The sequence below is a fragment of the Pseudoalteromonas nigrifaciens genome (assembly GCF_002221505.1).
Taxonomy (GTDB): domain Bacteria; phylum Pseudomonadota; class Gammaproteobacteria; order Enterobacterales; family Alteromonadaceae; genus Pseudoalteromonas; species Pseudoalteromonas nigrifaciens.
This window is the reverse complement of sequence record NZ_CP011036.1, coordinates 1,095,760-1,153,430: the sequence shown is the minus strand read 5'-3', so window position 1 is coordinate 1,153,430 and position 57,671 is coordinate 1,095,760. Positions and strand designations below refer to the sequence as shown.

Sequence of the window (57,671 nt, the reverse complement as noted above, 5' to 3'; positions counted from 1 at the left end):
CCTAAATGCGTGGTGTTTATATCGGCGCAATCAAATAATAAATTATCGCCACCGCGCTCAAATGCTTCTAATTGTTGATACGGTGCTAACCTGCTTTGTTTTAAAAGTGGCATTGCGCCCAATTCGTCTAGCAGCTTTTCTGAAAAACGATTTATTGCCGATACGCGAATATCAACCTGATCACTGCTTAAAACTTGCTGTGGATTTATTAGTTTTTTTTCTATTATGCGCACTGCTTTACCTTGCTGAGCAAGTTTAATTGCCATAGCAGCACCCACCATGCCAGCACCCACAACAATTACTTTATTTTTTGTCATGTTCTCATCTTTTTAATTTCTTAAAACTATTTTAATTGTATCGTAATTAGCTTGTTATGTGCCAAAGGATACGCTCAACTGTGGATAAAACTAAAGCTGCATTGATTTGAAATCACAAACATGAAAACTATACTTGGATTTACGTGTGTATCCAGCTAAAATACGCGTCCTTTAAGTGGGTATAGCGCAGTAATGCATTTCACTTAATCCTGTTTCTAGCACATTTTTGTGCCACTATCGAATTGAACACGAGGCAATATTTCAATGAGCAAAAAGCTGCATATTAAAACCTGGGGTTGTCAGATGAACGAATACGACTCTCAGAAAATGGCTGAACTTTTAGATGCCACCAATGGCTACCAGCTAACTGATGATGCAACAGATGCCGACGTAATTTTACTTAACACCTGTTCAATTCGTGAAAAAGCACAAGAAAAAGTGTTCCACCAGTTAGGTCGTTGGAAGTTGTTAAAAGACGACAAGCCAGACTTAATTATTGGCGTAGGTGGTTGTGTTGCCTCACAAGAAGGTGACTCTATTCGCCAGCGTGCGCCATTTGTAGACGTTATTTTTGGCCCACAAACGCTGCACCGTTTACCAGAAATGATTAAACAAGTGCAAGGCGATAAAGGCTCATCGGTTGTTGATATTTCATTCCCAGAGATTGAAAAATTTGACCGTTTACCAGAGCCAAAAGCCGATGGCCCATCTGCGTTTGTATCTATTATGGAAGGCTGCTCTAAGTACTGTACTTTTTGTGTTGTACCATACACTCGCGGCGAAGAAGTTAGCCGCCCAGTAGATGACGTACTATTAGAAATTGCCCAGCTTGCTGAGCAAAACGTACGTGAAGTAAACCTACTTGGCCAAAACGTAAACGCGTACCGCGGCGACACACACGATGGCGAAATTTGTTATTTTTCGGATTTAATTCGTCTTATTGCTGCCATTGATGGTATTGACCGTATTCGTTACACCACATCGCATCCAGTAGAGTTTACCCAAGATATAGTTGACGTATACGCCGATGTACCAGAGCTTGTAGATCATTTACATCTACCAGTACAAAGTGGTTCAGACCGTATTTTAAACCTAATGAAACGCGGCCATACGGCAATTGAATATAAGTCGACAATTCGTAAGTTACGCAAAATTCGTCCTAACTTAAGCATGTCGTCAGATTTTATTATTGGTTTTCCGGGTGAAACCCAAGATGACTTTGAAGCAACCATGAAGCTAATTAGCGACGTTGGTTTTGATATGAGCTTTAGCTTTATTTACAGTGCACGCCCAGGTACACCAGCGGCCGACTTGCCAGATGACGTAACCGAGCAAGAGAAAAAAGAGCGTTTATACTTACTGCAAAATCGTATTACACAAATGGCGCAACAAATTAGCCGTCAAATGTTCGATACAGAGCAGCGTATACTCGTTGAAGGCCCTTCTAAAAAGAACCCAATGGAATTACGTGGCCGTACCGAAAACAACCGTGTAGTTAACTTTGTTGGCCCACATACAGTGATCGGTCAGTTTGTTGACGTACGTATTACCGAGGCACTACCAAATTCTTTACGTGGTGACTTAATTCGTACAGAATCAGAAATGAACTTACGTCGTGAAATCGCTCCTTCAGCTATTTTAACCAAAGCTGCAAGCCTTGAGCCTAAACCTGACACTATAAACGAAATTGGCGTTGCTACTTTCGTCCCTTAGTGGAAATTTTAGCGCCAGTTAACACTGGCGCCATGCTATAGGAAGTAATTTTGAGTAATCAGTTAAAAACATTAGAGATTTATTTAGAACCTGCCGATAACAAACGCCTTTCTTCTTTATGTGGCCCGTTTGACGAAAACATCAAACAAATTGAACGCCGACTCGGTGTTGAAATTATCCACCGCGATAACTTTTTTAAAGTCACAGGCAAAACTTACAGTAGCGCCAGCGCTGTAGAAATTTTAAAAAACCTTTATATTGATACTCAACCTGTGCGCGGCGAAATTGGCGAAATAGAACCCGACAACGTGCACTTAGCCATTACCGAATCAAACGCCCTTGAACAAGACGCCACAACCAGCACTTACACCAAAGAAATGGTGATTAAAACGCGCCGTGGTGTTATAAAGCCGCGTAACGAAAACCAAGGTATATACGTTTCTAATATTTTGCATCACGATATTACCTTTGGCATTGGCCCTGCTGGTACAGGCAAAACATACTTAGCTGTGGCAACTGCAGTTGATGCCCTAGAGCGCCAAGAAATTCGCCGTATATTGCTTACCCGCCCAGCGGTAGAAGCAGGTGAAAAGCTCGGTTTTTTACCGGGCGATTTAAGCCAAAAGGTCGACCCATACTTGCGCCCGCTTTACGATGCGCTATTTGAAATGCTTGGCTTTGAAAAAGTAGAAAAACTAATCGAAAAAAACGTTATTGAAATTGCCCCACTTGCTTATATGCGTGGGCGTACGCTTAATGATGCCTTTATTATTTTAGATGAAAGCCAAAATACCACCGCAGAGCAAATGAAAATGTTTTTAACCCGTATTGGGTTTAACTCAAAAGCGGTTATTACTGGCGACATAACGCAAGTAGATTTACCACGTGGTGTGCGCTCAGGCTTACGCCATGCAATGGAAGTACTCGATGGCGTAGACGAAATAAGCTTTAACCACTTTAAAGCCCAAGACATAGTTCGCCATCCTGTGGTTGCGCGTATTGTTGAAGCCTACGAGCGCAACGATGAAAGCGAGCGACTTATGCGCCTAGAAAAGCAAAAAGCCCGAGAGCAACTTGCCGCTCAACAACCGCCTGCTACTAAAGAGTAATACCGTGAACACTGAACTTGATTTACAAATAGCCTGTGAGTTTGACAACTTACCAAGCGAGGCACAATTTGCGCTTTGGGCCGACAAAGCCCTTAGCCAATACCGCGACGAATCTGAACTCACTATTGTAATTAGTGACGAAGCGCAGTCGCAACAACTCAACAACGACTACCGTGGTAAAAACAAGCCTACCAATGTACTGTCGTTTGAGTTTGAAGCACCACCGGGAATAGATATTCCTTTAGTAGGTGATTTAGTTATTTGCCCAGCTATTGTATTGGCTGAAGCAATTGAGCAAGAAAAGTCATTTCATGACCACTTTGCTCATATGGTTATTCATGGATGCTTGCATTTGCTTGGATTTGACCATATAAAGAGTGAAGATGCTTTTGAGATGGAAAGTATAGAAAAGCAATTACTTGCTGAGCTAAACATAGCAGACCCATATCGGGACGAAATTTAAATAAACGGAGTAATCAGATATAATGAGCGACGGTAACTCGCATTCTAGCCAGGGTTCTTCTGGAAAAAGCTGGCTGGGCCGAATAGCCCAAAAGTTTCAAGGGGAACCCCAGAACAGAGAAGAGCTGGTTGAAGTAATTGCCGATGCGCAAGAGCGGGATGTAATCGATCCAGAAACCAAAGAGATGATTGAAGGTGTGCTTGGCGTGTCTAAGCTTAAAGTGCGAGACATTATGGTGCCGCGCTCACAAATGATCACCCTTGAGATCGACAGCCCGCTTGAAGAGCTCATACCTATGATGGTTCACTCTACGCACTCACGCTTTCCGGTGGTGTGTGAGGACAAAGACCATGTAGAAGGGATTTTACTCGCTAAAGATTTATTACCCCTAATCTTAAACAAAGACGACTTACTGCCCTCACTGCGCGATTATTTACGCCCAGCAATGGTAGTACCCGAAAGTAAACGTGTCGATACCCTGCTTAACGAATTTCGTCAGCAACGCTACCATATGGCTATTGTTATTGATGAATACGGCGGTGTATCGGGCTTAGTCACTATTGAAGATATTCTTGAAATAATCGTGGGCGAAATAGAAGACGAGCACGACGAAGAAGAAGAGCAACAAGATATTCGCCAACTTGCTAAGCATGTTTACGTAGTACAAGCGCTAACCCCTGTTGATGACTTTAACGAGCATTTTAAAACAGGTTACAGCACAGATGACGCCGATACTATTGGTGGCACTGTATTACATGCCTTTGGCCACATGCCAAGCCGTGGCGAAACCATTGATATAGAAGGTTACCAATTTAAAGTAACCAACTCTGACAATCGCCGCATCTTGCAACTGCAAGTCACCGTTCCTAAGGTTGATGATAACTACAGTGAAGATTCTGCTAACTAAGTTCACCTTATTAGCAAAAGATAAAAAAGCATGGCTCGCATTAATTGCGGGCCTTATTTTAACTTTTGCCTATGCCCCCTTTGAAATTTGGCCCATTGCATTTTTTAGCCTTGCTGCCATCATTTTTTGTATTAATCCAAAAAACACCGGTAAAACACACGCAAAAACAGCCGCTAAATATGGCTTTATATTTGGTTTAGGTTGGTTTGGTGCTGGTATTAGCTGGGTACATGTATCTATAGCCACTTTTGGCGGCATGCCATTAATCGCTTCTTTAGCGCTTATGGCCTTATTGTGTTCATACTTAGCGTTATTTCCTGCACTTGCCTTTTGGGCAACAACTCGCTTTGCCAGCGGCCCTAAAAGTTATGGCGCATTATTAATTGTAAGTTTTGCCATAAGCGAATACTTACGCGCACACTTACTAACAGGCTTTCCATGGTTAAGTTTTGGTTATACGCAAACCGACAGCCCACTTAGACTGCTTGCCCCTTATATTGGCGAATTTGGTTTAACCTTAGTATGTATTGCCATTGGTTTTGCATTGTATCGCCTAAGCCAAAAAGATTTTAAAACATTGGCCATAACCAGCAGTGCTTTAGCACTACTTTTTGCCGGTGCATACACCACAGGTACAGCACAGTACTCTGGAAAAAGCATGTCGACATTACTTGTACAAGGTAATATAAAACAAAATCTGCGCTTTGATCCCAGCCAGTTTTGGACCACCATGAGTAAATACCAAGACCTAACCCGCACACACTGGGACGCCGACTTAATAGTATGGCCCGAAGCCGCAGTACCCGAAATAGAAGCGCTTGCCGACTCATACCTAGCAGGCTTAGACAGCGCCGCTTCATTTAATAAAACCGCGCTAATTACCGGTGTTGTTGACTACCAACTCGACACTAAAACTATTTTTAATACCCTTATAGTAGTGGGTAATAAAAATAAAGATGATGAACACGGCCACTACCGCTACCTAGATAAAAACCGCTATCAAAAACACCAATTACTCCCTATTGGCGAATTTGTACCATTTGAAGATTTACTGCGCCCTATCGCACCGTTGTTTGATTTACCTATGTCGTCGTTTACCCGTGGCGACAAAGTACAAAACAACCTACGTGCTAACGGCTTTAATATACTACCCGCTATATGCTACGAAATAGTATTTGCCGACCTAGTGCGTGGTAATTATCAGCACAGCTCAGATTTACTCTTTACCGTAAGTAACGATGCTTGGTTTGGCGACTCCATTGGCCCCCACCAGCATATGCAAATCGCTCGCATGCGCGCTCTAGAGCTACAGCGGCCACTAATACGTGTTACTAACAACGGCGTAAGCGGCGTATACGACCCAATAAGCCACACGCAACAAAGCATGCCACAGTTTGAAGCAACCACCATGAAAGCCGACGTTAAGTTAATACAAGGCGACAGCGTGTACAGCCAATACGGCAACATGTTTGTATGGGGATTTGTGTTGTTGCTGGGTGTTGGCGGGTTTGGGATTAGGTTTAAGAGATAAATGAAAAATTCTAAACTTAGAGAATTAGCAATAGATTAAGCCCAGCGCAGTCTTTGGGCTTAACAATTAACTTTTCTGGTTAATTATTACTCTACATCGCTCAAGCTAAGCAATTGACGCCTATTGCGTAATGTGAGTATTTTAATTTCATGTTCAACTTTATAAATAATTCGATAGCTACCAAATATTAATTCACGATATCTTGAGCCTAATAATTCTGGCACTTCCCGACCTAGTTCAGGTTGAGTACCAAGTAAATCTGTTCGATCAAAAATATCATTAACCCATTTGTCAGCCGCCGATGGTTTATCAAAAGCAATAAATTTAGCCATAGTGACTAATTTTTCTAATGCTAAAGGCGACCAAACTACTTTCAATCTTTAATACTCTTTAAAACTTGCGCACGAGCATCTGAGTTTGAAATACCCAGCCCCATAGAGAGTTGATCTTCAGCTTTTTGTATTTCCTCTAATAACTCTATTTTTTCCTGCATAGATTCATATTCAGCAACATCTAAAACCACAGCAACGCCTTTACCCCTTTGAGTTATTACAATTGGCCTTCTGGTTTCATTAACTTGGCGTATAAATGATGCAGCTCCAGCTCTAAAATCTGAAAGCGGCTGAATATCTTGATCTAAATGAAGCCTACTCATGATCGTACCTTTAGTTGTACTTTATATGGTACAAACTATAGTTAAAATAAATGTTAAATACAATACTTTATACTTAAGCTCAATAACAATATCGAGCGAAGTATATAAATCCAATTATACTAACTCTAAGGTAAACAAGCTTATTAAGTATCAAAATGATGCTAAATAAGCTTATATGACACCTTCTTTAGCGACTTATGTTTTGTGAATGTTGTTAAAAACTAAAGCATGGATGTTCTGTGTAGCAAAGCATATCTAAACACTCTGAGATGAATAGAGTATTATTAATTCTCTTGTTCGGTTTCGCTCCGCTCTTGCGTAACTCCTCTATATAAAATACGTTATTTAATTTGTGGGCTTTGAAAAAAGGCTGCACTAGGCAGCCTTTAATTTAAATGATTTTTTAACCCGTCTTATTATTTGGCTGCTTAACTATTTAACTAACTATTTAACTAATCTATTTAACGGTAAGCGGTGCGTTATTAATCGCTGATAATGGCAGGTTTACATCGAATAATTGGCCACGAACTTGGGCAACCCCCATAGCCTTTAAGCGTGCTGTGTGCATAGTTAAATACGCATTAGCTGATGCTTCATCTTCAAATAGGTAAATACCACCAGCAAGTTGACCTTGTTGGTTTTCGGTCCAAATTTTCCAAATAATACCGGGTTCATGGTTAATTGATTCGGCTAAATCTTTTAATGCTGCTGACATTTGCTCCCCAAACGGGCCTGCAAAATCAAAGTCTACCTGTAATAATTTTTTCACTATAAGCTCTCTTTTAACTAAAGCGCGGTATCACGCTTTTAATAATACTCTAATAAATTAGTTAGCTACCAAGCACACGCAAAGTAGCTAACAGGCTGCGTAACTTAGCAGCTTAATTTATTGCAATTAGCGACCAAATTCACTCGGTGGTGCTGGCACTACCAATGGTTTTTTCGGATTTGCTTTAAGCTCTTTTAATAACTCTTTTACAGCGCGTTCAATCGACGGATCTTGTCCGGCTTGAATAAGCTCTGGGCGATCAATCACTTCTATGTCTGGGCTTACGCCTTCATTTTCAATGATCCAGTTACCTTCGTTATCTAAAATTCTAAAAGTAGCGGCAATAACTGAGCCACCATCTACAAGCCCAGGGTTGCCCGAAATACCAATTAAACCGCCCCAGGTACGCGTACCAATTAATTTGCCTAAACCTGCTTGGCGAAAGTAATACGGTAGTGCGTCGCCGCCTGAACTAGAGTAGCCATTGATCAGCATAGCTTTAGGGCCATCGTGTGCAAACTGCGGGGTTTTAGTTGGCTCTACACCACGGCGTTTCCAGTAGTTAAGCGGTTTACGCGCTAACCAAGTGATCATATGTTCAGGTATAAAACCGCCGCCATTGTAACGATCGTCTATGATCATCGCTTCTTTATTAGTTTGCGGTAAAAAGTTTTTAAATAACGAACGGTTACCTTCGTAATGGGTGTTAGGTAAATGCACGTAGCCAATACGCCCATCTGAAAGCTTATTAACATACTCAGCGCGCGATTGTGCCCACTGTAAGTAACGCAATCCAGTTTCGCTGGCAATAGGCGTTACCATTACTTTCCAGCTGTTTTTTAGGCTTGGTGATTTACTGAGTAGTAATTCAACCGATTTACCTTGGGTGTTTTCTAGTAGTTCGTAAAAGTTGACTACGCTTTTTACTGAGCGGCCATTTACTGCAATTATGTAATCGCCTACATTGGCGTTAATGCCGGTTTCGTTTAGCGGTGAGCGAAAGTTTTCGTGCCAGTTTTCGCCTTTAAAAATAGTCTCTATTTTTACAAAGCCTGATTTATGCGCGCTAATTTCTGCGCCCAATAAGCCATGCTGTAAACGAGGAGATGTTGGCATATCGCCCGAGTTAACATAAATATGCCCTGAGTTTATTTCGCCTGCTATTTCACTTAATACATAATCTAGGTCGGCTCGATGTGCAATAGCGTCTGCCATAGGTTGGTAACGCGCTAAAATAGCATCCCAGTCTTGGCCATGATGGTTTTCGTCATAAAACCAGTCGCGCAGAGTGCGCCAGCCTTCACGATACATTTGTGCCCACTCGGTTTGCGGGTCAATTTTTAATACCATGTCTTGCAAGTTAAGTTGCGTAGCTTTTAAGTCTTGTTTAGCTTCTGGCTTTATTACGCTAATGTTTTTTCCTGCACGAGCAATAATATGCTCAGCATTAGCCGACACTTTATAATTACTCACTCCTGCTGCTATTGTGGCAACTTCACCATCAACGGCATTAGGCACTAACTTAAGCTCTCCTGCCGATAGTGTTAATACGCCGTCTTTTACGCCGCTTAGTGCGCCGTAGTTTCCTGCAGGTACATTTAGCGCCACAACACGGCTCATAAAGCCGTTACTTTCTATATAATTGCTGGGTGCTTTAGCTGACTTTTTATCGTCTTTATCTGCTTTTGAGTCAACAATGCTTATTTCGTCACTCAGCGGTGTATTAAGTGGCTTGATTTTACTATTTACTGCAACCGAATACAGTCGGGTTGCATTGTTAAACATGTAGTCAAACTCGTAGCTACTAAAAGTTAAATTAAAGTCGCGCTCTGATGTGAAATACAATTGCTGCCCGTCGGGAGAAAACGCTGGGTTTGTCTCACTGCTCATGTCATCAGTTAAGCGAGTAACGCGCTTGTCTTTTAAATTGTAATGCCATAATGAGGCGTAGCGATTTTCGTTATTTTTAACAAACACTATATCCTCGCTATTAGGCGACCAAATATAGCTAGTTAAACCATCTTCATTATATTTTGCGGTATCAATTTTACGCTGCTTACCGGTTTTAATATCGAGCCACCACAGGGTGTGATTCTGATCGCTAAACAATAACTTTTTATTATCTGGTGACCAAACTGGCTCAAAACGCCAAATACTGCCATTACTGGTCAGTTGCTTAACTTGGTTATTGTTAGCTCTGTCTTTTAGGTAAATTTCGTACTCGCCTGTTTCATCACTCATGTAAGCAATATAGCGTCCATTGGGCGACCATGTAGCCGATATTTCACGCCCTTTTGGCGTATGGCTTAAGTTTCGGGTTGGGCCATTTTTAACCGGCACAGAAAACAGTTCGCCGCGTGCTGTAAATAGTACTCTTTTTCCATCGTGCGATACGTCCATTGAATCAATAAAGTCACTAACATTTTTACTGTAGGCCATTGTATGTTCACGGTTACCTTGAACATTTATGCTCAGCTTTTCAGATTGCTGCGTGGCGTCATCAAAGCGATACAAATAACCACCATTTTCATACACTATGGCGTTGGGCCCAGCCGAGGGCCAAAGCACATCAAAGTCGCTGTGGTTAGTTACTTTTATCGGATTTTTGCCATCTTGATGTTTGTATAAATTTAGCGTGTATTCTCTGTCCGACACGTAGTAAATGTTATTGTTAACCCAAGTAGGCTGTTGGTCGGTTGCTCTGTTGGTTGTTAATTGCTTTGATTTGTTATTTTCTAAATCGTAAACCCATACATCTTGTGCGCGCCCGCCACGGGTGCGTTTCCAAGTACGAAATTCGCGATCAATGGGTGTATACACATACTGTTTGCCATCGGGCGATAACATGCCACCGCCAGTTTCTGGTATGGCTAATGGTTGCTCTAGGCCACCCGCAGCAGGCACTATATAAGGTCGGCCAACACGCTGACCATAAGGGGTACGGTTAGCTCTAAACACAATATGCTTACCGTCTGGGGTCCAATCAAGTACACGATAATCAAAACCACCGCGCGGCGGCATTACACCTACGTCGTTATAATAAGTCAGTTGTTTTAAGTCGGAGCCATCGCGGTTCATTACATACACTTGGCGGCTGCCATTATATTGGGCAGAAAAAGCGATTTGGCTGCCATCTGGCGAAAATTTAGGAAAGGTTTCAAAACCAATATGATCAGTTAAGCGCGTGCTTTTACCTGTTTTAGTGTTTGCTATATAAATATCGCCCGCATAAACAAAGGTTACTGATTCTTTATGAATATCGGGAAAGCGTAATAAGCGGGTATCTTGTGTTTGATAAGCCGCAACCATCGGCGATATTGCCGGTGCAACCGCTACTGCTATTGCTGTTAATAAAGTGCGTAGTTTCAAGGTTATCGTCCTTACAATGTTATTTCATTTCATAATAACAATAAAAAGACAGTTTGCAGCTTTGTGCGACAAATTACTGTAACAAGGTGTAAATACAGTCATTGTAAAAGCTTAATAATTGGTAATATATTTCACTCACATTTTAATATTTTAAACACCTACTCTAGCTAAAAGCAGTACTTTAAGCCCATTAAAAAAATAAAAGTTAATACTGCCTTGATTTATTCAGCTTTTGTTAATACTATCTTGCCCAATAAAATCCATTACTTTCATGGTATTACCTAACGATCTGTAATTTGGTTTTATTTAATCATAAATACACATAAAAGGAATATAATGTGAACAAAATAGCTTCAATCTTTATCGCTGTTACCCTACTTTTAACTACCGGCTGTACGGCCATTATGACTGCAGAACAAGCAGCTCCTACGTTAAATAAGCCCCAAGTTGATGAAATACAAATTGCAGTGGTAGATCATCGCCCATATGTTGTAAATGGTGACAAACTCTCTGGTTTTGAAGGATTAAGTCGCTCTGGCTTTGGTATACCTTATACACAAAACATCATTACTGGCGAAACTATGCCACAACACTTAGGTAAACGCCTTGCTGCTGGTTTTATTCGCTCTGGTATTAACGCTAAGCTAATAGCTACCACACCACAGGTCGATATTAATGACATTAAAGCAGATAGCGATACTGCGACTATTATAATCGTACTTAACGAATGGAAGTATGATCACCACGCTTTTACTGATAACTCATGGTATAACTTTGATCTAATAATTAAGGATCGCACTGGTGCTACGCTTATAAATAAAAACTTTACTGGCGAGCAAGACATTCCAAGTATGCATACCAACGACTTACAAATGCTTTATAAAGAGCGCTTTGAATTAGCGTTTGCAGATCCTGAGGTTAAAGCGTTACTGTAATTTTAAACTACGCGAACATTTTTATTGGCGAACTAAATAAGTATTTAGTTCGCCAAAGCAGCAAACAATATAACTGTTATTTACGCGCTTAAATTAAAACCCCTTCTTTATTACTATTTAATATTTTCTGAAACCTCAATCATTACCGTTTGATCTACTTGTATAAGCCCGCGCTTTGGCCGGTCTAAATCTATAATAATAAATACGATTAAAGTAATTAACAAAGAAACCAATACTATGGGCACAATCATTCGCTTACCACTTAGTCCTGCGGAATAACCCATAATGCCGCCAGACGAAATAAAAACAATAAAGAGCAGTATTAATACCACCTCAGGTACATGCATTTGCAATAAAGCATTTCGCTTTCCTTGGCTGTCTATTACATCATTAAGCGATTTTACAAACGCTCCTGTAGTTACAGGCCTTGGGTCAACATTTGTGGCTGCGATAGCCAATGACCATAACTGACGCTGTAGGTTGGCTATTTTATTATTGTAGTCGTTACGCTGCGCGTGTTTGGTTAAATCTAATTGGCCTATAGCAACTCGTAAGTCTACATACTCTTTAAATAATTCATTGGCTTGTTTTTTGTATTCTTGTGGCAGTAATTCAACCCGTAATATGGCTGTGCCGATTGTGTTTGCTTCATCTATTAACGCCATGCTGCGGTTATCATACCGTTGCATCGACATGCTAAATGTAAAACCCAGTAGTAATGCTAACAAACCTAATATACTGCCCTGAATAGAACCCGTTAGCGTCTTAACCTCACTGTCGGTTCTGCCTTGAATAAACCGCCCTGCTCTAAAGCCTATTTCGTTAAAAATAACGATCGCAATAAACAATGTAACTGCAATTAATACACTGCTGTATCCATAAAGTAATTCATCTTCGAACATAATTTAGTAAATTCCACTGGCCATTATTTGGGTGTACTTTTTAAAGCGTACTCAACAAAGTTATACTTTAAAGATACGGTAAATTTAAACTGGAAGTAAGTAAAATTAAGTTAAGGGCTGATTCACCAACCTGCCTTAACGCTAAACATTATAGTCGTGATCGCCTCGTCTTTTCATTTCACTCATAACCAGCTCAACCATTTGTTGTTTTATTGCTGCTTGCTCTGATTTTAACTCCCCTAATTGCCGCTCTAGTATATCTATTTGCTCTTGTTGTTGTGAGTTTTTATATTTTTTAGACCCTAAATGCTCAACATCAATAGCTAAACTAGCATCACTTTTATTTGGCTCATTTGCGGTGCTATTTATGGTTAAACTGCTTTGAATTGGACTTTGTTTGAGTTTGTTAATTTGCTCTTGCAATGCAATAACCCGCCCTAAAAAGTGCTTATACACTTTTTCTAGGTTTTTATATTGATCGCCAAACGTTGCGTTATCTTCCCTGTACTTTTGTGCTTTAGTGTCTAAGAACTTTGATAAAACATATTTTGGCTCAGCCTCTGTCTCACCTTCAGCAAGTTGCTTATCTGGTTGTGTTAAAGGCTGAGTATTAAGGCTGTATGCATGGTGTAAAGGGGGCGCTGGTGAAATCTTCATTACTTTATCCCTAAAATAGCTTTGTCACTATTATAGGTATCGACCTAACATTAAAATTCTTGAGTAACGTTTACAGGCTGGCTAAAAGCAAAAAGCCCCACTTTATGAAAGCAGGGCTTAAGTAATTATTACTTAAAATAATATTACGACTCAATAGCCAATAACTCAACTTCAAATATAAGCAGTGATGCCGGTGGAATGCTGCCCACACGTTTTTCACCGTAAGCCAGTTGATGCGGTACATAAAGTAGGTATTTATCGCCGGGGCTCATAAGTTGCAGACCTTCGGTCCACCCTTTAATAACTTGATGTAAACCAAAGCTAATAGGGGCTTTACGCTCAACTGAGCTGTCAAATACTGTGCCGTCTATTAACGTACCGTGGTAATGCACATTAACCATGCTTTTGGGGTTAGGCTTGTCATCGCTTTGCCCTTGGTGCAATACTTTGTACTGCAAGCCTGAAGCGGTCTCTTGTACGCCATCTACTTTTGCATTAGCTGCCAAAAAATCAGCTTCTATTTGCGCGTTAATACCCACTTGTTGTTTGGCTTTTTTGCTGTTTTTAAATATTAAAAAGCAAAATATGGCGATAATTACCGCTAATATTATATTAAGCATAGTTAATTTTTTTCCTCTTCTGGTTCTGCGTCTTTTTCATCTTCGCTATCGCCGTTTACAATGTCTGCAATATCTTTAAGTCGTGCTAAGGCTAGGCCGTTTACTGAGTTTTCAGGATAGTGCCCGTCAACTAAATCGCCAGCTTCTAAATCCATCAGTAAGTTAAGTGCCTGATCTACCGTCTCTACTGCGTAAATATTAAATTTACCAAGTTCAACTGCATTAAGTATTTCCTCATCTAACACTAAGTTAACTTGGTTAGATTTAGGAATGATCACGCCCTCTTCGCCAGTTAAACCGCGCATTTTACACAGTTTAAAAAAGCCTTCTATTTTTTCGTTTACGCCACCAATAGCTTGTACATCGCCATGTTGGTTAATTGAGCCTGTAAGCGCAATTGATTGACTCAGTGGTAAACTAGTAATAGCCGAAATTAACGCGCATAACTCGGCAAGTGACGCGCTATCGCCATCTATGTAGCCATAGCTTTGTTCAATTGCAATATTTGCACTGAGCGTTAAGCTAAAGTGCTGCGCGTATTTATTGCCTAAATAGCCGGTAAGTAGCATTACCCCTTTAGAGTGAATTGCTTTACCTAGCTCGGCTTCGCGCTCTACATCTAAAACGCCATCGGCACCGGCATAAACTGTTGCCGTAATACGCGCAGGTGTACCAAATGAGGTATCGCCAATATGCAGTACAGTTAAACCATTTACTTTGCCTATGGCTTGGCCTTGCGTGGCAATAAGGGTGTGCCCTTCTTTAATATCACTGAGCATGTTTTCGCTAATTTGCCCAGTACGATACTGTTTACCTTCAATGGCTTCGTCAATATGATGAGCGTCTATAACCGTTAGCTTGTCTTGTTTGGCATAATAACTTGCTTCGGCTACCAGCTCTAACACATCGGCAAAGCGGGCAGAGAGTTTATTATGATGCTCGGCTTGGCGATAACTAAATTTGAGCAAGCGCACCATTGCTGCTTCTGTAGTGGTGCATTTTAAAACGTGCTCACAATAGTCAGTTACTTTGGTAATAAATTGGTACTGTAATTTATCGCTACTCGGTAAGTAGTAGTCAAAGTCGGCTAGTATTCTAAACAGCTCAGCAAATTCTTCGTCGTACTCACCTATGGTGTAGTACAGCTCGCGCGAGCCTAATAATATTATTTTTACATCTAGCGGAATTAACTGCGGGCGCAACGTAAAACTGCTGCCTACAACGCTATCTTGATACGGTAAGTCATTTTTAATTTGATGGGTTTTAAGCGATAGTTTTAAACCATCCCACACTTGTGGGTTAGCCATTACTTTTTCGGCGTCCATCATTAAATAGCCACCGTTAGCGCGATGCAATGCGCCGGCCTGAATTGAGCGATAGCTAGTTATAAGCGAGCCTTGTGAGGTAGCGTACTCAACCTTGCCAAATATGTTGCCAAACGTTGGGTTAGGTTCGTAAACCACAGGAGCGGCGTCGCCTTCTTTAAACTCAACTAAAATATTGGGCGCAAAAAAGTCAGTAAGCATGCCTTTGCGATCAAAGTCTTCTTTGTTTTCTTCGCTTTCGCCTTCATCGTCTAACCACTCAAGCACAGCGTCAATAATTTCTACGCGAATGTCTTTTAAATAACGCAGCACGCCAATATGGCTGGCATATTTATGCTCTAAGTCTTTTAATAAGGGCTTAGTTGCTTGCTCGGCAGTCGACTTTTTAAGGTTACGTAGCTTTTCGGTAGATTCACGTTTCCAGCGCGGCAGCTCAATAAGTGCTTCTATTAATGTGTCTTCGAGTTTTTCAATTCTTTCAAAAAAGGTTTCACGTAGCTCATCTTCAAGGTGCGAAAATTCATTATCGCTTAGCTGCTTGCCACCTATTAATGGAGCAAAACCTACTACGCCTTTTTCTTCAATAAGCGCCACACTTTGTTCAAGCGCCGCAATTTCTACCGCGGTAATAGCACCGTCATAGGCGTCGTTAAATTCACGGTCTATGGATTTCTTTTTGCGCTGGTACGCAGGGTTGTCAAATGCGGCAGGAAAGGTGTCGAGCACTTCGTCAATAAAAGCATCAATGTCATCGGCAAGCTTTTTACTTTGCCCAGCTTGCATAAACAGTGCGATAGGCTCGCGGTGGTCGTCGTAATTATTTACATACAACCACTCATTAGGCGTTACTCTGCCTTTGGCATGCTCTTTTAGTTTGTCTTTTACTAGGGTAAAACGTCCATGTGCAGCTTCGCCCATTACGTATACGTTATAGCCAGGTAAATCCATACCGAGTGAAAAGTCTAATGCACTTTGCGCCCGTTGTTGGCCTATAAAAGTAAAATGCTCTGGGTATGGGTTGCTCATGCAAGTATGCACGTGGCTAGTAGAAATGCTCGGCGCAAGCTTTGATACAGGTAGTGGCAGTAATTTTTTCGTCATTCTAACTTCTTTGTTTACCAGCGTATTCACTGGCTTTTGGCGTATTAAGTGGCCTGCAGCCACTTAATACTTATATTTAGGGTTGCAAAGCCTTACGGCTAAAATAGATTCCATCACACTCTAAACAAGGTGTTATTTGCGTAGCATGATAAACATCGTAACTATGGTTACAATTCTTACATACTAATGTGCCCATGGCTATCCATTCGCCTACGTGATATATGCCATTGTGCTTAAAATCTTGGCTAAGTGAGTGCCACTCTAGCTGTGTTTTGTCTTCTATGTGCGAAAGCTCATACCATAATGATTCTTTAAGCTCTTGCCATGCAAGCGAATTATAGTGGGTTTCGTGCTCTTGCAAGTGTTCTAAATCGCGCATTAAGTAGTTACGATAAAGTTGATACTTTTCTTCTCCTAAATTTTTAAGTGCCTGCTCAGATTCAACAAATCGTTTTACCGCCTCTTTTAATTCATGATCTTTTACATCTTTTAACCAAAGCGTTAAATCGTTTAGCCATGTTTTGTAGTCAGCCATTTTCTTACTCCTGCAAATTTAGGGCATATTTAGATTTGTAGGTTGAACCTATTAGGGCTGTTAAATCAACCTTTAACCTATGCTTTTCAGCAACTAGCTTACAAAAGTATAGGTTAACCTGCACTGAAAGTTATAATTTAATAAAAGCGTGTTTATGGCGCTATAAATAGCGGTTTATTTGGGTTATCCTAGAGCTAATTTTTTATTAGTCGTAAGAAGTCTGGAACCGTAGATGCAAGAGCAATATAACCCTCAAAAAATAGAGTCAAAAATCCAACGTTACTGGGAAGAAAACAAAGTATTTAAAGTTACGGAAGATGAGAGCAAAGAAAAGTATTACTGCCTTTCTATGTTCCCCTACCCGAGCGGTCGACTCCATATGGGTCACGTGCGTAACTACACTATTGGTGACGTTGTATCTCGCTTTCAGCGCTTAAAAGGCAAAAACGTAATGCAACCTATGGGTTGGGATGCGTTTGGTTTACCTGCAGAAAACGCGGCTATTAAAAACAAAACAGCCCCTGCAAAATGGACCTACGAGAATATTGACTACATGCGTACCCAACTTAAGCAGTTAGGTTTTGGTTATGACTGGGATCGCGAAATTGCCACCTGTCATCCAGAATACTATAAATGGGAACAATGGTTTTTCACTAAGTTGTACGAAAAAGGCTTAGTGTACAAAAAAATGTCGACGGTTAACTGGGATCCGGTAGATCAAACTGTATTAGCTAACGAGCAAGTTATTGACGGTCGCGGTTGGCGTTCGGGCGCTGTGGTTGAGCAAAAAGAAATTCCACAGTGGTTTATTAAAATTACCGACTACGCACAAGAACTACTTGACGATTTAGACAAGTTAGAAGATTGGCCTGAACAAGTTAAAACCATGCAGCGCAACTGGATTGGTCGCTCTGAAGGGTGTGACATTGAATTTAAACGCACTGATAACAACGAAACATTTAGCGTTTATACCACGCGTCCAGATACCTTTATGGGTGTGACTTATGTAGCGGTTGCTGCAGGCCACCCAATTGCTAAAGAAGCGGCTAAAAATAGCGATTCTGTGGCACTGTTTGTTGAAGAATGTAAAAACAACAAAGTAAGTGAAGCCGACATGGCAACCATGGAGAAAAAAGGCATAGCAACTGGCTTTTTTGCTACTCACCCACTTACTGGTGAGCAAGTACCAATTTGGATCGCTAACTTTGTATTAATGCATTACGGCTCAGGCGCGGTAATGGCAGTGCCTGCACACGACCAACGTGACTTTGAATTTGCAACAGCCTACGGCCTTGATATTAAACAAGTGATTGCGCCAGTTACGGGCTCTGACCTTGAAGTAAACCTAAACAAAGAAGCGTTTACCGATAAAGGTGTATTGGTTAACTCGGGTGAATTTGACGGCCTTGATTTTGACGCGGCATTTAATGCCATTGCCGATAAGTTAGAAGCCTTGGGTGTGGGCGAGCGTAAAGTAAACTTCCGCCTGCGTGATTGGGGCGTAAGCCGCCAACGTTACTGGGGTTCACCAATTCCAATGCTTAGCGACGAAGACGGTAACGAACTTGCTGCAACCGACGATATGCTGCCAGTACGCTTACCAGAGGACGTAGTAATGAATGGCGTTACATCGCCAATCAAAGCTGATCCTAACTGGGCAAAAACCACCATGAATGGCGCACCAGCGTTTCATGAAACCGATACCTTTGACACCTTTATGGAATCGTCTTGGTATTACGCTCGTTACTGTAGCCCACGTCATGACGAAGGCATGCTAGACCCAGCAGCGGCTAACTATTGGTTACCAGTAAACCAATACATAGGTGGTATTGAACACGCTATTTTACATTTATTGTACTCGCGCTTTTTCCATAAACTATTACGCGACTTTGGTTTAGTTGATTCAGACGAGCCATTTGACCGCCTACTTTGTCAAGGTATGGTATTAGCCGAAACGTTTTATCGTAAAGATGAAAAAGGGGCTGATATTTGGATTTCGCCAAGCGACGTAAATACCGAAACAGACGACAAAGGCCGCGTAACTAAAGCATGGCATAAAGTTGATGGTAACCCGGTGTTTTCATCTGGCATGAGCAAAATGTCAAAATCGAAAAATAACGGTATTGATCCACAGCATGTTATTGCACAATACGGCGCCGACACTGTACGTTTATTTATGATGTTTACAGCACCACCAGAGCAAACGCTAGAATGGTCTGACGCGGGTGTTGAAGGTGCACATCGCTTCTTAAAACGTGTGTGGAAATACGCGGTTGATGTTAAAACAGTTGGTTTTCAACCACTCAATAAAACAGCATTAAATAACGAGCAAAAAGTACTGCGTCGCGATTTACACAAAGCAATTGCTAAAGTGAGTGATGATGTTGAACGTCGTCAAACCTTTAATACTGCTATTGCGGCAATTATGGAGCTGTCTAATAAACTATTAAAAGCACCGTTAAATAGTAAGCAAGATGTAGCGATAGCTAACGAAGCGCTTGAAGCAATGCTTATTATGCTTGCACCTATTACGCCGCATTTGTCGCACCAATTATGGCAAGAGCTAGGTAAAGAAGGCGATATAGTTAACGCTTCATGGCCAGAGGTTGATCAGTCGGCTTTGGTTGAAGATGAAAAGTTAATTATTATTCAAGTTAACGGAAAACTACGCGCTAAACTAACCGTTGCAGCCGATGCCACAAAAGAGCAAGTAGAAGCACTCGCTTTTGAACAAGCAAGCGTAACTAAATACACTGACGGTGTTACCGTTCGTAAAGTTATTTACGTACCGGGTAAACTGCTTAATGTGGTAGCTAATTAATATGGCCGCTTTTAACGCCATTAAAAACGGACTAGCCTTAGTGCTAGTCTGTTTTTTATTAACTAGCTGTGGCTTTCATTTAAAAAAAGCCTCTAGCTTGCCAGACGATCTAAAACAAATAACCCTCATTGGCGACGATGAAAAGTCAGCGTTATTTAGCGCCTTAAAAAGTGAGCTTATTGCCAGTGACGTTAAACTAGTTGCGGCTAGTAAAAAGTCGGCACAGCTTTATTTATTTAAAGATCAGCTTGAACGTCAAACCTTGTCGTTGTTTCAAAATGGCCAAGTAGCAGAATACGAACTTACTTACAGTGTTGCGTTTGTGATCAATCGTCCTAATGCTGAGCCAATAGAAAAGCGCTTTGAGTTATATCGTAATTATCAAGACGATCCTGACAATGCATTAGCCAAAGCAAAAGAGCTTGCACTCCTTATTAGCGAAATACGCCAACAAGCTAGTCGTCGTATTCTTAGAGAGTTGTCGCAACTATAATGCGCTGTTACGCTAATCAATTACCGAGTGAACTAAAAAAAGGCTTAAAACCCTTTTACTTAGTGTTTGGTGAAGAGCCTTTTCAAGAAGCGCAATGTGTACAACAAATTCGCGCAATTGCTAAAGAGCAAGGCTTTGATGAAGTAATTAAATTTACTTTAATGCAAGGTTTTGATTGGCAAGAAATTATAGCTCAATATCAAAGTATGTCGCTGTTTAGCGCCCGCACTATTATTGAGCTTGATTTAAACCAGCAAAAGCCAGGAATTATTGGCAGCAACACGTTTAAAAAAATTATTGAGCTAATAAACCCCGATACCATTTTAATTATTAAAGGCGCTAAAGCCAGCCAAGACGTACAACGCAGTGCTTGGTTTAAAGCGCTTGATAAACACGGTTTATTTGTACCTTACTATCCGCTTACCGGTACGCATGTAAAGCGTTGGTTAGATGAGCAATGCCAGCGTTTATCTCTTAATATGCAAAATGAGGCAAAGCTGAGTTTAATTAGCGCCACTGAAGGTAATTTACTGGCGTGTTTTCAAGAACTCGAAAAACTCTCATTACTACACGCCAATGCGCTCATTACACAACAATTAGTAATGCAAGGGCTATTAAATCAAGCCAAGTTTGATATTTTTGATTTAAGCGACGCACTATTAAACGGCCAAGCTAAACAAGCAATAAAAGTGCTGAATAAACTGGCCAGCGATAACACCGAAGTGGTGAGTATTTTATGGGCAATAACCAAGGAGCTTAACACCTTAATTGATGTGCAAATTGGTTTACTTAATGGCGAGCCCATTGCTAATTTATTTAAGCAAAAAGCAATATGGAAAAACCAACAAGCGCCAGTACAAAGTGCTATAAACAGGTTAAGTATTCATACCCTTGAGCAAATTAGCTCTGAGCTTGCAATATTTGACGCCAGCTACAAACAAGGTAACTTAATTGCGCCCTATCAAGCACTCGCGCATATTTGTATTAAGTTTTGCCAACCGCTGAATATTTCGCTGCCATGTCATCCTGTTAATTAAAATGCAGAATTTAACATGATCGCAATTTTTGGTGGCACTTTCGACCCCGTTCATTTGGGGCACATTAATATGGCAAAGCAATGCGTAAATGCACTTAACTTAAATACGTTGTACTTTATGCCTTGCGCACTGCCCGCCCACAAAATGGCTCCTGGCATTAGCACCGAGCACCGAGTAGCTATGCTCAATGCAGCAATTGCGCCTTACCCTTTTTTTCAACTCGATTTAAGAGAGTTGCACCGCACTGGGCCTTCTTATTCTTTATTGAGTTTACAAGAATTAAGAGCACAGCATCCAAACACGCCAATTGTGTTTTTAATTGGCATGGACTCGTTTAATAACCTCGATAAATGGTATCAGTGGCAAGCAATCACGCAACTTTGCCATATTGTGGTGTATCAACGCCCTGGGCAGCAATGTGCTGTTAGTGGCCATTTACAGCATTATATGCAACAAGCGCAAGTTAATAATGCAAAAACCCTTTCACATACGGTTGCCGATAAACTTTATTTTTTACCCGGTGAAATGCTCGATGCAGCATCGAGTAATATTCGCCAACAACTTAAAAATACTAATAAAAAGAATGAACTATTACCCGATGCAGTGAGTCTGTATATAGAGCGCCATGCGCTTTACCAAAATGATGATAATACTAATTAACCTTGACAAGTGAATACTCTGCAAGAGTCATTGGTATAAAACCCCTAGCATGTTAAAATGCACGCTATTAAATTTAAAATTGAGACAAAACCTTGGATTCGAAACAACTACTCGCTTTTGCAATAGATAAAATTGAAGATATGAAAGCACGCGATGTGATTCATATTGACGTAACAGCAACATCAGACATTACAGACTACATGGTTGTATGCTCTGGCACATCTAAACGTCATGTTCTGTCAATTGCTGATAATTTAGCAAAAGAGGCTCGCCACGCAGGTGAAGAACCTTTAGGTTATGAAGGCCAAAGCGACGGTGAATGGGCATTGGTTGATTTAGGTGATGTGGTTGTACACGTGATGCAAAACGAAGCACGTAGCTATTACGATCTAGAAAAACTGTGGGGCTAGTAATAAACACCCACTTATTTTAGACAGGCTTGGAAGTAACACGTGAAAATACAAATGATTGCCGTTGGTACAAAAATGCCAGCTTGGGTAGAAACCGGATTTACAGAGTATCAACGTCGTTTTGCTAAAGATATGACACTTGAACTGATTGAAATCCCAGCCGGAAAACGTGGTAAAAATGCAGATATAAAACGCATTTTACATATTGAAGGTGAAAAAACCTTAGCAGCTATTCCTAAAGGCAACCGTATTGTTACTCTAGAAGTAACAGGTAAACCACTTGATACCCACGAACTTGCTAAAAACATGGAAAAATGGCAACTCGATGGCCGCGATGTAAGTTTACTTATTGGCGGTCCTGAAGGACTTGCACCAGAGTGTATTGCTGCCTCTGAGCAAAAATGGTCGTTATCTAACTTAACTTTACCGCACCCTTTGGTGCGTATTATTGTTGCTGAAAGCCTATACAGAGGCTGGAGCTTAAATAACAACCATCCTTATCATCGCGAGTAATCCTTGCCATGTTAAAACAAAGACCCACTATTCGCGACCATTCAGCAGAGGCAAACTTATTTGCACGGCGTGCGTTTGTGGGTTTTATTTTTATATTAGCTCTAATTGCTATTTTACTCTCGAATTTATATAAAATTCAGGTAGATGATCATCAAAACTACCAAACTCGCTCCAACGACAACCGTATTAAAGTTATTCCAATTGCGCCTAACCGAGGTTTAATTTACGACCGCAATGGCGTATTACTTGCCGAAAACAAACCCGTTTATAATCTTGAGGTTATTCCTGAAGATGTTGCAGACCTGCCGCTATCGCTTGAACAAGTAAGTAAAATAATAACTATAAGCGAGCAAGAAAAAACCGACTTTTTAGACGATATAAAACATACGCGGCGTTTTAAAAGCCAAGTACTAAAAGCACGTTTAGATGAAACAGAAGTTGCTAAATTTTCAGTAAACCAACATAAATTTCCGGGCTTTAGTATTGAAGCTCGCCTCGCCCGCTATTATCCGTTTGGCGATACCCTTACCCATGCACTGGGCTATGTGGCTAAATTAAACAGAAAAGAGCTAAATAAATTAACTCAAGAAGATCAAGCTACAAATTATCGCGCCACTCACGACATTGGCAAACTCGGCATCGAAAAGTATTACGAAGAACTCTTGCATGGCCAAGTGGGCTCGCAGCATGTTGAAGTTAATAATCGCGGTAGAATAATTCGCACTTTAAGCATGCTCCCCCCGCAACCAGGGAGCGACTTAGTACTCACACTCGATATTGGTTTACAGCAAATTGCCCAACATGCGCTTAAAGATATGCGTGGTGCTATTGTCGTTATGGACGCTAAAGATGGCGGTGTACTTGCGCTTTATTCTAACCCTAGTTACGACCCTAATTTATTTGTGCACGGCATAAGCAGCAAAAACTATAAAGCCTTACTAAACCCAGACCGCCCGTTAATTAATCGTGCAACTCAAGGTCGTTATGCACCTGCCTCTACTGTAAAACCACATATGGCTATTTTAGCCCTAGAAGAGAATATAGTCAGCGAAAGTACTTCTATGTGGGATCCTGGTTTTTTTCAAATTCCAAATGTAGAGCATAAATGGCGCGACTGGAAACGTTGGGGTCATGGTCATGTTGATGTATACAAAGCAATTGAAGAGTCGTGCGATACCTATTTTTACGATGCAGCTTATCGCTTAGGTATTACTAAAATAAGTAACTTTATGTCGCGTTTTGGCTTTGGTGAACTCTCTGGTATTGATATTCATGAAGAAACTACGGCAATACTGCCCTCAAAAGAGTGGAAAGAAAATCGCTTTAAAGAGTCGTGGTGGCGTGGTGACACTATTTCTGTAGGCATAGGCCAAGGCTATTGGACCGCCACTCCAATTCAGATTGCAAATGCGACAAACATTTTAGTAAACCGTGGTATTAACCATCCGCCACATTTAGTGCAAGTCGTTAAAAAAGATAACGACATTATACAAATCAATAATGAAGAAAAGCCCCCTGTAATATTAAAAAACCCTCATCATTGGCAAATTGCTTTAGATGCAATGCACAACACAGTAAAAAAAGTATCGGGTACTGCGCATAAAGCATTTAAAGGGACTAATTATGACTCTGCTGGTAAAACGGGCACAGCACAAATAGTAAGTATTGCTCAAGGCGAACGCTACGATGCTGATGCGTTAAAAGAGCGACAACGCGACAACACTATTTATATTGGTTTTGCACCGTATAACGATCCCAAAATTGTAGTTTCTGTAATATTAGAAAATAACCATGGTGGTGTGCAAATTGCTCGGCAACTTATGGATTACTACTTTGCAGCCAACCCCGTTAATCTTGCAAGGAATAACATCCCATGACCGCTTTGCACGATAAACGCTCAATTTGGATGCGCCTACATATAGACTTACCCTTATTTATTGCGCTGCTAATAATGATGGTCGGTAGTATCACTATTGTGTACAGCGCCAGTGGCCAAGATAACGCCATGATGATCCGCCATATTACGCGCATGGCCGGTGCAATTGTAGCTATGTTCGTATTAGCGCAGCTATCTCCTGCTACTTTAAAGCGCTTAGTTATACCGCTTTATTGCTTAGGGCTATTAATGCTAGTTGGAGTGTTATTATTTGGAGTGAGTTCTAAAGGTGCTCAGCGCTGGCTAGACTTAGGTATCACTCGCTTTCAACCATCTGAATTAATGAAGCTTGCAGTCCCCATGATGGTTGCTTGGTATATAGGACGTAATCACTTACCCCCTCGCCCACTGCATTTAATTATTGGTTTTGTAATTATGATGCTACCGACGCTACTAATTAAAGAGCAGCCCGACTTAGGCACTTCTATATTAATTGCCAGCTCAGGTGTTTTTGTATTGTTTTTATCGGGTTTGAGCTGGCGTTTAATTGGTTTTTTAAGCTCTATAGTAGCACTCGCTGCATGGCCTTTTTGGCACTATGGTATGCACGATTATCAAAAGCAACGAGTACTTACTTTTTTAGATCCTGAAAGCGACCCGCTTGGCTCTGGCTATCATATTATTCAGTCTAAAATTGCGATTGGCTCTGGTGGCATTGAAGGTAAAGGTTGGTTACAGGGTACGCAATCGCAACTTGAATTTTTACCAGAGCGCCATACAGACTTTATATTTTCGGTGTTAAGTGAGGAATTTGGCTTATTTGGGGTGTGTATTTTACTCAGTTTATATTTATTTATTATTGGCCGCGGTTTATACATTGCCGTTAATGCACAAGATGCCTTTGGCAAGTTATTAGCTGGCTCACTTACACTGACATTTTTTGTTTATGTGTTTGTAAATATAGGCATGGTATCGGGTTTATTACCCGTTGTAGGTGTACCGCTTCCACTAATAAGTTATGGTGGTACGTCTATGGTGACGCTGATGGCCAGTTTTGGCATTATTATGTCTATTGCAACTGATAAAAGGATGCTTTTAAAATAATGCAATTTTATACTCGATTTTTTACTATCAGCTTTGTCCTAATACTTTTAAGTGCTTGTAGTAGCTCAAATAACACCCCAAGCAGTCGCTACAGCATGCGCCATGATGCTGCACCATTACGTGTGCCTACCACATTAGAAATGCAAGACGCTGTAGTGGTTAAAGTTACTAAAAGTGCCAGCGCAAGCCGGCCTTATACCGTATTAGGTAAAAGTTATACGCCTATGCTTGACGAGACTGGTTATGCAGAGGAAGGCATTGCATCGTGGTACGGCCGTAAATTTCATGGTTATCATACTTCAAATGGCGAAATATACGATATGTTTGCCATGACCGCCGCTCATAAAACACTGCCCTTACCTAGCTTTGTAAAAGTAACAAATACCAGTAATAATAAATCTGTCATTGTGCGCGTAAATGACCGTGGCCCATTTCATGAAGATAGAGTGATTGATTTATCCTACGCAGCCGCATACAAACTAGGTTATTACACCCATGGTACAGCCAAGGTTAAGCTTGAAGCAGTTACGCTTGACAATTCGACTGCGCATTTAACCTATATTCAGGTAGCAGCAGGTAGTACACTAGCAAATATTGAAGCACTGGCTAGTCGTTTACGCCTCGATTATAAATTACCCACTAATATCGTGCAAAAAGACGATATTTTCAGGTTGCATTTAGGGCCAATTAAAGACGCCCAGCATGCACAGCAAGTATTAACACAATTAAAACAAAACCAATTTAAAAACGCGTTCTTGCTTTACACTCAGTAAGACTAATACCCAAACCACCCTAAGATGCAGAATTCAGCGTTGCACTGGGACTTAATATCTAGGCGTTACTTTGCTGAAATGGTAATCCCTTTTAAAAAGTAACAACACAGAGAGTAAGCTCCAGTGAAACGCCCTGGAGGTTGGTTTAAAAACGATTTATACTGCGTTATTGATTTGAACAATAGAGTGACTATTATTTGTAATCAATGCCTTGCCTAAATCGTTTTTAATTCCAACGACGCCCGCATCTAGGGGTAGTTTGGGTATGTGAATGGGCTAACGCAAATCTTTAACTTTAACCATTAATGAGTATGATGAAATCTATTAAACATAAAATTCTCAACGGGGTATGCGGCCTAGTTTGTTCTGCCGCCGTATTTTCAGCCACCGCACAAATTATTCCAGCACCTCCTCAAGTTAATGCTAAAGGTTATTTTTTAGTAGACTTTACAACTGGTAAAGTTATTGCCCAAGGTGAAGCTGATACAAAGTTAGCACCTGCTAGTTTAACTAAAATGATGACCAGTTATGTTATAGGCACAGAAGTTAAAGCCGGTAATATTGCACCTACCGACATGGTTACGGTTAGCGAAAAAGCATGGGCTAAAAACTTTCCAGAATCATCTAAAATGTTTATTGAAGTAGGTAAACAAATTAGCGTTGATGACCTAAACCACGGAATAATTATTCAATCAGGTAACGATGCCTGCGTTGCTATGGCAGAGCACATTGCCGGTAGCGAAAGCGCTTTTGCTGATTTAATGAACGCCCACGCTGCAAAATTAGGCATGAGCAACACCCACTTTATTAATAGCCACGGCCTTGATACCGACGCGCACTATACAACACCGCGTGATATGGCAACACTTGGCGGCGCACTTATTCGCGATGTACCCGATGAGTACGCACTTTATAAGAAAAAGTCATTTACTTATAACGGCATTAAACAATACAACCGCAACTCATTATTATGGGATGAAAGCCTAGACGTAGACGGTATTAAAACCGGCCATACATCAGATGCAGGCTACAGCTTAGTAACCTCTGCAACTAAAAACGATATGCGTTTAATTGCCGTTGTTATGGGTACTTCAAGCGAGCGCGCACGTAAAGAAGAAAGCAAAAAGTTACTTAACTATGGCTTTCGCTTTTATGAAACAATTACACCGTACAAAGCAGGCGATAGCTTTGCAGAGCAACGTATTTGGATGGGTAATAAAGAAAATGTTTCTTTAGGTATTTTAGAAGATACCCCTATTACTATTCCACGTGGTCAGCATAAAAATTTAAAAGCGAACTTTAAATTAGATAACACGCTTGAAGCGCCATTAGCTAAAGGCACTAAAGTAGGTACTTTATTTTTACAACTAGAAGGCGAAGATATTGCACAATATCCGCTAGTTACACTTGAAGAAGTGGAAGAAGGTAGCTTCTTTAGTAAAATTTATGACTACTTACGTTTACAGATTATGCAATAGCCGCATAAAACAATATTAACGCCTCTGCTATGAGGCGTTTTTTTTTGCTTGAAAAATGCTAGAATGCGCCCCATATAAGTCAATTATGTTGAGTTGTAACTTTTTTGGCACAGCCAAACAAGCTTAACTCAGATTGCCATTAGCCCAATAGTATTAAGCTTAGGGTTTGCCACTTAGCAAAATTAAGCCAACACTTTTTTGTATGAGGAGTCACTGTCGTGGTTCAACCAGTTAAAGATACTAAATTTGATGAGTATTTAGAGTTCCCTTGCCCGTTTACATTTAAAATAATGGGTTTAGCCAATGTAAACTTAACGGATCAAATTTTAGCTAAGTTACAAGTTATTGCACCTGGCGACTATGCCCCAAAAGTAAAACCAAGTAGCAAAGGTAATTACGAATCAGTTTCGCTTGTTGCAACCGTTACTAGTGGCGCTCATATTGAAGAAATTTATAACGTGATCAGTAATCTAGATGACGTACGCCACATGCTTTAAGCCATAATTGAGATTTGTTGTGAAAGAAAACACCTTAATCGTGCGCCAACTTGGCCGCCAGCGTTACTTGCCAATTTGGCAGAAAATGCAAGACTTCACCGATACCCGCGACGACGATAGCGCGGATGAAATTTGGTTAGTAGAGCACGAAAGTGTATTTACTCAAGGCCAAGCAGGTAAAGACGAGCACTTACTCGCACCCGGCGATATAGAAGTGATTAAAGTTGATCGCGGTGGGCAAGTAACCTACCACGGCCCCGGCCAGCAAATGATGTATGTACTATTTAACTTACGTCGTTTAAAAATTGGTGTACGCGAATTAGTTACTTGGCTAGAGGAGTGTATTATTGAATCCCTCGCCGAGTACGACATTCAAGCATACGCCAAAGCCGATGCGCCCGGTGTTTACGTTAACGACAGTAAAATAGCCTCTTTGGGTTTACGCGTTCGTCGTGGTTGCTCGTTTCATGGCTTAGCATTAAATGTTAACATGGACCTAAGTCCATTTTTACGCATTAACCCATGTGGTTATGCAGGCATGAATATGGTGCAAACTAAAGAATTAAAGGGTCCTCAAAACCTAGAAACAGCAGGTGCAGGACTGGTAAAACACATGATTAAAAAGCTTAATGCAACACAGGTTAAGCATACTGAAGGGTTTGAAAACGAATGAATAAACCAGTCAAGATGGAACCAGGTGTAAAACTACGCGACGCAGCAAAAATGGCGTTGATCCCCGTAAAAGTTTTACCAACAGAAAAAAACGAAATGTTACGCAAGCCAGAGTGGCTAAAAATTCGCTTACCTAAATCAACAGAGCGTATTGAGGGCATTAAACAGGCGATGCGTAAGCATGGGCTGCACTCGGTATGCGAAGAGGCTTCGTGCCCTAACCTATCTGAATGCTTTAACCACGGTACAGCTACCTTTATGATTTTAGGTGCAATTTGTACTCGTCGTTGCCCATTTTGTGATGTTGCCCATGGTCGTCCATTAACACCTGATGCAACTGAGCCTGAAAAACTAGCGCTTACAATTAAAGACATGAAGCTAAGCTATGTGGTTATTACCTCGGTAGATCGTGATGATTTACGTGATGGCGGCGCGCAGCATTTTGCCGATTGTATTCGCGAAATTCGCAAGCACAGCCCAAATATTACTATTGAGATTTTAGTACCCGATTTTCGTGGCCGTATGGACCGCGCACTCGAAATACTAATCGAAACCCCACCAGATGTGTTTAACCATAACCTAGAAACTGCGCCGCGTTTATATAAGCTTGCGCGTCCAGGGGCTGATTACAAATGGTCACTTGAGCTACTGCGTCGCTTTAAAGAAGCGCACCCAGAGATTAAAACTAAGTCTGGTTTAATGGTTGGTTTAGGTGAAGAAATTAGCGAAATAGAAGAAGTACTTCGCGACTTACGTGCCCATAACGTTGATATGCTTACAGTAGGCCAATACTTACAGCCTTCTAAGCACCACTTACCAGTAAAACGTTACGTGCCACCTGCTGAGTTTGATGCACTAAAAGCCTACGCTGATGAAATTGGCTTTACTCATGCAGCCTCTGGCCCATTTGTGCGCTCTAGCTACCATGCTGACCAACAAGCGGCAGGTAAAGAAGTAAAATAAGTCGTTTTTATAAATTAAGCAAGCCGTTAGTGATCAATAGTCATTAACGGCTTTTTTGTTGCAGTTTATTACCCATAAGTAATAAGGATAATTGAATTATTTTAATTTTTAATTGCTTTTCTTCTAAGCTGAAATGAAATATTATCGTTTAACTCGAGCCAACTAAAGTCCTTATTCCAAGCCTGCTTAAAGCTTTCTTCGCCTTGCGAATTATCCAGGATTTCTTTTAAGTCAAATATTTTGGAGAAATTATCTTCGTTTACGTCGTAACTTGACCACCCCCTAACTCCCAAGTCAATATGCCCTAGAAAGCTCGATTTAAACTCGTTAGCTGCGGCCACAAAATCCCCGTTGCCATTTAATTTTTCAGATATAAGACTTTTCTCTTTATCACTAATTGAACCTGTAACTTCTAGCTCACCTAATTGACTGATTGATATACCCCAATCTTTATTCGCTAATGATGGTTGTCCAGCCGCTATTTCAGTCATAATATTGTCATACTGAGTAAACATTTTTTCAACCGAGTTAGAAACTTCACCACCCGGCATATAAAGATTAACAGTAGCTATTCGAATATTATTTAACGCTTTTTCTTCTGCTTCCCTTGTTGATACAACATTATTTGTTATTATGTTCATTGACTTATTATAAGTCGGCTCTGGCTCTTTAGGCTGATCTTTATAATATATATCCTTAGCTAGTCGCTCCATTTCACTATTTAATTGCTCTTTACCATTTGCAGGTTTATTAACTTTTACTTCTGAACCGTTCGATATAAACTGCGATGCTAAATTAGTATCATTTGAATTAACTTTCATATCATTTTCCTTGTTCGTTATTACTAGCTATCGGCAGGTTACTATCTTACTTTAGTTGCTTGTATGGCCAGTGTTGGTAACTTAGGTAAAATAAACTGCCGAATATTTTCCTCCTCTCTAATCATTACTACATATTAATGGCCATACAACTGCGATAATTTAATACCTGGTAATGGTGCCTTAGTACTGACTAAAGTTAGATTTAATGTTGGTAGAACATGGTTAAATATATAATGCGCACGCTGCATATGAAACTCCGAGCTGAACAAAATTGCATGGCTGATATTAGCACTCGCTAAAATAGGTTTAGCCAGTAGAGCATTCTCAAAGGTAAAGCGGCTTAATGGAATATCTAAAAATACAACTGTAGGTATTCCAAGCTCAATAAAATAATTATTTAGTGTATCGTTCATGCGCGCAATCAGTGGTATTAAAATGCACGCCAAAACCTCCTGTGCATAATATTTTAGCCTTGGGATTATGCAAATATGCTTGATATGACTGAGCGCATCGGATTTTCGCTATTACTGATAAACGGCTGTCACTACTGTTGGGCGCACCTAAAACTATAATTACCGCATTCATTTAGTCGTCCTTCACCACAAAACGAAGCTATTAAGTTTAAACTATTTTTACTGATCGCAATTTATCGTTAGGTCAATCGGCTTTTACTTGAGACAATCGCGGTAGTTATTTTTAAAACATGGTTCATTATGAAACTATTAGTTCGCAACTTATCTCGTGCTACTTCTGAGCACGACCTTCGTACTTTATTTGCAGAGCACGGTAAAGTGACTACCTGTAACTTAGTACTTGATAAAGAAACTGGCCAATCTAAAGGTTTTGCCTTTGTTGAAATGCCAAACGACATAGAAGTTAAAGGTGCAATTAAAGCCCTTAACCAAGCAACTGTTGATAAAAGCAAAATCCGCGTTAAATTGGCAGATGCTTAATTAGTTAGCCGCGGCTATTATTGCCCTTAATATTATAAACACAGATGTGTTTTATTATTAGGGCAGTATTAATTTAGCCTACATTTATAACACTGCCACAACTAATTTTTGCTCCTTGCTCCCCCTCCTAAGTTCTAAGTTCTAAGTTCTAAGTTCTAAGTTCTAAGTTCTAAGTTCTAAGTTCTAAGTTCTAAGTTCTAAGTTCTAAGTTCTAAGTTCTAAGTTCTAAGTTCTAAGTTCTAAGTTCTAAGTTCTAAGTTCTAAGTTCTAAGTTCTAAGTTCTAAGTTCTAAGTTCTAAGTTCTAAGTTCTAAGTTCTAAGTTCTAAGTTCTAAGTTCTAAGTTCTAAGTTCTAAGTTCTAAGTTCTAAGTTCTAAGTTCTAAGTTCTAAGTTCTAAGTTCTAAGTTCTAAGTTCTAAGTTCTAAGTTCTAAGTTCTAAGTTCTAAGTTCTAAGTTCTAAGTTCTAAGTTCTAAGTTCTAAGTTCTAAGTTCTAAGTTCTAAGTTCTAAGTTCTAAGTTCTAAGTTCTAAGTTCTAAGTTCTAAGTTCTAAGTTCTAAGTTCTAAGTTCTAAGTTCTAAGTTCTAAGTTCTAAGTTCTAAGTTCTAAGTTCTAAGTTCTAAGTTCTAAGTTCTAAGTTCTAAGTTCTAAGTTCTAAGTTCTAAGTTCTAAGTTCTAAGTTCTAAGTTCAATATTGTGCAACAGCTAAAACTTAAGTCTATAAAATTATATCCTGTATAGACACTTTAAAGTTCGCTGTATATAGTCGAGCTATGTATTACCTACCCTCAGTTATTATGACAATTATAAAAACAACCAGCCTTTTTTTATTTCTAACGCTCATAGGTTGCTCAGAGCAAGCCGCAGACACAACTAAACTTGAGAATTCCCAAGCACTTAGTATTAATAATATTAAGCAGCACATTAAAACACTCGCCTCAGACGAATTTGAAGGTCGTGGCCCCCTTACAGCCGGTGAAGTAAAAACGATTGGTTATTTAACTAAGCAATACCAAGCGTTTGGTTTAAGCGGTGCTTATAACGATAAGTACTTACAACCGGTGAAAATGGCAAAAGTAACTGCTGATCAAAATATGCAATTAACTATTGGTGAGCTCACTTTTAGTGCAGGTAAAGACTTTACTGCCCGTACCGAGCAGCTACAAAGCGTTATTGATGTGCGTAATTCTGACGTGGTATATGTAGGCTATGGTATTAATGCACCAGAATATAACTGGAACGATTATAAAAATCTTGATGTAACAGGCAAAACCGTGGTGGTGTTAGTTAACGATCCTGGCTTTGCAACTCAAGACGACAGCCTGTTTACCGGTAATGCTATGACCTACTACGGTCGTTGGACTTACAAGTACGAAGAAGCGGCTCGTCAAGGTGCTGCTGCCGTTCTTATAGTGCACGAAACTGCACCAGCAGCTTACCCGTGGAGCGTAGTAGAGAGCTCAAATACGGGTACTAAATATACGCTAATTGATGACACCAACAACACCTCAAAACTTCCCGTTATGGGATGGTTACACCTTGAGGCTACCGAGCGCTTATTTAATGCTGCAAACCTTAACTATCAGCAATTAAAACAACAGGCTTTAAATGCTGACTTTAAAGCGCTGCCGCTTAATGTAAAAGCCAACCTGGCTTTTAAAAATGAAGTATCGCATGCAAAATCGCATAACGTAGTAGCACAACTTACCGGTAGCGAGCTGCCAGACGAATACGTTGTAATTAGTGCGCATTGGGATCACTTTGGCACTAAACAAACAGATAGCGGGCCTAAAATTTATAATGGTGCGGTAGATAACGCATCAGGTACAGCCGCCACGCTCGAAATTGCCAGAGTAATGAGTAAAATACATCAACAAACGCCATTTAAACGCTCGATCATTTTTGCCAATTTTACCGCAGAAGAAACTGGCCTAATTGGCTCAGAAGAATTTGCATCTGGTGCGGTGATCCCAACTAAACAAATGGTTGGCTTATTAAATATTGATGGCATGAACGTACTTGACGCTACTGACTATGTTTTACAGTATGGTAAAGGGCTTTCTGAAATGGAAGATTACTTAGCCAAGGCCGCTAAGGCACAAGGTCGAACGGTAAAAATGGATCCTCGCCCGCAAAATGGTTTATTTTTTCGCTCTGATCACTTTTCGCTTTCTAAGCAAGGTGTGCCCAGTTTATTATTTATGAGCCTTGGTGATACCGACCCTGATTACATTACTCATAAGTACCACAAAGAAGCCGATGATTACTCTACCGACTGGTCGCTTGGTGGTGTAGAGCAAGATAGCCAACTGATCATTAATATAGCCACACAACTGGCTAACAGCAACGATTGGCCAAAGTGGAAAGCAGAGTCTGACTTTAAAACAAAACGTGAGCAAGATAAGCGCTAGCAATTGCGTTTTAAACACACATAAAAAAGCAGCCAATTGGCTGCTTTTTAGTACGTATTATCATTATTTAGTTAGAAATGGGTAGCATTATTGAACTGCTGCAAACTCTTCTTTAGAAAGTTCACCATTACCATCTGCATCTAATTCATCAAATATTTGTGCAAGCTGCGGGTTTGCCTGCGCTTCTGTTTGGCTAATAACGCCGTCGCCATCTGTATCAAATGAGTCGAAGTCTACTGCTGCAAATGCCGCTGAAGATGATGCTAGTGCGATTAGTGCTAATGTCTTATGTAATGTTTTCATTGTGTTATCCTTAAGCTTAAAGCCTGTTTAATAAAAAATAATAAAGTGAAAAATCCTTTTCAAAAATCCATATTCTGTAAATTAATGTGCTGAAAATTAATACTCAGCAAATTCTTCTTTAGAAAGCTCACCGTTGCCATCAACGTCAAGCTCTGCAAATTGCTCCATTAACTCAGCGGCAACCGACGCTTCGGCTTGGCTAATTGTGCCACTGCTATCTACATCAAGTGTTTCAAAGTCGGTGCCTGCAAATACTGCAGATGAAGACGCTAATGCCATTAAAACCAGTGTTGATTGTAACTTTTTCATAATTTAATCCTTCAAGTCTATGTAATATAAATGTATTAACTTTCCCGTGAACACTTGAATTTCCTTATTATTCTTTATCAAAGGCTCCCTTGCCTATTTAGGTTGTCTTTGGCAACTCAGAATATTAATTGTGTTGTAGGGCTTAAGGCTTATGCCTTAGAAAATTCTTCTTTAGATAACTCACCATTTTGGTCAGTATCAAGCTCAGTAAATTTACTCATAAGCTCTGCATCTACCGACGCTTCTGCTTGGCTAATTGCACCATTACCATCTACATCGAGTGTGTCAAAATCTGTTGCTGCAAAAGCCGCTGATGAAGAAGCTAAAGCCATTAGTACCAGTGTTGATTTAAATGTTTTCATAATGTAATTCCTTCATTGGGTTATGATTTAAGCTGTTTAACTTTAATCTTGTTTTGCTCAATACAGCTTAGGTATTACAACTTCGGTGCCATGTTTTTAAATCACAATAAAAACAGTTACTTATACTTATTTAAGCCGTTTGAGGGTGTTTTATAATGATTTTTTGTTGCTTTTTAGCAACAGCTGTTTGATGTTAAATAATTAAAGCTTAAAAATCATAAGGTTAACTTTAATAAAAAAGACACAACACAGCGCAAATAAGCCACTACTGGCTGCTTTAAGTTGATTTTGTAATAAACCCACCATGAACAATTTACTTTTTATAAATTATTAAATAAAAAATAAACAATAAGGCATTGAAATTTAATAGCTTTTTATAATTTATTTTATTAATTCAGCATTTATGAAGTGTTTTAAAGTAAATGATACTTTTTGTCGCCATTTGGCGAATGCAGTGCACATTAGGATGTGATTAACAGTGAATTGAAACAAAAAACCGCTACATAATCTTAATGCAGCGGCTTTATTATTTTTACGAGAAGTGGAATTAGTTGTTATTTCCAGCCTTGTAACCAATTTTGTGCGTTTTTTAAATCTCGCCAACTAATTGGGTATTGGCTTTTTGAAATTATTGCCTCAGTAACGCACGCAATCACGTTGCTATCCTCATCGTACTCAACCTCTATAATAATAAAGTGTTTTTCTTTATTGATTGCAGGTACTGCAGTCCACTTACTATTAAGTAGCTTTTTAGGGTTTAGTTTATTCATAAAATTGCAAAGTCCAACCAAGCTGTAAATATGATAAGCCAATACGCGCTAACAATACGTTTAGCTCAACTATTACTGCACTATTAGCTTACCTTTATACATTTGCATTTGGCAGTGAAAGTCGTACTCACCTACTTTAAGCTCGGGTATTTTTAAGGTATTAGCATCGCCCATTACGAGGGTTTTACTTATATCAAGCTGTGGAAATATGACTGTTTCGCTACATGGTGCACTATCTTGGCGATCGAAGTTAAGTGTTAACTCTTTACCTGCAACAACTTTAATTTGCGCCGGCTGGTATATACCGTTATCAACCACTATAACTACCTTATTGTCGTTACTTTGCACTTGCTTTGGCTTAAAAAGCCAAAACCAGTACACAATCGCAATTATGAGTAATGCGCCTAATATATTAATCATCAACATAATTATTACTCCTAAATTAAAGGCTTTGGCTTATGATTTTGCTGGTTTAAAAAAGCGTAATCTATTGGCGTTACTAACAACCGTTAGCGATGATAGTGCCATAGCAGCCCCTGCTACTACTGGGTTAAGCAATAATCCAAAAAATGGATATAACAACCCAGCAGCAATTGGAATACCCGCCACATTATAAATAAAGGCACCAAATAGATTTTGCTTAATATTTAAAATGGTCGCGCTACTTACTGCAATTGCATCTGCAAGGCCGTGTAACGATCCGCGCATTAGGGTTATGTCGCCACTTTCTATGGCTATATCAGTGCCTGTGCCAATCGCAAAGCCAACATCGGCTTGTGCTAGTGCCGGTGCATCGTTAATGCCATCGCCCGTCATACCCACTATTTCGCCCTTTGCTTGGCGTTTTATAACTTCATTTACTTTGTCGTCAGGGAGTACTTCTGCAATAAAGTCCTTTATTCCTACTTTTTTAGCAACTGCTTGCGCTGTTGCTTGGTTATCACCTGTGAGCATGACTAAGTGAATGCCTTTATTTTGCAACCGCTTAATTGCTGCAGCTGAGTCTGCTTTAATAGGATCTGCTACAGCAATAATAGCCTGTAGCTGTTGATTAACTGCAAAATACATTGGGGTTTTTGCTTCACTTGCCAATGTTTGTGCCTGCTCGTACGCATCGTCAATTGCAACATGGTATTTATCCATTAAGGCCTTATTACCAAACAACAGCGTTTGTCCATCAAGTGTCCCTATTACTCCTTTACCGGTAAGTGCATCAAAGTCAGTTACTTTACTCAGCGTTAAGTTTAGCGCTTTAGCATAACTTATTATGGCCTCGGCTAATGGATGCTCTGAACTACTCTCTAGGCTAGCAACGTGCTGCATTACTGTGTTTTCATCGCTGTTATTAAAGGTAATAACATCGGTTACCGTTGGCGATCCTTGGGTAATGGTGCCAGTTTTATCTAAAATCATGGTGGTAATTTTAGAAGTTACTTGTAGTGCCTCACCGTTGCGGATCAGTATTCCCGACTCAGCAGCTTTACCTATGCCCACCATTACCGACATTGGCGTTGCTAAACCAAGCGCACACGGACAAGCAATAATAAGCACTGTAGTGACAGCAACTACCGCATAAGCAATTGCTGGCTCAGGGCCAAAGTTTAACCAGGCAAGCCCAGCAAGTATTGCTATTATCATTACCGTGGGAACAAAAATACCCGAAATAACATCTGCTAAACGACCAATTGACGGCTTTGAGTTTTGTGCCCGCTTTACCATATTAATAATATTGGCGAGTGTTGTTTCGCTGCCTATATGGGTCGCTTTGAATAATAATGTTCCGGTTTTATTAATACTACCAGCGACTACCGTATCGCCTATTTGTTTAGTAACCGGCATAGGTTCACCCGTTAGCATTGATTCGTCAACACTACTACTGCCTTCAAGCACTTCGCCATCTACTGATATTTTTTCGCCCGGGCGCACTCGTACCTGATCATTTTTTACTACGTCGCTAATATCAATATCGCGCTCTTGCCCGTCGCGAATAACACGTGCTGTTTTTGGTTGCAGCCCTATTAAACGCTTTATAGCCTCAGAGGTGCGCCCGCGTGCTTTTACTTCTAATGCTAGGCCTAAGCTTATTAAACCAATGATCATTGCTGAGGCTTCAAAGTACACATGCCTTGCCACCTCTGGTAGTAGGTTAGGGGTAATAACGACTACCATAGAATATAACCAAGCAGTACCGGTTCCCAGCGCTATAAGCGTATCCATATTGGCGGCATGGTTTTTAAATGCTTGCCATGCGCCATTGTAAAATTGCTTACCGGCTACGGCCATCACTGCCAACGTGGCTAAACCCACAATAAACCAAGCTATACGTTGAGTCGTGGTTATTACGTTCATATCGAAAATAAGCCCATAAAGCATTAATGGTGCACCTACGCCTAACGCTAATATCATATTGCGCATTAATTTTTTATAATGCGCGTCATCGGCTTTGGCTTTTTCATCGAGCGCATCTTGCTCTGAGTCATTACTCATGGGCTTTGCTTTATAGCCAATGTTTTCTACCGCTGCAATAAGCGCCGCTTCATCCGCTTGCCCTTCCACTTGTACGGTGCGTTGTGCAAAGTTCATTTCTACTCGCTGTGCACCCGATACTGTTTTTAGCGCTTTTTCTATTTTTGCTACGCAGCTGCCACAATTAGCCCCTTCAATAATAAAGTTTTGTGAGCTGCTGTTAATATTATTACTCATTACGCCTCCGGGTTATTTTTTTCAGTGCTAATGGGGTCAACAAATGACTCTATTAAACTACATATATCAGCGCTAGTTGCGCCATCGGGAGAACTTTGCCACTGCTTAACTGCCGCTTGCATTCGTGTGCGCAGCTTAAGTGTTTCTTGAAAAAGAGCTTCGGTTTCGGCTAAGCGTTTAACTATTAGTTTTCGTGTTAATGGGCATGGGCAGTTTCCTTGCTCCGACTCAGTAATAATGTGCTGAATATCTTTAACAGAAAAGCCCAACTGACGAGCATTGATTATAAACTTTAAACGCTGTTGATCAGTTTTTGTATATTCTTGATAACCGTTACTTACACTACGGACTGGTTTGAGCAACTGCATTCGCGTGTAATGGCGAATAGTGTCGGGTGTAACGCTCATTTTATTGGCAAGTTGTTTAACGTACATAGCTCCTCCGTGATAATTCATAGTTTAAAGCTAAATTCATACCTGTAGTGTAAACCTATGTGTCACACATAGGTCAACTTAAATACTTTAAAAACAACAAAGCCGAATAAATTAACTTTATCCGGCTTTATTGTAGTTAAATATATCTAGGGTAGTTACACGCTAAATGCATTTATAAATAATATTAATCTTCAATATTATCAAGCCCTTTGGTGCCATCTTTTGGTTTGAGCTTATGATGAATGGCTGCTTTAATTAACATATACCCACTAATCGGTGCGGTAATTAATAAAAATATAGTAATAAGTACTTCTTTAACACTCACGCCATGTTCGGTATTTGCAAAGTACACCATAGCGGCAGTTAAAATGTTCGCCATACCTAGGGTAGTTGCTTTAGTTGGGCCATGTAAGCGCATAAAAAAATCAGGCAGTTTAACTAAGCCTATTGAGCCAATTAAAATAAACACGCCACCTAGTAATAATAATATTGATACTATCCATTCACTGATCATTGCTATACCTTATTCGATTATATCGCCGCGAAGTAAATACTTACATAATGCTACTGTGCTTATAAAGCCAAGCATTGCAATTAATAAAGCCGCTTCAAAGTACAACCCCGTGCTCATACTTATACTGTATAAAATAATCAGCGCAATCACGTTTATATACATAGTATCGAGCGCTAAAATACGATCGGGAACCGATGGACCAATTACCAAACGCCATAAATTTAATAGTAGCGCTAATCCAATCATGCTAAATACAATTAATAATACGGTTTCTAACATTGAAATATCTCCTTTAAGGGAGCCTCATAACGCTCTTTTATTTGTTTAATAAGTGCTTGCTCGTCTTTAAGATCAAGTACATGAATAAGCAAATAACGCTGTTTTGGTTGCTCACCTTTATTAAGTGATTCTAAAATAGGATATACCTCAGCGCTCACAGTGCCAGGTGTGAGTGACACGCAGCTTGCCAAAATAGTAATCGGCATTTCATGGGTTAAATCTACGGGTACTTTAACAAATGCTGGGCGCATGTTTTTACTTGGCCCAAGTATTAATACAGCCACTTGTAAGTTGGCCACTATTATATCGTACAGTACAATAAAAACTTGTTTAAAGGCTAATCCGGGCCTTAAAATTAATGGCTGAGGATCGCGAAACGATATAGTAAATAACGGAATAACAATCGCAAATATAGCCGCTAATACCAAGTGCCCTGCAGACACACTATTATTTAATAACAGCCATACTATAAATAAAAATACACTACGAAATGGCGTAGGTAACAATCTAAAACGTGCTTTTAGTCGCATTAAACACCTCCTTTAAGCACGGCATTAATACCACCACTTATGTCGTGTAATTGGGTTGCGGCCTTTATGGTGTACTCACTAATAGCACCACCAAAAACAACTAGCATTACTGAGCAAATAAGTAACCCCACAATAGCAATTACTTGCAATGGATGCGCGTTTGGTGCGTCATTTGGCTCACTACCTGTGTACTTACCTTCCCAAAACAAACTAGTTCCGGCGCGTGCTAGTGCAATAATTAACACTAAACTGGTAATTAAGTAAGCAGGCCAAAATACAAGTGCATTTTCACTATTGAGTGTTGTTTTTAAAATCCAAATTTTGCCTACAAAGCCTGAAAATGGCGGCATGCCTATTACAGTTAATGCTGCAATAATAAATAACGTACCTAATAAAAACGGCTGTTTTACCACTCTACCTGCTACCAATCTGTCGCCAACTTTACCGCGTTGAATAGAAATTATATCGGCGAGTAAAAATAAAGCAGCACATACCAAAGTTGAGTGTACTAAATAATATAGCAAGGCCGCCGTAGCGTTTATGTTTTGTAACGACACTAAAGCCACCAAAGTACCCACCGACACCAGTACTAAATTGGCAGTGATCTTACGTAAATCCTGAGCGGCTAATACCCCTATGGCCCCTACAACTATCGTTGCAATTGCTAAGCCCCATAACCAAGTTTGCGCCATGTGTTCAAGTTCGCCAGCTTGCTCACCAAACATAACGGTATAAACGCGTAGCATGGCGTACACACCAACTTTGGTCATAATCGCAAATAGCGCAGCAACAACTGGGGCGGCACTTGAATAGGTATTTGGTAACCATAAATGTAGTGGCAACAACGCACTTTTTAAAGCAAATACTACTAATAACAATAGTCCACCGGCTTTAGCTAAATAAACATCGTCGCCAGTAAGTAAAGATATTTTTTGCGCCATATCGGCAATATTTAGCGTGCCTAGTACACCGTATAAAATACCTAAACCAATTAAAAACGCACTCGAACCTACTAAGTTTAAAATAACATAGTGCAATGCAGCTTTAGTTTTTTGCTTGCCACCACCGTGCATAAGCAAGGCATAAGAGGCAATAAGCAGCACTTCAAAAAATACAAATACGTTAAATAAATCGCCAGTTAAAAATGCACCATTTACACCTAAAATTAAAAAGTGAATTAGTGGATGAAAAAAACTGCCGTGTTCATCATCGCCTGCACATCCGTACAGCACAACCATTACGCCTAAAAATGAAGTAAGTGTTACCAACAAGCTAGAGAGCATATCTGCAACAAGTACAATACCAAATGGTGCTGACCAGTTACCTATTGCGTATACGTTAATACCTTCGTTGTGTACGGTTATCAGTAATAAAACACTCACTACAAATGTAATAATGGCCATTACGCCTGAAGCCAAACGACGGGCAAATAAGTTTTTACCACACGGTGGTAATAGTAAAATAATAGCTGCTAGCATAGGCAGCAATACAGGAAGCGATGTTAAATGCTGAATCATTTTTTCACCTTGTACTTACTTTTAACAAGGTGACCATCAACATGGTCATTACCTAAATCTGCACGGCCACGTATTGCTAATATAACCACAAAGGCGGTCATTGCAAAACCAATTACAATGGCTGTTAACACTAAAGCTTGCGGCAGTGGATCGGCGTAATCTGCACCTGTACCTAATACAACAGCTTTATTTGTGGTTAGTCGACCCGATGAAAATAAAAACAAGTTAACTGCGTAAGAAATCATAGTTAGACCAAGCACAACCGGAAAAGTACGTGCTCTTAGCAGTAAAAACACACCGCAACTAATTAATACACCCACGCACGACGCGTATAATAACTCCATTAAACATCACCTTCTTTTTGCTCTGCACTTGTGGTCATATCACCTAAGCTTGCTAATATCATCAATGTGGCACCCACTACGGTTAAGTACACACCAAGGTCAAATACAATGGCACTTGCTAACTCTGTTTTACCAATAAATGGAATGTCAAAATAGTCAAACCACGTGGTTAAAAATGGCTTATCAAAAAACCAGCTACCCACACCCGTGAACATAGCAATAGCGATACCCGAGGCAATAATTTTTCGGTAATTAACATCAAAGCGCTCACTGATCCAAGTAGAGCCATGTGCCATATACTGCAAAATAAAGGCAATAGAAGTAACAAGCCCGGCAATGAAGCCGCCGCCAGGTAAATTATGACCACGTAAGAAAATATACGCCGACACTAACAGTGCAAGCGGGAGTAAGCTTTGCGAAATACTGGCTAATAAAATAGGGTGGCGCTCGCGTGCCCATGAACGGCCATCACTGTCGGTTGCAGGCATAAACAATGGAATTCGCGATAAAAGCTTAAAAATCCCTAGTGCTGCAATACCTAATACAGTAATTTCGCCAAGCGTATCAAAGCCCCTAAAATCAACTAAAATAACGTTAACTACATTGGTACCGCCACCACCGGTTTTGGCATTGGCAATAAAAAAGTCAGAAATAGAATCAAGCGGACGAGTAAGCAAAGCGTAACAAATACTGGCTATAACCACGCCCACTGTCGAGGCAATACTTAAATCACGTAATATACGCAATGAGCTTGATTCTCTTGGGGTGCTTTGCGGTAAGAAAAACAATGCCAACATAAGTAGTATTATTGTTGCCACTTCTACCGTTAATTGCGTTAAGGCTAAGTCTGGTGCCGAAAAGCGGGTAAACACCACAGCTACCATTAATCCCACAATAGATACCATTAACAAAGCGACCATACGCGATCTATGGCTTATCACTGTGGCAATGGCACCTACAATTAACAAGCTAGCACCTATGCCGTTGTGTAAATCAACCGGTGTATTTGGCACACTTCCCGCTAATTTTTGCATTTCGAATAACGGCCAACCAGCAGCTAATAAAATAACGCCCAGCATAATAAATACATAGCGTTGCAGTGAGCCATTTTCTGTTTTGTTTATTTTATCTTGGCTCCAATCAATAACGCATTGTACTAAATGATCAAACATTTTTTTAGCGTTTAGCGGCGGTAACGACGCTTGAAATTGAAACAGGTGTTTACGGTTAACATAAATAAATAAGCCGCCAGCAACTGCCATGGCACTCATTAATAACGGTAAATTAAAGCCATGCCAAATGCTCAGCTGATACTCTGGCATTGCTTTGCCCAGTACTGCTAATGAGGCTGCCGATAAAATACCATCAACTACAAAGTGCGGAAACATGCCAACAAGTAAACACAACACCACTAATATTTCGATGGGTACGCGCATATAACGAGGCGGCTCGTGTGGCGTACGCGGTAAATCTATTGGGTCGCCATTAAAAAATACATCGTGGATAAAGCGCGCCGAATAAGCCACGGCAAATGCCCCCGCAATGGTTGCTAAAACCGGGATTAACCACGACATAGAGCCAAGTACTTGCTGATGCAGTGTTTCGGCAAAAAACATTTCTTTTGAAATAAAGCCATTAAGCAAAGGGACACCCGCCATTGCTGCAGCGGCAACCATAGCAAGCGTTGCTGTGTAGGGCATAAAGCGCCACATACCATTGAGTTTACGCATATCGCGCGTACCTGTTTCATGGTCAATAATACCAGTGGCCATAAACAGTGACGCTTTAAAGGTGGCGTGATTAATAATATGAAAAATAGCGGCAACAGTAGCAAGTTCGGTATCTAGGCCAAGCAATAGCGTAATTAAACCTAAATGACTTATAGTTGAATATGCTAATAAACCTTTTAAATCATGCTTAAATAAAGCCACGTATGCGCCAAATAACAAAGTAATTAAACCTGTTAAGGCAACTAATATAAACCACATTTCGGTGCCCGCTAAGGCCGGATAAAAACGCGCTAACAAAAAGATACCCGCTTTAACCATGGTCGCCGAATGTAAATAGGCGCTCACAGGTGTTGGCGCTGCCATGGCATGAGGTAGCCAAAAATGAAACGGAAATTGGGCCGATTTAGTAAATGCACCTAATAACACTAAAACCAGTGCAAGCTCATATAGATCGTGCGATTGAATAATTGCTCTGCTGGCTAAAATTATGTCTAGGTTATAACTGCCAACAATGTCGCCAATTATCAGTAACCCACCAAGCAGCGCTAAACCACCGGCTCCGGTAACTGTAAGCGCCATACGTGCGCCCTTGCGCGCCTCTGACTTATGCCACCAATAACTAATTAATAAAAACGAACTTATACTGGTTAATTCCCAAAACACCCATAGCTGAATAACATTATTAGACATAACAATGCCAAGCATTGCTGTCATAAATAACATTAAGTAGCTATATAGCTTTGCCATTGAGTCGTTATTACTTAAATAATAACGAGAATATAAAATAACCAATAAGCCTATGCCCAAAATCATAAATATAAACAGTAAACTTAGACCGTCTAAGCGCAGGGAGAAATCGAGCCCTAAACTTGGGATCCAAGCAGCACTAAAGCGAATAGTTTCACCGGCAAGTACCGCAGGCGCATGATATAGAGTTATGCAAAGTGCGATTAATGGTGCAAGCATAGTTAAGCTTGTCGCTTGGTTTCGCGTTAGTTTGCCTGTAAATGCAGAAATAACACTGCCAATTAAGGATAGCAGGGGTATCCAGAGCAAAGTCATAGTAAAGGACCTTTTAAAATCATAAATTTATCAATACGCTATTCGTTATAGTTAATTACCAAAGTGACTTGGGCATTAGCTTTTGTGGTCTGCTTTTTTAACAGCATTAATACGTATAGTTATACTGATAAACGCCGTTTTTGTCTATAGAAAGCGCCTCTAGCTGCATAATTATCAAGCAAATTTATATATAAATTAATGCAACAATATCAACTATGTTCGCTTTTCATACGCCTTAGAGCAAAGACTTTAAAATTTAGCGTGGCGTTATTGAGCGTTCCATGAAGGAGTTAAAACGAGGAAACACTGTAAAATGGGTATTTATGTGTGCTTGCCACAACGCTCTGTATTGCGCTGAGAGAGCTAACTGCTGATATTGCATAATAGACCAAGCTTCACTGGGCTTATAAGCCACGGCCCCTTGCTGGCAGCTCTGGCTTTTATACCAACCTACTGGTGGGGTAGCTTCGCTATTTGCTAAAAACAAATTAGGTGCCACAAAACCACTTTGTGCACACAGCCAAGCTTGCTTCGTTTTTGGTAGCGCGTATTCATCCTCAAAACCATTAAAGTGCATTAACTCATGTAAAAACACTTGGTAACCTGCTTTTGAATTTAATTGCATAATGCCACTGCGCACATTTGCACTTCCCTGCTTGGGCATCATTACTATAAAGTCAAAATCAGTAGGAAGCTGTTTTTTTAGCCTAGCGGTTTGCCAATCGCACTGCGCCATTTTATTTGCTGCACTACTACAATTAATAGCACCGCCAACATAAATCGGTTGCGATAAACAAAAAACCCCAGCACTGGGCTCAGGGCGCTTATTGTATTGCTTTATAAGTTTAGCGAGCTTATATAACCCGCTACGGTGATCGCTCATCATTAACACGTTAAACAAACATTGTTCATCCGCTTTAACCTCTGAACTCAATGATAAAAAACCAAGGCGCTGCATAAACGCTGTGGGCAGGCTGCTATAAGGCTGAGTTGTTTGCAGTTTAAGATGATTTAATGCATCTCCCTCAGGCAATAACCCCTGCTTTGCCAATAATTTAAGATCGCCCCATTGAGATTGAGCTAATAACTCCATCGCTAATGCTTGGCGTTTTGACTCACTCATAGTATGGGTGTTTTTTTGCCAAAATAACTTTGCAGTATCGGTATGGTTATTTTTTAATAATTTAAGTGAATATCTATATTGCGCGGCAGGTATTTTATTTCGCGCTAATGAAGCGAGCGCAATATCAGGGAGTTGCTGTAAATGCAGAGAAAAATAATCAGGAAATAGCCAATAACTTTGTATTATATTGGCCTTGGCATTTAAAACTTGCCAAAAGCCAATACTGTTAGCATGATTACTCGAGCCACTAATTAATAGGCTACACAGTAATACTACCGCTAGTTTATAACGCTTAGCTTTCGTCAACACCTGTCATCAGCTCAAGTTCTAATCGCGCATATTTATATTCAATAAACTCATGCACGTTGGTAGCCAGTGCCAGCTTAAAATAATCAGCGGCTAAATTAATATTACCTGCTGCTTGATGCGATTTTGCCAAATAAAAGTAAGCCTCGCATAATCGCTGTGCGTATTCTTGCTCTGATTTAACCCCATCACTAATAACAGATAAAAAATCATGTTCGCTAATATCGCCCAGGTAAAGCGCAATTAACTGATACGCCCATTGCGATTCATCAAGTGCTTTAGCATTGGTTTTAAGCACACTAAGTGCTTTAACTTTATCATCCTGTGCTTGCGCTAAAAAAAGCCATAACACACGGTAAGGATCGTTTGGAGAGCGCGCTAAAAACTCATTAAAATCGTTTTGTGCAAGCTCTGCTCTGTCGCCATAGTACAGTGCAATACCACGATTTAAATACGCATATTCATGTTCTTCGTTAAGCTCAAGGGCTGAATCAAAAAGTTCATAGGCTTTTTCATACTGCTGCATTAAGGTATGTTGAATACCTAAAAAATTATACACCTCGGCTAAATCTGGTTTTAATTTAACAGCACGATTAAAGTCAATTCGCGACAACGTGGTCATGCCTAAACTGTCAAATAATACACCCCGATCATAATAAAGTTTTGCTTGTTGCTCAGGGCTTAGATCTACTCTATTTAGTAGCTCTGAATAACGTGCAATTGCAATTTCACTTCTAAAATCAGAGGCGAGAGGCGCAGTAAAAGGCACATTAACAATCGGCATTGACTCAGCTTTTGAAGTGCTTTGGCACGCGCTTAAAGACAAAATAGTAAAAGATGCCAAGGCTAAATGTTTGAGTGTCATTAAAATCCTTAATACCAAGGTAAGTAGCAAATAAATAAGACATGCGATGTCTAGTAAGGTTCATATTAACTGCGTTTAGCTAATAAATTATTTAACGCTTTAAAATAATGATATCCATTCAACTTAAGCGCTTAAAATAATTAACTTTAAATTCAATTGCTATAAGCAGTTAGTTTCATTAAAGCATAAAAAAAGGGGCTAAACAGCCCCTTTTTATGTTATCCAGTAAATATAACCGGATTAAGTATTAGCAATTATGCGTCAGTTGGCGCATCAGCTGCAGGTGCTGCAGATTCCATTGCTTCTTTAATACTTAGACGTACACGGCCTTGGCGGTCTACTTCTAGTACTTTAACTTTAACTTCTTGACCTTCAGAAAGGTGATCAGTCACGTTATTAACACGCTCAGTACTAATTTGCGAAATATGTACTAGACCATCTTTACCAGGAAGAATATTTACAAACGCACCAAAATCAACAATACGTACAACTTTACCTTCGTAAATAGTACCTACTTCAAGCTCAGCAGTTAATTGCTCAATGCGGCTAATTGCATTTGCTGCGCTTTCGCCGTCAGTTGCTGCAATTTTGATTGTGCCATCATCACCGATTTCAATCGTTGTGCCAGTTTCTTCAGTAAGTTGACGAATTGTTGCGCCACCTTTACCAATAACTTCAGCGATTTTCTTCTGTGGGATCTTCATAGTATAAATACGTGGAGCAAACTGAGAAAGCTCTTCAGACGGTGCAGAAATTGCTTTGTCCATCACTTCTAAGATATGTAAACGTGCAGCTTTTGCTTGTTTAAGCGCAATTTGCATGATTTCTTGAGTGATACCTTCAATCTTAATGTCCATTTGTAGTGCTGTAATACCGCCAGCAGTACCCGCAACTTTAAAGTCCATGTCGCCTAAGTGATCTTCATCACCTAAGATGTCAGAAAGTACAACAAACTTATCGTCTTCTTTAACTAGACCCATTGCGATACCCGCAACAGACGCTTTAATTGGTACACCAGCATTCATAAGTGCAAGTGAAGTACCACACACAGAAGCCATTGAAGATGAACCGTTTGATTCAGTGATTTCAGATACTACACGGATTGAATATGGGAATTCAGTCAATGTTGGCATTACTGCTGCAATACCACGCTTAGCAAGGTTACCATGGCCGATTTCACGACGCTTAGGAGAACCAACAAAACCAGTTTCGCCTACACAAAAAGGAGGGAAGTTGTAGTTAAGCATAAAGTGGTTTTTATGCGTGCCAGTTAAATCGTCGATTAACTGTGAATCACGCTCTGTACCAAGTGTAGCTGTTACAAGTGCTTGAGTTTCGCCACGAGTAAAGATAGCAGAACCGTGAGTACGCGGTAATACGCCAGTCATTACGTCAAGTGCACGAATCATATCTGGTTCACGACCATCGATACGCTTTTCGCCAGCAGCGATACGGCCACGAACGATTTTCTTCTCAAGTGAACCGAAGATTTTACCAATTTCTTGCTTATCTAAAGACTCGCCTTCAGCAAGTTCGCTTGTTAATACAGCAACAACTTCATCTTTAGCTACGCCAAGTGCTTCTTTACGCGCTACTTTATCTGTAATGCGGTAAGCTTCGCCCACTTTATCAGCAGCAATAGACGCTACTTTTTCTTCAAGTGATACGTTTTTAGCTGGTGCAGTCCAATCCCAAGTAGGCTTGCCTGCTTCTGCTTTAAATTCTTTAATTGCTGTAATGATCGCTTGAGCTTGCTCATGGCCATAAACAACCGCACCTAGCATAATGTCTTCTGCAAGTACGTCTGCTTCTGACTCAACCATTAATACTGCGTTATCAGTACCAGCAACAACTAAGTCTAGCTTGCTTTCTTCTAGCTCTTTTAGTGTTGGGTTTAGTACGTATTCGCCGTCGATGTAACCAACGCGAGTAGCACCAATTGGACCACTGAACGGAATACCAGAGATAGCAAGTGCAGCTGAAGTACCAATTAACGCAACCATATCAGGTTGAATTTCAGGGTTAACAGAAACAACAGTAGCAATAACTTGTACTTCGTTTACAAAACCACTTGGGAAAAGTGGACGAATTGGACGGTCAATAAGACGTGCAATAAGTGTTTCGCCATCGTTAGGACGACCTTCGCGCTTTAAGAAACCACCAGGGATACGACCAGCAGCGTACATACGCTCTTGGTAGTTAACTGTTAGTGGGAAAAAGTCTTGGCCTGGTTGCGCTTCACGTTTACCAACAACAGTAACAAGTACTGAAGTGTCGCCAATGCTTGCAAGTACAGCGCCGTCTGCTTGACGAGCGATTGCACCAGTTTCTAGTGTCACTGTGTGTTGACCTAGTTGAAATTCTTTAATAATTGCTTGCACTTAAAATATTCCTTAAATGTTTTAAAATGTTTTTAAGTTGTCATCTAAGTACCAATTACAGTACATAATTGTATTTATTTTAAAATCAATTAAGTACTACAATTGGCGATGACGTAAATAAACGTAACTAAACCTTTTTAGCTACGCGCATAGTATATACCAAAGCGCCGTTAGAATGCGAGTCTAGCTATTAGATAAAAGCTAAGCCTTATGAAGGCTAAAAATGACGACCTTTGCTTACCTATTAAATGGAGGTTTTATTTTATAATTCAAGGTGTTTATAAAACGTCGTGCTGAATTTTAGGCACAAAAAAAGGAGCTAAAAAGCTCCTTTTTTGATAATCAAGTGCTTAGCGACGTAGGCCAAGTTCTTTGATTAACGCAGTATAACGCGTGATGTCTTTACCTTTAAGGTAATCAAGCAATTTACGACGTTGGCTAACTTTGCGAAGCAGACCACGACGTGAATGGAAGTCATGCTTGTGATCAGCAAAGTGACCTTGAAGCTTGTTGATATCAAAAGTAAGTAATGCTACTTGTACTTCAGGTGAACCAGTGTCGCCTTCAGCACGTGCGAATTTAGCAATGATATCGATTTTTTCTTGATTGCTTAGTGACATAATAACTCCAAAAATTAAATTTAAAAGGTGCTTTAGCCGATCACTAATTCAGCCAAAACGATTAAGCGGGCGTATTCTACCAATTGTACAAATAACTACAAGTTAATTATCCCATCAATATAAATAAGCTGCTGAAAATATTTAAAGCAACTATTTATTCGGGTTTTACATAATCATCTTGTTGGCTGGCCAAGCCACGTTTAACTTTTAAATGGCCGCTGGCATTACGCTCGCCTGTACCAATAAAAATACCGTCAGCTACAACCTTAATTACGCCTTCAGGCAAATCTATATCAAGGTCTATTGCTTGGCCGTGACTAAAAATACTGCCCTGCTCTTTACTTATCTCAACAACCGGTAAATCAACTAAAGCTGTATCGAGTGGCAATAACAACGCGTCTAAATAAGTAGAAGGTGCAACTTCTTCGTCTTTAGCTTTTGCTAATAACGCTTCAATTTCATCTAGCGACACCATTTTTTCTGCAGGATATTGACCAACCGCAGTGCGGTGCAGCATAATAACGTGTGCGCCACAACCTAGCTTTTCACCTAAGTCGTCAACAATAGTACGAATGTAGGTGCCTTTAGATACATGCGCCGTCATTTGTATTACGTTATTCACTTCATCAAATTCGTCAAACGTTAAGCTAAACACGTTTATTTTTCTGCATTTACGTGGTACTTCAATACCCTCGCGTGCATACTTATATAAAGGCCTACCTTGATACTTAAGCGCCGAGTACATTGACGGGTACTGATCTGACTCACCAACAAAAGCGGCAATTTCTTTAATCAGTTGTTCACGCGTTACATTTACATCTTTAGTGCTAACAATTTCACCATCAGAATCTGATGTCGTTGTTCTCTCGCCTAATTTAGCGCGTACCACATAGGTTTTGTCTGTATCGAGTAAAAACTGTGTAAACTTGGTTGCCTCACCAAAGCAAATAGGCAGCATACCGGTTGCCAATGGATCTAGCGCACCTGTGTGCCCCGCCTTTTGTGCAAAGTACACACCTTTTGTTTGCTGTAGTGCTTTATTTGATGAAATGCCAATTGGTTTGTTTAACAACAAAATACCGTCAACTGGACGGCCTTTACTGCGCTTTGCCATCTGTATTAGTGCCTTCTTCGCTATCTGTATCAATATCTACGTGCTTAGTCTCATCTTCGCTGTTAGTTACGTCATCTTCATGATCAGTGCTGTCTTCAACATCTGTTTCATCTGCAACATGTTTAGCGTTGTCTTCGCGAATAATGGAATCAACTAAGTTAGATATACGCATACCTTCCATTAGTGAGTTATCAACTAAAAACTTTAACTCAGGCATAATACGTGCACGAATACGCTTACCTAGTAACGAGCGGATATAACCGGTCGCTTCGTTAAGTACGTTTGCACTTTGCTTCGCTGCATTATCATCTTGCGTATTAAATACCGTAATGAATATTTTCGCATAAGATAAATCGCGCGATACTTCTACCGCTGACACTGTCACCATACCTAAGCGTGGATCTTTTATTTCGCGTTGTAAAATTACCGCAATTTCTTTTTGAATTTGCTGAGCAACACGATCTGTACGAGAAAATTCTCTCATTGCATTTGTCCTAAAATCATAACCTATTGGAATATAATAATAAGTTAATTAAATAATGGATACACAAATGGGGGCTAAGCCCCCATTTATTAGTCTAGCTAGCTAACAATTAAAGAGTACGTTGTATTTCAACTGTTTCAAATACTTCAATTTGGTCGCCAACACGAACGTCATTGTAGTTCTTAACGCCGATACCACATTCCATGCCGTTACGAACATCAGCAACATCGTCTTTAAAGCGACGAAGTGACTCAAGTTCACCTTCGTAGATAACCACGTTATCACGAAGTACACGAATTGGAGCGCTACGTTTAATAACACCTTCAGTAACCATACAACCAGCAATTGCGCCAATTTTTGGAGACTTAAACACGTCACGAACCTGAGCAAGACCAATAATCTCTTGCTTAAATTCTGGTGCCAACATACCCGACATTGCTTGTTTAACTTCGTCAATCAAGCTGTAGATTACGCTGTAGTAACGCAAGTCTAAGTTTTCAGACTCAATTACTTTACGAGCAGAAGCATCAGCACGAACGTTAAAGCCAACCACAATAGCGTTAGACGCTGCTGCAAGTGTTGCATCAGTTTCGGTAATACCACCAACACCTGAACCTACTATCTTCACTTTCACTTCATCAGTAGAGAGTTTAGTTAGTGAATCAGAAATTGCTTCGATTGAACCTTGAACGTCAGCTTTAAGTACCACGTTAACTTCAGACACATCGCCTTCAGTCATATGACTAAACATGTTTTCAAGCTTAGCTTTTTGTTGACGCGCTAGTTTAACATCACGGAATTTACCTTGACGATATAAAGCAACTTCACGCGCTTTACGCTCATCTTTAACTACAGTTGCTTCGTCGCCTGCAGCCGGAATACCAGAAAGACCTAAAATTTCTACAGGAATAGAAGGACCCGCAGACTTAATGTCTTTTCCGTTTTCATCGCGCATTGCACGAATACGACCATACTCAAGACCACATAATACAATGTCACCTTGGTTAAGCGTACCCGATTGAACAAGTATCGATGCAACTGGACCACGGCCTTTATCTAAGCGTGATTCAATAACAACACCTGCAGCCATACCAACAGTTGGAGCCGTAAGTTCTAGTAGTTCAGATTGGTTTAATACCGCTTCTAAAAGCTCATCAATACCTAAACCTGTTTTAGCTGAGATATGAACGTACTGCGTATCGCCGCCCCATTCTTCTGGAATAACGTCAAGCTGAGCTAGCTCGTTCTTAACACGATCTGGGTCTACGCCTTCTTTATCCATTTTGTTTACAGCAATGATTAAAGGAACGCCAGCAGCACGCGCATGCTGTACAGCTTCTTTAGTTTGCGGCATAACACCATCATCTGCTGCAACCACTAGGATTACGATATCAGTCGCTTGAGCACCACGAGCACGCATTGAAGTAAATGCGGCGTGACCCGGAGTATCTAAGAAAGTGATCATGTTGCCATTAACATCAACATGGTATGCACCAATGTGCTGTGTAATACCACCGGCTTCGCCTGAGGCTACTTTAGCTGAACGAATGTAATCAAGTGTAGATGTTTTACCATGGTCAACGTGACCCATAACAGTTACAACTGGTGCACGTGGCTCAGACTTACCATCTTCATGGCGATCGTTTAGTACTTTTTGCTCTAATTCGTTTTCTTTAACAATGATAACTTTGTGGCCCATTTCTTCTGCAACAAGTTGTGCAGCTTCTTGGTCAATCACTTGGTTAATAGTAACCATGTCGCCCATTTTCATCATTGTTTTTACAACTTCAGCGCCTTTAACAGCCATGCGTGACGCAAGCTCTGCAACTGTAATTGTTTCGCTAATACGCACTTCATTTTTAACATCAGCAGTTGGTTTTGTAAAACCATGCTGTAGCGATGTAGGTGCTTTTAACTTGCCTTTATTACGGCCTTTAGACGCTGCAAATTTATCTTTTGCTGGCGCTTTTTTCTTTTTCTTCGCACGGCGTGTGCCTTGCTCATCACGAGCATCAGCAACATCTTCTGCTTCACGTGCGTAAGTAGAAGTTGTAAGGTGGTGATCAGATGTTTCTTCACGCTTCTTACGCTCTTCTTCCTCTTTCTTCCAGCGTGCTGAGTTCTCTTCAGCTAGCTTTCTTGCTTCTTCTGCTTGACGTTTCGCTTCTTCTTCAGCTTTCTTCAATGCGGCCTCTTCTGCTTCTTTTTGCAGACGCTCAGCTTCGATGCGATCTTTCTCAGACTTAGCACTTTGCTCTGGGGTCATCTGCTTTTGTTTCGCTTTACGCTCTGCATCAGCTTTGCGTTTAGCTTCTTCTTTAGCTTTACGATCAGCGTCTTCTTTCGCTTTACGTTCTGCCTCTTGTTTCGCTTTCAATTCTGCGGCTTCTTGTGCAGCTTTTTGCTGCTCTTCAAGGCGCAGTTTTTCTTCAGCGGCTAGGCGTAGCTCTTCTTGCTCTTGCTCCATTGCGCTTTTCTTCACGTAGGTACGTGTTTTGCGAACTTCAACTTGAACAGACTTTGCTTTGCCCGTTGAGCCAGTCACACTTAATGTGCTTTTGCTCTTACGTTGCAATGTCATACGCGCTGGGCCATCTGAACCTGTGCCGCCATGCTGCTTGCTTAAGTGATCAAGTAACGTCGCTTTTTCAGCTTCGGTTACGCTTTCGCCTGCTTGCTTAGTGATACCTGCTTGTGAAAACTGCTGTAGCAATTTATCAACAGTTGTACCTATATCACCGGCTAGTTTTTCAACATTTACTTCTGCCATAGTCTCTAATACCTCCGTTAATAAATTACTCGTCTGCAAACCAACAAATGTTACGTGCAGCCATAATCAGCTCACCTGCTTTTTCAGGTGATAGTTCTGTAATATCCACTAATTCATCAATACCTTGCTCAGCTAAGTCTTCAAGTGTAATTACACCTTTGCTTGCCATAACAAATGCTAAATGACGTTCTAAGCCTTCAAGCGTAAGTAAGTCTTCAGCTGGCTCTGCGCCATCTAAGCTTTCTTCCGTTTTAAGTGCTTTAGTGGTTAATGCGTCTTTTGCACGTGAGCGCAATAGATCAACCATTTCTTCGTCTAAGCCATCAATTTCTAAAAATTCAGATGCCGGTACATACGCAACTTCTTCAAGTGACGAGAAACCTTCGTTAATTAATAATGAAGCAAATTCATCATCAATATCTAAATTTTCAGTAAATAAGTTAAGTAACTTATCTGACTCAGCTTCATTTTTGCTACGCATGTCTTCAACAGTCATTACGTTTAGTTCCCAGCCAGTTAATTGGCTAGCTAAACGAACGTTTTGACCATTACGACCAATTGCTTGTGCTAGGTTATCAGCTTCTACAGCGATATCCATTGAGTGTGTATCTTCATCCATTACGATTGAAGCTACTTCTGCAGGTGCCATTGCGTTAATAACAAATTGTGCTGGGTTGTCATCGTAAAGTACGATATCAACGCGTTCACCGCCAAGTTCTGACGATACAGCTTGAACACGTGCGCCACGCATACCTACACAAGCACCAATTGGGTCAATACGTTTGTCGTTAGACTTAACCGCAATTTTAGCACGCGAACCTGGGTCACGTGCAGCGGCACGTAATTCAATCATTTCTTCGCCGATTTCTGGCACCTCAATGCGGAACAATTCCATTAGCATTTCTGGTTTAGAACGCGTTACAAATAATTGTGCGCCACGTGCTTCTGGCTTAACTTCGTATAGAAGACCACGAATACGATCGCCTGGGCGGAAGTTTTCACGCGGTAGCATGTCGTCACGGTAAATTACCGCTTCAGCATTATTACCTAAATCAAGAACGATCGCGTCACGAGTGGCTTTTTTAACTACACCCGTTACTAACTCACCTTCTTTACTTTTGTATTCTTCTACAACTAAAGCACGCTCAGCTTCACGTACTTTTTGTACGATAACTTGCTTAGCCATTTGGGTTGTAATACGGTCAAATTTAATTGAGTCAATTTGCTCTTCAACGAAGTCACCCATTTGCAAGTCAGGTTCTTCAACTTGCGCTGCTTCTAGGGTAATTTCGCTGTATGGGTTCTCTAAAGACCCATCTTCTAATACTGCAGCAATCTGCCAGCGACGGTAAGTATCGTAGTCACCTGTTTTACGGTCAATTGCTACACGTACGTCGATGTCACCACCGTGCTTTTTCTTTGTTGCTGTTGCTAGAGCGAACTCTAAAGCTTCAAAAATCTTTTCTTTTGGAACCGCTTTCTCATTGGAGACGGCTTCAGCAACCAATAATATCTCTTTTGCCATGGGTTATGCCTCGCTTGCCCTATTCCTTTGCGCTCGAATTAAAACTTTGCAATTATGTTCGCACGCTCAATGTTGCTAAGCATAATTAAATGCTCTGTACCATCACTAGATAGTGTAATCATATCGCTAGTAACTGCTATTAAATCGCCTTTAAAATTACGACGACCGTCTTGTGGAAGTTTAGTACGTAATTGTACTTCCTCTCCTTGCGCCTGCTCGTAGTGATCTTGTTTGAATAATAGACGATCAACACCAGGAGACGATACTTCCAAATCATATTCATTTGTAATTGGGTCTTCGACGTCTAAAATCGCACTTATTTGGCGACTCGCATCAGCACAATTATCAACTGAGATCCCAGCCTCATGAGTAATATAAACTCTTAAGGTAGAATGGCGACCCGCTTGTACAAACTCAAGACCATGTAATTCAAAACCTAACATTTCTACCGCTGGCGTTAACATAGCTACTAAATCTTGTTCAAGTTTTGTCACGAAAATCCTCCATACAAACAAAAAAAGGGCTTATAGCCCTAAAATATTGAGTTTAAATTTTGATTTGATCACCATGTCACAAATCAAACAGTGCAGATACAACAACGCCCCGAACCAAGCGGGGCGTCACACCAAAAAGCACAAAACTGTGTGGCCTAGGGCCAAGCTTGGTTGCGAGTCAAAAATCTGACTAAATTAAACTACAGTAGCTTAAACGCAAAACGCGCATTACTTAGAATGCGCGATATAAATTAGTAAGATTAAACCCACTATTATGATTGGTTGCGGGAGCCGGATTTGAACCGACGACCTTCGGGTTATGAGCCCGACGAGCTACCAGACTGCTCCATCCCGCGCCAATAGATACTAAACTTAATAATTTAATATCGCTGTTAGTAATATCTTTCAACATACTAAACAATGGCGGGTATTATAAGTATGTACGCCATAATTAGCAACCATAATAAGCAATAAGTTTATAAAAAAAGTGACGCCAAATAGCATGTTTATAATTTAACGCGCAATTATTTAATTTTGTTAATTTTTGCACTTATTATCTTAATTTAGGAATTTTTAAATCTATATTTTTATAAAGTAAGCGATCTTGATGTAATAATTTTGCGTATTAAATTTATTTGGCTTAGGCATGACACACTTTAATACTCTTAGACTCATTTTGGGCGATCAGCTCAACCCTGCTCACTCATGGTATAAAGATAAAAAAACCAATACCTTGTATGTTAT

The 57,671-nt window shown here is 40.3% G+C and carries 56 protein-coding genes and 1 tRNA gene (2 of these 57 only partly in view); 22 read left to right on the top strand and 35 right to left on the bottom strand.

Annotated elements, in window-relative coordinates; translation table 11 throughout:
• Positions 1–317, bottom strand: partial view of an FAD-dependent monooxygenase gene (locus tag PNIG_RS05475; protein ID WP_089367975.1) — the 5' end (the start) only. It extends 853 nt beyond the left edge of the window; 317 of the gene's 1,170 nt are visible here — the first part of the coding sequence; it begins with the start codon at positions 315–317; the stop codon falls past the left edge of the window.
• A 264-nt stretch (positions 318–581) separates the two neighbouring features.
• Between PNIG_RS05475 and miaB the strand changes: the two genes are divergently transcribed.
• Genes miaB through lnt form a run of 5 tightly spaced genes read left to right on the top strand, consistent with a single transcriptional unit; the run spans position 582 to position 6,040 of the window.
• Entirely contained in the window at positions 582–2,030 is a 1,449-nt protein-coding gene (gene miaB / locus PNIG_RS05470) for a tRNA (N6-isopentenyl adenosine(37)-C2)-methylthiotransferase MiaB (protein ID WP_086994706.1), read from the top strand.
• 50 nt (positions 2,031–2,080) lie between these two features.
• Positions 2,081–3,139 carry a PhoH family protein gene (locus PNIG_RS05465; RefSeq protein ID WP_011327734.1) on the top strand — a complete coding sequence of 353 codons (1,059 nt, stop codon included), beginning with the start codon at positions 2,081–2,083 and terminating at the stop codon, positions 3,137–3,139.
• A gap of 4 nt (positions 3,140–3,143) precedes the next feature.
• A complete protein-coding gene (gene ybeY / locus PNIG_RS05460) occupies positions 3,144–3,602 on the top strand; it encodes an rRNA maturation RNase YbeY (RefSeq protein ID WP_011327733.1) in 459 nt (152 codons plus the stop codon).
• Positions 3,603–3,624: 22 nt separating this feature from the next.
• Entirely contained in the window at positions 3,625–4,509 is an 885-nt protein-coding gene (gene corC / locus PNIG_RS05455) for a CNNM family magnesium/cobalt transport protein CorC (protein WP_011327732.1), read from the top strand.
• The gene (gene lnt / locus PNIG_RS05450) at positions 4,490–6,040 is read left to right on the top strand and encodes an apolipoprotein N-acyltransferase (protein ID WP_172459234.1); all 1,551 of its coding nucleotides are present in this window, start codon (positions 4,490–4,492) and stop codon (positions 6,038–6,040) included. The genes corC and lnt overlap by 20 nt, the downstream gene beginning before the upstream one ends.
• An 86-nt stretch (positions 6,041–6,126) precedes the next feature.
• On the opposite strand, the gene PNIG_RS05445 is transcribed toward lnt, so the two are convergent.
• The 4 genes from PNIG_RS05445 to PNIG_RS05430 all read right to left on the bottom strand — a co-directional run bounded on the left by PNIG_RS05445 (position 6,127) and on the right by PNIG_RS05430 (position 10,773).
• Positions 6,127–6,417, bottom strand: coding sequence for a type II toxin-antitoxin system RelE/ParE family toxin (locus PNIG_RS05445; RefSeq protein ID WP_089367973.1), 291 nt, complete (start codon positions 6,415–6,417; stop codon positions 6,127–6,129).
• Entirely contained in the window at positions 6,414–6,695 is a 282-nt protein-coding gene (locus PNIG_RS05440; protein WP_011327729.1) for a type II toxin-antitoxin system Phd/YefM family antitoxin, read from the bottom strand. Before PNIG_RS05440 ends, PNIG_RS05445 begins: the two co-directional genes overlap by 4 nt.
• A gap of 457 nt (positions 6,696–7,152) precedes the next feature.
• Complete coding sequence (locus PNIG_RS05435; RefSeq protein ID WP_011327728.1) at positions 7,153–7,464, bottom strand: monooxygenase; 312 nt, start codon at positions 7,462–7,464, stop codon at positions 7,153–7,155.
• Between the two features lie 126 nt (positions 7,465–7,590).
• Complete coding sequence (locus PNIG_RS05430) at positions 7,591–10,773, bottom strand: S41 family peptidase (RefSeq protein WP_370446744.1); 3,183 nt, start codon at positions 10,771–10,773, stop codon at positions 7,591–7,593.
• 398 nt (positions 10,774–11,171) lie between these two features.
• On the opposite strand from PNIG_RS05430, the gene PNIG_RS05425 reads away from it, so the two are divergent.
• Positions 11,172–11,768, top strand: a complete 597-nt coding sequence (locus tag PNIG_RS05425) for a hypothetical protein (protein WP_011327726.1) — start codon at positions 11,172–11,174, stop codon at positions 11,766–11,768.
• Between the two features lie 113 nt (positions 11,769–11,881).
• On the opposite strand, the gene PNIG_RS05420 is transcribed toward PNIG_RS05425, so the two are convergent.
• The 5 genes from PNIG_RS05420 to PNIG_RS05400 all read right to left on the bottom strand — a co-directional run bounded on the left by PNIG_RS05420 (position 11,882) and on the right by PNIG_RS05400 (position 16,908).
• Positions 11,882–12,670, bottom strand: a complete 789-nt coding sequence (locus tag PNIG_RS05420) for a bestrophin-like domain (RefSeq protein ID WP_011327725.1) — start codon at positions 12,668–12,670, stop codon at positions 11,882–11,884.
• A 141-nt stretch (positions 12,671–12,811) separates the two neighbouring features.
• Positions 12,812–13,327 (bottom strand): hypothetical protein, encoded by a 516-nt coding sequence (locus PNIG_RS05415; RefSeq protein ID WP_089367971.1) that lies wholly within the window; start codon positions 13,325–13,327, stop codon positions 12,812–12,814.
• A 143-nt stretch (positions 13,328–13,470) separates the two neighbouring features.
• Positions 13,471–13,947 carry a BamJ family beta-barrel-assembly machinery protein gene (bamJ, locus tag PNIG_RS05410; protein WP_011327723.1) on the bottom strand — a complete coding sequence of 159 codons (477 nt, stop codon included), beginning with the start codon at positions 13,945–13,947 and terminating at the stop codon, positions 13,471–13,473.
• Between the two features lie 2 nt (positions 13,948–13,949).
• Positions 13,950–16,373 carry a Lon protease family protein gene (locus PNIG_RS05405; protein ID WP_011327722.1) on the bottom strand — a complete coding sequence of 808 codons (2,424 nt, stop codon included), beginning with the start codon at positions 16,371–16,373 and terminating at the stop codon, positions 13,950–13,952.
• 76 nt (positions 16,374–16,449) lie between these two features.
• On the bottom strand, positions 16,450–16,908 hold the full coding sequence (locus PNIG_RS05400) for a zinc ribbon-containing protein (RefSeq protein WP_011327721.1): 459 nt from the start codon (positions 16,906–16,908) through the stop codon (positions 16,450–16,452).
• 232 nt (positions 16,909–17,140) lie between these two features.
• On the opposite strand from PNIG_RS05400, the gene leuS reads away from it, so the two are divergent.
• The 13 genes from leuS to lipA all read left to right on the top strand — a co-directional run bounded on the left by leuS (position 17,141) and on the right by lipA (position 30,205).
• The gene (gene leuS / locus PNIG_RS05395; protein WP_011327720.1) at positions 17,141–19,729 is read left to right on the top strand and encodes a leucine--tRNA ligase; all 2,589 of its coding nucleotides are present in this window, start codon (positions 17,141–17,143) and stop codon (positions 19,727–19,729) included.
• Between the two features lies 1 nt (position 19,730).
• The gene (locus PNIG_RS05390; RefSeq protein WP_011327719.1) at positions 19,731–20,222 is read left to right on the top strand and encodes an LPS-assembly lipoprotein LptE; all 492 of its coding nucleotides are present in this window, start codon (positions 19,731–19,733) and stop codon (positions 20,220–20,222) included.
• A complete protein-coding gene (holA, locus tag PNIG_RS05385; protein ID WP_089367970.1) occupies positions 20,222–21,259 on the top strand; it encodes a DNA polymerase III subunit delta in 1,038 nt (345 codons plus the stop codon). The genes PNIG_RS05390 and holA overlap by 1 nt, the downstream gene beginning before the upstream one ends.
• A 15-nt stretch (positions 21,260–21,274) precedes the next feature.
• A complete protein-coding gene (gene nadD / locus PNIG_RS05380; RefSeq protein WP_089367969.1) occupies positions 21,275–21,919 on the top strand; it encodes a nicotinate-nucleotide adenylyltransferase in 645 nt (214 codons plus the stop codon).
• 92 nt (positions 21,920–22,011) lie between these two features.
• Positions 22,012–22,329: a ribosome silencing factor gene (gene rsfS, locus PNIG_RS05375; RefSeq protein WP_011327716.1), complete on the top strand. Its 318-nt coding sequence runs from the start codon at positions 22,012–22,014 to the stop codon at positions 22,327–22,329.
• Between the two features lie 42 nt (positions 22,330–22,371).
• The gene (rlmH, locus tag PNIG_RS05370) at positions 22,372–22,842 is read left to right on the top strand and encodes a 23S rRNA (pseudouridine(1915)-N(3))-methyltransferase RlmH (protein WP_011327715.1); all 471 of its coding nucleotides are present in this window, start codon (positions 22,372–22,374) and stop codon (positions 22,840–22,842) included.
• 8 nt (positions 22,843–22,850) lie between these two features.
• Positions 22,851–24,719 carry a penicillin-binding protein 2 gene (gene mrdA, locus PNIG_RS05365; protein WP_011327714.1) on the top strand — a complete coding sequence of 623 codons (1,869 nt, stop codon included), beginning with the start codon at positions 22,851–22,853 and terminating at the stop codon, positions 24,717–24,719.
• Positions 24,716–25,822 (top strand): rod shape-determining protein RodA, encoded by a 1,107-nt coding sequence (gene rodA, locus PNIG_RS05360; protein WP_089367968.1) that lies wholly within the window; start codon positions 24,716–24,718, stop codon positions 25,820–25,822. The genes mrdA and rodA overlap by 4 nt, the downstream gene beginning before the upstream one ends.
• A complete protein-coding gene (locus PNIG_RS05355) occupies positions 25,822–26,595 on the top strand; it encodes a septal ring lytic transglycosylase RlpA family protein (RefSeq protein ID WP_089367967.1) in 774 nt (257 codons plus the stop codon). The genes rodA and PNIG_RS05355 overlap by 1 nt, the downstream gene beginning before the upstream one ends.
• 314 nt (positions 26,596–26,909) lie before the next feature.
• Complete coding sequence (locus PNIG_RS05350; protein ID WP_011327711.1) at positions 26,910–28,073, top strand: serine hydrolase; 1,164 nt, start codon at positions 26,910–26,912, stop codon at positions 28,071–28,073.
• A 218-nt stretch (positions 28,074–28,291) separates the two neighbouring features.
• The gene (ybeD, locus tag PNIG_RS05345; protein ID WP_011327710.1) at positions 28,292–28,570 is read left to right on the top strand and encodes a DUF493 family protein YbeD; all 279 of its coding nucleotides are present in this window, start codon (positions 28,292–28,294) and stop codon (positions 28,568–28,570) included.
• A gap of 19 nt (positions 28,571–28,589) precedes the next feature.
• Positions 28,590–29,243, top strand: a complete 654-nt coding sequence (gene lipB, locus PNIG_RS05340) for a lipoyl(octanoyl) transferase LipB (protein ID WP_011327709.1) — start codon at positions 28,590–28,592, stop codon at positions 29,241–29,243.
• Complete coding sequence (gene lipA, locus PNIG_RS05335) at positions 29,240–30,205, top strand: lipoyl synthase (RefSeq protein WP_011327708.1); 966 nt, start codon at positions 29,240–29,242, stop codon at positions 30,203–30,205. The genes lipB and lipA overlap by 4 nt, the downstream gene beginning before the upstream one ends.
• A 101-nt stretch (positions 30,206–30,306) precedes the next feature.
• Here lipA and PNIG_RS05330 read toward each other — a convergent pair whose 3' ends face one another.
• Both PNIG_RS05330 and PNIG_RS05325 read right to left on the bottom strand, forming a co-directional pair.
• Complete coding sequence (locus tag PNIG_RS05330) at positions 30,307–31,026, bottom strand: hypothetical protein (protein ID WP_089367966.1); 720 nt, start codon at positions 31,024–31,026, stop codon at positions 30,307–30,309.
• Positions 31,027–31,160: 134 nt separating this feature from the next.
• The gene (locus PNIG_RS05325; protein WP_089367965.1) at positions 31,161–31,439 is read right to left on the bottom strand and encodes a YdcF family protein; all 279 of its coding nucleotides are present in this window, start codon (positions 31,437–31,439) and stop codon (positions 31,161–31,163) included.
• A gap of 300 nt (positions 31,440–31,739) precedes the next feature.
• Between PNIG_RS05325 and PNIG_RS05315 the strand changes: the two genes are divergently transcribed.
• Both PNIG_RS05315 and PNIG_RS05310 read left to right on the top strand, forming a co-directional pair.
• A complete protein-coding gene (locus PNIG_RS05315; protein WP_011327707.1) occupies positions 31,740–31,979 on the top strand; it encodes an RNA recognition motif domain-containing protein in 240 nt (79 codons plus the stop codon).
• Between the two features lie 795 nt (positions 31,980–32,774).
• Positions 32,775–34,388: a M28 family metallopeptidase gene (locus PNIG_RS05310; protein WP_089367964.1), complete on the top strand. Its 1,614-nt coding sequence runs from the start codon at positions 32,775–32,777 to the stop codon at positions 34,386–34,388.
• Positions 34,389–34,475: 87 nt separating this feature from the next.
• Here PNIG_RS05310 and PNIG_RS05305 read toward each other — a convergent pair whose 3' ends face one another.
• From PNIG_RS05305 to PNIG_RS05195, 23 genes are all read right to left on the bottom strand, one after another.
• A complete protein-coding gene (locus PNIG_RS05305) occupies positions 34,476–34,691 on the bottom strand; it encodes an EF-hand domain-containing protein (RefSeq protein ID WP_011327705.1) in 216 nt (71 codons plus the stop codon).
• A gap of 96 nt (positions 34,692–34,787) precedes the next feature.
• Complete coding sequence (locus PNIG_RS05300; protein WP_011327704.1) at positions 34,788–35,000, bottom strand: EF-hand domain-containing protein; 213 nt, start codon at positions 34,998–35,000, stop codon at positions 34,788–34,790.
• Between the two features lie 149 nt (positions 35,001–35,149).
• Positions 35,150–35,362 (bottom strand): EF-hand domain-containing protein, encoded by a 213-nt coding sequence (locus PNIG_RS05295; RefSeq protein ID WP_011327703.1) that lies wholly within the window; start codon positions 35,360–35,362, stop codon positions 35,150–35,152.
• Between the two features lie 554 nt (positions 35,363–35,916).
• A complete protein-coding gene (locus PNIG_RS05290; RefSeq protein ID WP_011327702.1) occupies positions 35,917–36,132 on the bottom strand; it encodes a TIGR02450 family Trp-rich protein in 216 nt (71 codons plus the stop codon).
• A 72-nt stretch (positions 36,133–36,204) separates the two neighbouring features.
• Complete coding sequence (locus PNIG_RS05285; RefSeq protein WP_011327701.1) at positions 36,205–36,558, bottom strand: cupredoxin domain-containing protein; 354 nt, start codon at positions 36,556–36,558, stop codon at positions 36,205–36,207.
• Between the two features lie 30 nt (positions 36,559–36,588).
• Positions 36,589–38,835: a heavy metal translocating P-type ATPase gene (locus PNIG_RS05280; RefSeq protein ID WP_089367963.1), complete on the bottom strand. Its 2,247-nt coding sequence runs from the start codon at positions 38,833–38,835 to the stop codon at positions 36,589–36,591.
• The gene (locus PNIG_RS05275; RefSeq protein WP_011327699.1) at positions 38,835–39,269 is read right to left on the bottom strand and encodes a MerR family transcriptional regulator; all 435 of its coding nucleotides are present in this window, start codon (positions 39,267–39,269) and stop codon (positions 38,835–38,837) included. Before PNIG_RS05275 ends, PNIG_RS05280 begins: the two co-directional genes overlap by 1 nt.
• Before the next feature lie 184 nt (positions 39,270–39,453).
• Positions 39,454–39,783, bottom strand: coding sequence for a Na+/H+ antiporter subunit G (locus tag PNIG_RS05270; RefSeq protein ID WP_011327698.1), 330 nt, complete (start codon positions 39,781–39,783; stop codon positions 39,454–39,456).
• 9 nt (positions 39,784–39,792) lie between these two features.
• Positions 39,793–40,062 (bottom strand): K+/H+ antiporter subunit F, encoded by a 270-nt coding sequence (locus PNIG_RS05265; RefSeq protein WP_011327697.1) that lies wholly within the window; start codon positions 40,060–40,062, stop codon positions 39,793–39,795.
• Complete coding sequence (locus tag PNIG_RS05260) at positions 40,056–40,592, bottom strand: Na+/H+ antiporter subunit E (protein WP_011327696.1); 537 nt, start codon at positions 40,590–40,592, stop codon at positions 40,056–40,058. Before PNIG_RS05260 ends, PNIG_RS05265 begins: the two co-directional genes overlap by 7 nt.
• A complete protein-coding gene (locus PNIG_RS05255) occupies positions 40,592–42,109 on the bottom strand; it encodes a monovalent cation/H+ antiporter subunit D (RefSeq protein ID WP_011327695.1) in 1,518 nt (505 codons plus the stop codon). Before PNIG_RS05255 ends, PNIG_RS05260 begins: the two co-directional genes overlap by 1 nt.
• The gene (locus PNIG_RS05250) at positions 42,106–42,453 is read right to left on the bottom strand and encodes a Na+/H+ antiporter subunit C (protein ID WP_011327694.1); all 348 of its coding nucleotides are present in this window, start codon (positions 42,451–42,453) and stop codon (positions 42,106–42,108) included. The genes PNIG_RS05255 and PNIG_RS05250 overlap by 4 nt, the downstream gene beginning before the upstream one ends.
• Complete coding sequence (locus PNIG_RS05245; protein ID WP_011327693.1) at positions 42,453–45,245, bottom strand: monovalent cation/H+ antiporter subunit A; 2,793 nt, start codon at positions 45,243–45,245, stop codon at positions 42,453–42,455. Before PNIG_RS05245 ends, PNIG_RS05250 begins: the two co-directional genes overlap by 1 nt.
• Positions 45,246–45,501: 256 nt before the next feature.
• On the bottom strand, positions 45,502–46,677 hold the full coding sequence (locus tag PNIG_RS05240) for a hypothetical protein (RefSeq protein ID WP_086998332.1): 1,176 nt from the start codon (positions 46,675–46,677) through the stop codon (positions 45,502–45,504).
• Positions 46,661–47,539 (bottom strand): lipoprotein NlpI, encoded by an 879-nt coding sequence (gene nlpI / locus PNIG_RS05235; RefSeq protein WP_011327691.1) that lies wholly within the window; start codon positions 47,537–47,539, stop codon positions 46,661–46,663. The genes PNIG_RS05240 and nlpI overlap by 17 nt, the downstream gene beginning before the upstream one ends.
• A gap of 254 nt (positions 47,540–47,793) precedes the next feature.
• The gene (pnp, locus tag PNIG_RS05230) at positions 47,794–49,920 is read right to left on the bottom strand and encodes a polyribonucleotide nucleotidyltransferase (RefSeq protein ID WP_011327690.1); all 2,127 of its coding nucleotides are present in this window, start codon (positions 49,918–49,920) and stop codon (positions 47,794–47,796) included.
• A 350-nt stretch (positions 49,921–50,270) separates the two neighbouring features.
• Positions 50,271–50,540: a 30S ribosomal protein S15 gene (gene rpsO, locus PNIG_RS05225; RefSeq protein WP_011327689.1), complete on the bottom strand. Its 270-nt coding sequence runs from the start codon at positions 50,538–50,540 to the stop codon at positions 50,271–50,273.
• 154 nt (positions 50,541–50,694) lie between these two features.
• Positions 50,695–51,654 (bottom strand): tRNA pseudouridine(55) synthase TruB, encoded by a 960-nt coding sequence (gene truB, locus PNIG_RS05220; RefSeq protein WP_089367962.1) that lies wholly within the window; start codon positions 51,652–51,654, stop codon positions 50,695–50,697.
• Positions 51,638–52,138 carry a 30S ribosome-binding factor RbfA gene (rbfA, locus tag PNIG_RS05215; RefSeq protein WP_011327687.1) on the bottom strand — a complete coding sequence of 167 codons (501 nt, stop codon included), beginning with the start codon at positions 52,136–52,138 and terminating at the stop codon, positions 51,638–51,640. Before rbfA ends, truB begins: the two co-directional genes overlap by 17 nt.
• 109 nt (positions 52,139–52,247) lie before the next feature.
• A complete protein-coding gene (gene infB, locus PNIG_RS05210) occupies positions 52,248–54,908 on the bottom strand; it encodes a translation initiation factor IF-2 (RefSeq protein WP_011327686.1) in 2,661 nt (886 codons plus the stop codon).
• Between the two features lie 25 nt (positions 54,909–54,933).
• Positions 54,934–56,433, bottom strand: coding sequence for a transcription termination factor NusA (nusA, locus tag PNIG_RS05205; protein WP_089367961.1), 1,500 nt, complete (start codon positions 56,431–56,433; stop codon positions 54,934–54,936).
• 38 nt (positions 56,434–56,471) lie between these two features.
• On the bottom strand, positions 56,472–56,927 hold the full coding sequence (rimP, locus tag PNIG_RS05200) for a ribosome maturation factor RimP (protein WP_041454374.1): 456 nt from the start codon (positions 56,925–56,927) through the stop codon (positions 56,472–56,474).
• A 279-nt stretch (positions 56,928–57,206) separates the two neighbouring features.
• Positions 57,207–57,283, bottom strand: a tRNA-Met gene (locus PNIG_RS05195).
• A gap of 290 nt (positions 57,284–57,573) precedes the next feature.
• Between PNIG_RS05195 and PNIG_RS05190 the strand changes: the two genes are divergently transcribed.
• On the top strand, positions 57,574–57,671 hold the 5' portion of the coding sequence (locus tag PNIG_RS05190) for a cryptochrome/photolyase family protein (protein WP_089367960.1). The gene runs 1,456 nt beyond the window's last position; 98 of the gene's 1,554 nt are visible here — the first part of the coding sequence; the start codon lies at positions 57,574–57,576; its stop codon lies beyond the right edge, outside the window.

Bases quoted from the DNA above. Each gene is read 5' to 3' on its own strand.
- PNIG_RS05355 (WP_089367967.1), top strand. From the start codon at position 25,822: ATGCAATTTTATACTCGATTTTTTACTATCAGCTTTGTCCTAATACTT.
- PNIG_RS05310 (WP_089367964.1), top strand. From the start codon at position 32,775: ATGACAATTATAAAAACAACCAGCCTTTTTTTATTTCTAACGCTCATA.
- corC (WP_011327732.1), top strand. From the start codon at position 3,625: ATGAGCGACGGTAACTCGCATTCTAGCCAGGGTTCTTCTGGAAAAAGC.
- PNIG_RS05315 (WP_011327707.1), top strand. From the start codon at position 31,740: ATGAAACTATTAGTTCGCAACTTATCTCGTGCTACTTCTGAGCACGAC.
- PNIG_RS05330 (WP_089367966.1), bottom strand. From the start codon at position 31,026: ATGAAAGTTAATTCAAATGATACTAATTTAGCATCGCAGTTTATATCG.
- PNIG_RS05390 (WP_011327719.1), top strand. From the start codon at position 19,731: ATGGCCGCTTTTAACGCCATTAAAAACGGACTAGCCTTAGTGCTAGTC.
- nlpI (WP_011327691.1), bottom strand. From the start codon at position 47,539: ATGACACTCAAACATTTAGCCTTGGCATCTTTTACTATTTTGTCTTTA.
- PNIG_RS05245 (WP_011327693.1), bottom strand. From the start codon at position 45,245: ATGACTTTGCTCTGGATACCCCTGCTATCCTTAATTGGCAGTGTTATT.
- PNIG_RS05415 (WP_089367971.1), bottom strand. From the start codon at position 13,327: ATGAAGATTTCACCAGCGCCCCCTTTACACCATGCATACAGCCTTAAT.
- PNIG_RS05280 (WP_089367963.1), bottom strand. From the start codon at position 38,835: ATGAGTAATAATATTAACAGCAGCTCACAAAACTTTATTATTGAAGGG.
- nusA (WP_089367961.1), bottom strand. From the start codon at position 56,433: ATGGCAAAAGAGATATTATTGGTTGCTGAAGCCGTCTCCAATGAGAAA.
- PNIG_RS05250 (WP_011327694.1), bottom strand. From the start codon at position 42,453: ATGGAGTTATTATACGCGTCGTGCGTGGGTGTATTAATTAGTTGCGGT.
- PNIG_RS05325 (WP_089367965.1), bottom strand. From the start codon at position 31,439: ATGAACGATACACTAAATAATTATTTTATTGAGCTTGGAATACCTACA.
- mrdA (WP_011327714.1), top strand. From the start codon at position 22,851: ATGTTAAAACAAAGACCCACTATTCGCGACCATTCAGCAGAGGCAAAC.
- leuS (WP_011327720.1), top strand. From the start codon at position 17,141: ATGCAAGAGCAATATAACCCTCAAAAAATAGAGTCAAAAATCCAACGT.
- PNIG_RS05420 (WP_011327725.1), bottom strand. From the start codon at position 12,670: ATGTTCGAAGATGAATTACTTTATGGATACAGCAGTGTATTAATTGCA.
- rpsO (WP_011327689.1), bottom strand. From the start codon at position 50,540: ATGTCACTAAGCAATCAAGAAAAAATCGATATCATTGCTAAATTCGCA.
- PNIG_RS05295 (WP_011327703.1), bottom strand. From the start codon at position 35,362: ATGAAAACATTTAAATCAACACTGGTACTAATGGCTTTAGCTTCTTCA.
- PNIG_RS05305 (WP_011327705.1), bottom strand. From the start codon at position 34,691: ATGAAAACATTACATAAGACATTAGCACTAATCGCACTAGCATCATCT.
- PNIG_RS05440 (WP_011327729.1), bottom strand. From the start codon at position 6,695: ATGAGTAGGCTTCATTTAGATCAAGATATTCAGCCGCTTTCAGATTTT.
- PNIG_RS05430 (WP_370446744.1), bottom strand. From the start codon at position 10,773: ATGGTTGCGGCTTATCAAACACAAGATACCCGCTTATTACGCTTTCCC.
- truB (WP_089367962.1), bottom strand. From the start codon at position 51,654: ATGGCAAAGCGCAGTAAAGGCCGTCCAGTTGACGGTATTTTGTTGTTA.
- PNIG_RS05350 (WP_011327711.1), top strand. From the start codon at position 26,910: ATGAAATCTATTAAACATAAAATTCTCAACGGGGTATGCGGCCTAGTT.
- PNIG_RS05255 (WP_011327695.1), bottom strand. From the start codon at position 42,109: ATGATTCAGCATTTAACATCGCTTCCTGTATTGCTGCCTATGCTAGCA.
- PNIG_RS05405 (WP_011327722.1), bottom strand. From the start codon at position 16,373: ATGACGAAAAAATTACTGCCACTACCTGTATCAAAGCTTGCGCCGAGC.
- rbfA (WP_011327687.1), bottom strand. From the start codon at position 52,138: ATGAGAGAATTTTCTCGTACAGATCGTGTTGCTCAGCAAATTCAAAAA.
- PNIG_RS05270 (WP_011327698.1), bottom strand. From the start codon at position 39,783: ATGATCAGTGAATGGATAGTATCAATATTATTATTACTAGGTGGCGTG.
- PNIG_RS05260 (WP_011327696.1), bottom strand. From the start codon at position 40,592: ATGCGACTAAAAGCACGTTTTAGATTGTTACCTACGCCATTTCGTAGT.
- infB (WP_011327686.1), bottom strand. From the start codon at position 54,908: ATGGCAGAAGTAAATGTTGAAAAACTAGCCGGTGATATAGGTACAACT.
- PNIG_RS05400 (WP_011327721.1), bottom strand. From the start codon at position 16,908: ATGGCTGACTACAAAACATGGCTAAACGATTTAACGCTTTGGTTAAAA.
- PNIG_RS05300 (WP_011327704.1), bottom strand. From the start codon at position 35,000: ATGAAAAAGTTACAATCAACACTGGTTTTAATGGCATTAGCGTCTTCA.
- PNIG_RS05285 (WP_011327701.1), bottom strand. From the start codon at position 36,558: ATGTTGATGATTAATATATTAGGCGCATTACTCATAATTGCGATTGTG.
- nadD (WP_089367969.1), top strand. From the start codon at position 21,275: ATGATCGCAATTTTTGGTGGCACTTTCGACCCCGTTCATTTGGGGCAC.
- PNIG_RS05275 (WP_011327699.1), bottom strand. From the start codon at position 39,269: ATGTACGTTAAACAACTTGCCAATAAAATGAGCGTTACACCCGACACT.
- PNIG_RS05290 (WP_011327702.1), bottom strand. From the start codon at position 36,132: ATGAATAAACTAAACCCTAAAAAGCTACTTAATAGTAAGTGGACTGCA.
- bamJ (WP_011327723.1), bottom strand. From the start codon at position 13,947: ATGCTTAATATAATATTAGCGGTAATTATCGCCATATTTTGCTTTTTA.
- PNIG_RS05265 (WP_011327697.1), bottom strand. From the start codon at position 40,062: ATGTTAGAAACCGTATTATTAATTGTATTTAGCATGATTGGATTAGCG.
- miaB (WP_086994706.1), top strand. From the start codon at position 582: ATGAGCAAAAAGCTGCATATTAAAACCTGGGGTTGTCAGATGAACGAA.
- rodA (WP_089367968.1), top strand. From the start codon at position 24,716: ATGACCGCTTTGCACGATAAACGCTCAATTTGGATGCGCCTACATATA.
- holA (WP_089367970.1), top strand. From the start codon at position 20,222: ATGCGCTGTTACGCTAATCAATTACCGAGTGAACTAAAAAAAGGCTTA.
- lipA (WP_011327708.1), top strand. From the start codon at position 29,240: ATGAATAAACCAGTCAAGATGGAACCAGGTGTAAAACTACGCGACGCA.